The sequence below is a fragment of the Marivita sp. genome, assembly GCF_020055675.1.
In the GTDB taxonomy this organism is placed as follows: Bacteria; Pseudomonadota; Alphaproteobacteria; order Rhodobacterales; family Rhodobacteraceae; genus Marivita.
The window spans coordinates 114859-171494 of sequence record NZ_JAIPUS010000001.1 but is presented as its reverse complement, the minus strand read 5'-3'; the positions used below and the strand labels follow the sequence as shown (position 1 = coordinate 171494).

Here is a 56636-nt window from a genome sequence, read left to right as displayed (position 1 = left end):
GGGGCCGGCAGATCAATCGCGATGCCATGCGCGGCGAGCGCCTGTCGCACCACGTCTCGCTTCCAGTCGGACACGAACGCATCCGCCGCGTGCTGCAATTGGCACCCGCCACAGGATTTGGCATGTTGGCAGGGCGGTTTGACCCGGTGCCCGGACGGCGTATCGATCTTGGGGTCGCGCAGGTGATCGCCAACTAGGGTTCCGCTCACCACTTCACCGGGAAGCGCGGCAGGCACATAGACCGGGCCGTCGGCGATGCCGTCACCAAGATGGCCCAGGCGCTTGATCGTTACTGTTGTCATGATGCGGCTTGTGCCTCAGCGCGGGGCGGGGGTCGAGATCTATTCTGCCGCCTTCGCGCCGATGAAGCCACCCGATTGCCTGTCCCAATAGCGCGCATAAAGACCGTTCCTGGACAACAGGTCGTCATGTGTCCCCATCTCGGCGATATGGCCGTGATCCATGACAATGATCCGGTCCATGCTGGCGATGGTCGACAGGCGGTGCGCGATGGCAAGAACCGTCTTGCCCTGCATCACCCGCTCCAGTGCCGACTGGATCTGGGCTTCGACCTCGGAATCAAGCGCGCTTGTCGCTTCGTCCAGAACGAGGATCGGCGCATCCTTGAGAATGGCACGGGCGAGCGCGATGCGCTGCCGCTGACCGCCGGACAGCTTGACACCACGTTCACCCAGATGCGCCTCGTATCCCTTGCGCCCGCGATGGTCGGACAAGTCCTGGATGAACTCATGCGCCTCGGCTTTGCGGGCAGCGGCATAGACCTCTTCGGCAGAGGCGTCGGGCCGTCCATAACGGATATTGTCAAGAGCGGAGCGATTGAACATCGCGGTTTCCTGCGTGACCATGCCGATCTGGCGCCGCAGGCTTTCCTGTGTGACGTGCATCACGTTCCGCCCGTCGATGCTGATCGCGCCTTTTTCCGTATCATAGAGCCGCAACAGCAAAGACACGAGGGTCGATTTGCCGGCACCTGACGCGCCGACAATGGCGAGCTTTTCGCCTGGATGAATGTCGAGCGTGACATTCTCGATCCCGCCATCGCGCTGGCCATAGGCAAATGATACGGTTTCGAAACGGATTGCCCCATCGGTCACATCCAGATCGCGCGCCTCTGCCGCATCTTCGATCCGGTCGGGCGGGGCGAGGGTGTTCATGCCGTCCTCGACCTCTCCCAGATGGCTATAGATCACCATCATCGTATAGCTGATCCAGCCGGTCATCTGTGACAGGCGAATCCCCACCGCTCCGACAGCGGCCACGTCACCCGGTGTCACGCCGGTGCCACGCAGGGCGATGGCCATGGCCACCAAGACGACGGGCAGGATACCGGCGATGAACATCAGGCCAAGCCGGAACAGGGTCTGCGCTTCGCCAAAGCGCAGGGCAGTGTGGCGCAGATCTTCCATTGCGCCCAGCGCCTTGCTGTCTTCGTGACGGTCTCCGGCGAACAGCTTGACCGTCTTGATGTTGCTGATCGTGTCCACGACCTGCCCGGTGACCTGCGCCTTCGCCTCGGCCCGCGCGGCAGAACGCGTGCGGATGATCGGCAGCATGACGCGCAGGAACAGGACATAGACCGCGAACCAGAGCGCCAGGGCCAGCACCATCCACAGATTGACCGCCCCCACCAGGACCGCCGTGCCCAGAACCGTGGCCAGTCCAAAGGTCACGGCGTTCACCGTTTCGATCACGATTTCCGTCAGGGATGTCGAGGCCTGCATCTTCTTCTGCGCCAGGCGGCCGGCAAAGTCATTGTCGAAGAATGTCACCGACTGGCCCAGCGTCCAGCGGAACATGCGGGCCATCGTCTGCATGCCGATGTTCGGACCGATCATCACCGATTGCGTCAGCGCCAGACCGCCAAACAAAAGCGGGCGCGCCACCAGCAGAACAAGGACGCAGGCCAAGACCAGCCAGCCATGTTCACCGAGAAAATCGTTCGAAGGTGTGGCGGCAACGGCATCGACAACCGACCCCAGGAGCCGCATCGAGACGACTTCCGTGATGCCCGCCAGAACCGAGATCAGGACACCGAACCAGACGATACGCCACCCGCCGCGCAGGCACCAAGCCATGAACGCCCGAAGCTGGCGTGGCGGCACACCCAGCGCCGGTGATTTCGGATTGATCAGGTTGCCCGCTCGCAGGATCAGGCCATGGTAGAAATTTCGCATCATTCTGCCGCTTTCGTGTCCGGGTCGATGAATCCGCCCGATTGCCGCGCCCAGAACGCCGCATAGAGCCCGCCTTGCGCCAAGAGCGCGTCATGTGCACCTTCTTCGACGATCCGACCCTGGTCCATAACCAGGATACGGTCCATATGGGCAATGGTCGACAGGCGGTGCGCGATGGCGATCACCGTCTTGCCTTCCATCATGCCATAAAGCGTGTCCTGTATCGCCGCCTCGACCTCGGAATCGAGCGCGCTTGTCGCTTCGTCCAGAAGCAGGATCGGCGCATCCTTCAGGATCACGCGGGCAAGGCTCACGCGTTGGCGCTGTCCGCCGGACAGTTTCACACCGCGCTCGCCCACTTGGGCGTCCAATCCCGTGCGACCCCGAGGGTCCTGGAGCGTGTGAACGAATTCATCTGCCTGCGCTTGCCGGATGGCGGCGATCAGTTCGGCTTCGGTGGCATCGGGACGGCCGTACAGGATGTTGTCTCGCACGGAGCGGTGCAAGAGGGAGCTGTCCTGCTGTACCATGCCGATGGCCAGCCGCAGACTATCCTGGGTGACGGTGGTGATATCCTGACCGTCGATCAGGATGCGCCCGCCCTCGGGGTCGTAAAACCGCAGGAGGAGTTTGACCAAGGTGGATTTCCCGGCGCCGGACCGCCCGATCAGACCCACCTTTTCCCCCGGTTCGATAATCAGGCTGATATTATCCAGACCGCCGGTTTCACGCCCGTAATGGTGTGTCAGGGACTGGATTTCGATCCGCCCCCGATCAAGCGTGAGCGGTTGCGCATCCGCATCGTCGACCAGCGTGATCGGTTGCGCGATGGTCTGCATGCCTTCGCGAACGATGCCAAGCTGGCGAAAGAAGGATGTCAGCGCCCACATGATCCACCCGGTCATGGAGTTGAGCCGCAGCGTCAGCGTGGTGGCGGCCGCAACCACCCCGACGCTCGCCTGGCCCTGCATCCAGAGCCAGAACGCCCAGCCGACAACGGCCACGATCAAAAGACCATTCAGCGTGACAAGCACGATGTCCATGATTGTGAAAAGCCGCATTTCCGTCTGGAAGGTGCGGCGCGTGTTTTCGATCGCATCCTTGGCATAGGTCAATTCGCTGGCGCCATGGGCGAACATCTTGACCGAATGGATGTTGGTGTAGCTGTCCACCACGCGGCCCGTCACTTCGGACCGGGCGTCGGACGCGGCCTGGCTTGCCGGACCGATACGTTTGACGGTCCAGCGGACAAGCGCGCCGTAAAGCAGCAGCCAGCCGACCAGCGGGATGGCAAGCCGGGGATCGGCTTGCCCGAGCAGCACCAGCGCACCGACAACATAGGCCAGCGCGTATGTGATCGCATCGAAAACCTGGAACACCGCTTCGCCGGCGGCGGGGGGTGTTTGCATGATCCGGTTTGCAATGCGCCCGGCGAAATCGTTTTCGAACCAGCCAATGGATTGGCGCAACACGTGTTTATGCGCGCGCCACCGGATCAGGGTGCCGAAATTCGGCAGGATCGTATTGTTCAAAAGCAGCACGTCCAACGCCTGCAACAAAGGGCGGATCAACAGGATGAACACCGCCAGGGCGATCAAAGTGCCTCCATGCGCCTGCCATACCTCGGCAGGATCACCCGCGAGAATGTCGACGACCCAGCCCATTGCCCAGATCAGTCCGATCTCGATCGCGGCGATCACCACCGACATCATGGCGGTATAGGCAAAGATGCGACGGAACGGACGGGCATAATCCAGCATGAAGGGCAAAAGCCGCTGCGGCGGCGTGTCCTTTTCCTCGTAGGAAACGTAGGGGTCCACCAGATTTTCGAAGAAACGGAACACCCGACGGACTCCTGAAGCTTGGATTGAGGCCATTGCCGCCGCCATCCGCGGCCGCGCCGTGACAAGAGATAATGCAATCCCCGGTGTTGTCTCTATCGCGGCGAAAGTCTAGCGCGGGTTTTTTTCGCGATAGGATCCCGACTCAGTCGAGAAGCTCGTCCCGCGACAACGCGAAGCCTGACGCGATCCACCGGTCCTCGACCTCCTGCAGCTTTTGGCCAAGCGCCGCGCCCGAATAGGCGGGCATCAAGTCTCCGGGCTTCACGGGGAACCTCTGCGTCGCAGCCTTTTCAGCCGTGACCAGATCTGATGTGTCGAGGGATCTTTCAAGCATCGCCGCGCGAAGCAGAATGACATCCTGTGCGATGCGCCTGCCATGCCGATAGCCCAGTTCCGCCGGGGCCATGACCGTCGATATCAGGCTCTGATACTGCGCAAGTCGCTTTTGATCCTTCTTCGACAGGCGAAGGGCAGTGCCATCAAAAACGCCCAGCGCCGCAAGTCGCACCAACGGATCGGGCGCGCGGTCGACGCTCTGTTCCAGATGCACAAGCGGGCCAAGCGCGCGCGCTTGACTGCCGGGAAGCGTTGCGTGCAACACCCCGACCAGCGCCATTGATGCAATCGCCGGAGACGGGTCCGGGGCTGACAACAGCTTGATCATTTCGGCGCCGACGCGTTCGCGGGACAGGCCCGCCAAACCTTCACGTGTCTCGGCAATCGCGGCAAGAGCATCGGCATCGAACCCGTGATCCGCGTTGCCGTACCACGCGGAAAACCGGAAAAACCGCAGGATTCGCAAGTAATCTTCGGTGATCCGCGCATGCGCGTCCCCGATGAAACGCACGCGCCGCGCCTTGAGGTCAGCAAGCCCGGTCAGCGGGTCGATCACCGTGCCGTCCGCATGGGCATAAAGCGCGTTCATGGTGAAATCGCGCCGCTTTGCATCCTCTGTGATATCGGTTGAAAAGCGCACGATGGCGTGCCGTCCGTCGGTTTCGGTGTCCGCGCGAAACGTCGTGATCTCGTATCCGAGCTTGTCTGCCACGACGGTGATGGTGCCGTGGTCGATGCCGGTCGGGACGGATTTCAGGTTGGCGGCCCTGGCCAAATCCTGAACCTGTTCGGGCGTGGCATCGGTGGCAATATCCACATCGGTCACCGGCACCTGCATCAGCGCGTTGCGCACGCATCCCCCCACGGCCAGGGCGACATGCCCTTGAACCTGGAGTGCCGCGAACACCGCCTGCGTGCTGTCCCGCGTCAGCCAGTCGCCTGTAACCTTCATAGCCTCTCCATCCGCTCGGCCAGCCCGCGCAGGATACGCGCCGTGGCCCCCCAGATGTAATAGGGTCCGAAGGGAACTGTATAGTAATTGCGCAGGGTGCCACGCCAACGGCGGGACTGGACGGAATAGAGACGCGTTTCGGTCACATGGGCCAGCGGCACACGAAACACCTCGGCAACCTCTCCGATCTCGGACACGATGTCGAAGGGGCGGTCGATCCACCCCAAAACGGGTGTGACAAGGAAGCCCGTCACCGTTTCGTGGGTCGGCAGCGTGCCAAGGGGCGCGACGTGATCGCGCGGCAACCCGACCTCTTCTTCCGCCTCGCGCAAGGCCGCGTCGATCACACTCGAATCGCCCTCGTCCTGTTTGCCGCCGGGGAAAGCGATTTGGCCCGGATGATGCTTGAGCCGGGACGACCGCTTGGTCAGCAATACATCGGCACCTTTCGACGTGGGCAGGATCGGCACCAGAACGCCCGCGAGCCGCAGTTTGCGCCCCACCGGCAAGGCAATATCCGCGTTCAGATCGAAATCGGACGACGCGACCGTGTTCTGCTCCAACGCGGCCACAAGCCGGGCACGGTCATTCACCCGACGCATCGTCCGCCTCGAACCCGACTGTGGCCGGGTCCAGATCGTAATGCGCGCCGCAGAATTGACAGTCCGCCGTGACCCGGCCGTCGTCGGTTGTCATCTTCGCGATATCCTTGGCGGAATAGATCGACAGGCTTTGCCGCACGCGGTCTTCGGAACAGGTGCAGCCAAAGCGTACCGGCATGGCGTCGAAAACCCGCGGCTTTTCCTCGTGAAAGAGGCGGAAGAGCAGATCCGTCGCTGGCAGCGAGGGTCCGATCAACTCGATTTCCTCGACCGTGGCGAGAAGGCTGTTGACGCGGTTCCAGTTCTCGCCCTCCTCCGCGTCCAGAAGATCATCGGCCAAAAGCAACCCTTCCTCTCCGGATCCGCCCTCTTCGGAGGCGAAGGGCGACGCTTTGGGCATATGCTGGATCATGATACCGCCCGCACGCCAATGCTGCGCGACACCCGGCTCCAGTGATTGTCCAAAGCTGAGCGCGAACCTGGTCGGCAATTGTTCGGATTGCGCAAAATACGCCTCTGCGCAGCTGGCCAGCGAGTCGCCAGAGAGTGGCGTGATCCCCTGGTAAGGCTGCATCCCTTGACCCTGGTCCATCAGGATCGCGAAATAGCCGTCTCCGATCTGTTCCATCGCCGGGCCATCCGTGACCTTGGCAGGATCAAAGCTCGCATAGGCACGGATCAAGGCGGGATCGCCTTCGGACTCCGGGGCATAGAAATCGGTGGCGATCATGCGCACAGCGCCTTTGGACTGCACCTGGAGCGACAGCTTCCAGCGCAACTTGATCGTCTGGCCGATGAGCGCGGTCAGCAGCGCCATCTCGGCCACCAACGCTTCGACGGCCGGCGGATAATCGTGCTGCTTGAGAATGCCGCTCAGCACACCGTCCAGCCGCGCCACACGACCCCGCGTGTCCGAGTGGTCAAGTTGGAATGGCAGGACGGTATCGTCCCAGGCGAGTTTCGAACCAAGTGTCATGAAATTTCCTTGCTTGCCGTCTTCGGGCATGTTCGTGACTATATAAACGACACAGGCACAGGTCCAAGGGGGGCGAACGGGGTTTGGCATGATGCGCAGGTTTGGCGACCCGCCGGAAAACGGGCGATCCTATATTCAGCGCACGGGCGCATACGCGATTCTGCCCATGGGGGACGGGCTTCTGCTCACGCATCAGGACGCGCCAGAGCCGGAGGTTCAATTGCCCGGCGGAGGACTCGACCCCGGTGAATCACCCGTGCAGGCATTGATCCGGGAGGTGTACGAAGAAACCGGCTGGCGGATCGCACGAGCGCAGCGGCTGGGTGCGTATCGCCGGTTCACCTATATGCCGGAATACGATCTTTGGGCGGAAAAGATATGCCTGATCTACATGGCGTTGCCCGTGATGCAATACAGCGCTCCGTCAGAGCCGGGTCACACCGCGCTCTGGATGACCATTGACGATGCAATGCCAGAGCTTGCCAATTCCGGCGACCGCGCGTTCGTTGCGCGCTTTGCGTCACGCGCCGCTGTATTCCAGAAGCGCGGCTGAAATATCATCGGCAAAGTCATCGGTACCCTGCGCGGCCACCGAAAGCGCATCGTAGAGCGCATCGAGGAAATCCGGCCCGGTCTTGTCCGGCGGGAGCGATTGGACAAGCCGCAACAGGCCGTCTTCCTCGAGCATGGTCTGGTCCGGCATGCGCGCCTCGGTGAAGCCGTCGGAATAGAGCAGCAAACGATCCCCGGGCGCCAACTGGATCGCGTGGTCCTCGAATGTGGCGTCCTTGATGAGGCCGACCGGCAGACCGCCGGTGCCGATAAACGCCGCGTCGCCGTTCCGGCGCAGCAAGAGCGGCGGCGGATGCCCCGCCTGCACGAACCGCGCGATCCCGGTTGACGGGCAGACATGGACATAGGCCAGTGTCAGGTATTCAGTAACCCCTTGTTGGCCCGCCACCCGCGCGTTGAGCCGCGCCGCCACACGGTGCGGCGGCAAGAAAACAAGCTCCTCCCCCTGTCGTGTCAGCGCCAGGTTTTCGCCGGGATACTCCGCACTTAGATAGCCCGCGACATGTGCGGTCATCATGGCGGAGGTGATACCATGCCCGGACACATCAAGACTGAACAGGCCGAAATCGCCGGAGTCTGCGCCAAACATACCGGCAAGATCACCGCCGACATGACCGCAGGAGCGCAGCAGGACGCTCACCCGGTTTTGGCCGAAAGTGGCCTGACGCAGCGGCATGAGCGATTGCTGCAGCACGCGTGCCTGTTGCAGATCCTTGTCGATGGACGCGTGAATCGTCTGAAGCTGGGACAATGTGTCCGCGATCACGCGGTTCTTTGCCTTCAGTTCCCGCTCCATCGACAGGATGCGTGCCCCTGCATTGATACGGGCGCGCAGTTCGTCCCCGTTCACAGGCTTGGTCAGGAAATCATCCGCCCCCGATTCCAGGCCAGAGGCGACGGCGGCTTTGTCGGATTTCGAGGTCAGGAGGATGAAATAGCCATAGCTGTCACGCGGCGCGGCCCGGAAGGCGGTGCAGAAATCAAGCCCGCTCATTCCCGGCATCATCCAATCGGAAATGATGAAGTCCGGCTGAAAGCCATCACACAGGGCCAGACCGCGTTCGGCATCTTCAGCTGCGATCACATCAAACCCCCATCTTTCCAGCATGAGGGTGAGGATCCGACGCTGCACAAGGCTATCATCCACCACGAGAACGCGGCGAAATTCAGTGTCCTGAACATCAGGGAACGCATATTCTGCGTCCTGTACCATAACCAATTTACCAACCAATGCGTCGGCCCCCGCATCCGATCTAGGCCGCAGAAGTTAAGCACAGGTGAATGTTAAAATTCGCCTCATTCGAACTTTGCGTATCGAGGGATGGTCATGCTTTTCTGCTACGCATCCCTGAGGATGGAGGCGTCCATGATAGACTGGAGTCGCGTAGCACAATTGCGGGATGAAATCGGCGCAGAGGATTTTGCCGAGGTGGCGGAGCTGTTCCTGCTGGAGGTTGAGGACACGCTGTTCCGCCTTGATGGCGCGGCTGACAACCCCGAAGAGATGCGCGAATTGATGCATTTTCTGAAGGGATCGGCCCTGAATCTCGGCTTTTCCGACCTTTCCACAGTGTGCAGCCAGGGCGAAGCGAACAGCGCAGGGATTGATGTTGCAACGCTCAAGGATCTGTACGCCCGGTCGCGCCGTTTTTTCGAGGCGGGGTACGCCAAACGATTCGCGGCCTGACGAGTCTCAGATCACGAACTGCGACAGCAGATCGTCATGGGTGATATCCTGATAGGTGAACCCGGATTCTTCCAACTTCGAGAATAACAAACCGAAATTCGCTGCGTCACGCGTTTCGATTCCAATCAGGACGGATCCGTAATTGCGCGCGGATTTCTTCAGGTACTCGAACCGCGAGATATCATCATCCGGTCCAAGCAAGTTCAGGAAATCCTTGAGCGCCCCCGGTCGCTGCGGCAGGCGAAGGATAAAGTATTTCTTCAAACCAAGGTATTTCTGGGCGCGCTCCTTCACCTCGGGCAGGCGTTCGAAATCGAAATTTCCACCCGTGGTCACGCAGACAACGGTACGCCCGCGAATCGACTGGCCCAGATCCTGCAAGGCATCGACAGACAGCGCGCCGGCAGGCTCCAGGACGATCCCTTCCACATTCAGCATCTCCAGGATCGTCGTACACAGCCGATCCTCGCGAATTGTCAGGGTATTGGCCAATCCGACCCCCTTCAACCGCGCGAATGTACGTTGCCCGATCTGCCCGACCGCGGCACCATCGGCAAATGTATCCACATGCGGCAGGCGCACCGGCCGGCCGGCTTCGAGCGCCGCACGCAAACTGGCACCGCCCGCCGGTTCAACGAAGGTGTATTGGCACCCGGTGCCAAGATAGCTGAGCATTCCTGCCGACAAGCCACCGCCCCCCACGGGCAAGACGATATGATCGGGCATTCCGCCCAGTTGTGCGAGGATTTCGACACCCACGCTGCCCTGCCCTTCGATCACATCCTCGTCGTCGAAGGGTGACAGGAAGTGCCCACCCGCTTCGGCGCAAAACGCCTGTGCCGCCGCCAAAGTATCGTCGAAGTAATCCCCGGTCAGGCGGATCTCGATGCTGTCGCCGCCGAACATCGCTGTTTTCTGGATCTTCTGCTGCGGCGTTGTCACCGGCATGAAGATCACGCCGCTCTTGCCGAAATGTCGGCACATATACGCAACGCCCTGCGCATGGTTTCCGGCACTGGCACAAACAAAGAGATTGGCGTCGGGCCGTTTGCGCATGGCATTGAATGCACCGCGCAGTTTGTAGCTGCGCACCGGCGAGAGATCCTCGCGTTTGAGATAGATGTTGGCATCGTAAAGATCGGACAGATGCGCATTGCGCAAAAGAGGCGTCTGCGGAAACACGTCGCGCATCGCCTGGGTCGCATCACGCGCTGATTGAGCAAAGTCGGTCATTGATCCCCCTTCAGGGAAACAGAGGTCAGTTGATGGGCCGCTCTTCGACGTAATGCCCATAAAGCGTCGTCAGAACAGAAATCCCGATGATCGTGGCGAACCAGTTCACGACCAGAGTGTAAACAAGGGTGATGGTCGAATCGGGCGCATCGTTGAATTGCGAGGGAAGCTGGATCACGACACTGCCACCGACCACGATCAAGGCCAGTGTCAGGATCGTGTCGCTTTTTCCGCTGGTCGCATCCCATGCATCCGCCAATGTAAGGTGCTCACCCACCGCTGCGGCCGGCAACATGATCCCGAGCCGGAAAAAGAAATAGGCCCCTGCCCCGATCATGATCAATGTCATCAGCCCGGCCAACCCCGGTAGCCCGATCGCGATGATGCTGATCGGGATCGACAGGACAATGACGCCAAAAATCACCAAGGCTCCGATCAGGATCGACCGCCCCAGATACCCGAGGATCAATGATCCTCGAAACTCTGGAAGCCACCCGCGCGTCACCTCCCCGTTCAATGCGAACCGGTGCCATGCGACGGCGATCCAGACGCTTCCGACAATGGCGATAAAACCGAAGAAAACGGTTGGCAGCATGTCTTCGGGCGCTGTCACCATGACCTGCATGCCTTCCATTTCGGTTGTTTGCGGCGGGTTGAAAAAAACGTAAATCACGTATGAACTCTGAACCAGGTACAGCAATAATGACAGGCGGAACGCCTGTTCGAGATTTTCCATCAACAGGTTGAAGGAATGTCGGAAAATCAGCCAACCCTGCGCCATGCGTATCATCCTGCTCTTGTGAAGCCTGCCAAGCAGCCACTTCTTGCCCCTGTCCGGAAAAACAAGTAATCGCCCCGGCAAACCCGTTAAAGGAAAACCCATGTCTGCGCCCAAAAAAGTTGTGCTGGCCTATTCCGGTGGCCTCGATACCTCGATCATCCTCAAATGGTTGCAAACCGAGTATGGCTGCGACGTGGTCACCTTCACCGCCGATCTGGGCCAGGGAGAAGAGCTTGAACCGGCGCGCGAAAAGGCGGTCATGCTGGGGATCAAGCCCGAGAACATCTATATCGAGGATATCCGCGAAGAATTCGTGCGTGATTTTGTCTTTCCGATGTTCCGCGCGAATGCGCTTTATGAGGGGTTGTACCTGCTCGGCACCTCGATTGCCCGCCCGCTGATTTCCAAGCGCCTGGTCAAGATCGCGGCGGAGACCGGGGCCGACGCGGTCAGTCACGGGGCAACCGGCAAAGGCAACGACCAGGTTCGGTTCGAGCTGGCGGCCTATGCGCTCAACCCGGATATCAAGGTCATTGCGCCATGGCGGGAATGGGATCTTTCCTCGCGCACCAGGCTGCTGGATTTTGCCGAAAAGAACCAGATCCCGATTGCAAAGGACAAGCGCGGCGAAGCGCCGTTTTCGGTCGATGCGAACCTTCTGCACACCTCTTCCGAGGGCAAGGTGCTCGAAGACCCGGCGCAGGAAGCGCCCGATTACGTCTACCAGCGCACCGTGCATCCCGAAGACGCGCCCGACACACCCGAGATGGTCGAGATCACCTTCGAAAAGGGCGATGCCGTTGCGATCAATGGCGAAGCGATGAGCCCTGCCACGATCCTGACCAAGCTGAACGAGCTCGGCGGAAAGCATGGTATCGGGCGGCTCGACCTCGTTGAAAACCGCTTCGTCGGGATGAAGTCGCGTGGCATTTATGAGACACCGGGCGGCACGGTTCTGCTCGAGGCGCATCGCGGGATCGAACAGATCACGCTGGACAGCGGCGCGGGCCACCTGAAGGATTCGATCATGCCGCGCTATGCGGAATTGGTCTATAACGGCTTCTGGTATTCGCCGGAGCGCGAGATGATGCAGGCGCTGATAGACAAGAGCCAGGAGCAGGTTACCGGCACGGTCCGCGTGAAGCTCTACAAGGGATCAGTCAACACGGTCGCCCGCTGGTCCGACCACTCTCTCTACTCCGAGGCGCATGTCACCTTCGAGGAAGATGCCGGCGCCTACGATCAGAAAGACGCGCAGGGATTCATCCAGCTCAACGCGCTGCGCCTGAAACTTCTGGCGGCGCGGAACCGGCGCCTGGCAGACAAGTGAACATGGAACAGCCCGTCGACCTTCGACGGGCCCCATGGCCATGACAACGCCGGGCGCTGCGTTGATATCCCCTCCGGGGCGATATGTGGCCCGTGACCAGCGGCAAACACTCATGCCAACGTAGACGTATTACGCCGCGCTTGATTGCTTCGAGATTGCGATAGGCTCGGAATGTCCGGTCCACGAAATCCGCCAGGGCGCACTCAAACAGGCGATATCGCAAAGGCTGTGGTCAAAGGACCGGAGAAAGGCGCTGGGGGATGCCAACGTGCCATTCCTGGCAAGTTAACCGAAACGGGCGTCCTGCACATCTTTCAGGTCAGGGATCACATCGGCCGTGCCTTGCCGCGTGACCATGATCGCGGCGGCTTGTTGTCCCAGAGAAATCGCCTGCGCCATCGGCAATCCACGATCCAGACCGGCCACGAGGAAACCGGTAAAGGTGTCCCCCGCGCCGGTGGTATCGACCGGATCGACCGGAATGGCGGGAAAGCTCTGATCGGATCCGTCGTCCGTGTTCAACCATCGGCAGCCCTCAGCGCCCAATGTCACGATAATGTCACGCACCGGCAGGTCGGCTAGGTCGGCGCCCGTCGCATCCGACAATTGCTGCGCTTCGACCGCATTCATCACGAGGATATCAAGCAGGGGCATCACGGTTTTCACCGATTCGGCATCAAAGGGTGCGGCCGCGTAAATCACGCGCATGCCTCTGGCCGAGGCCTGCGTGGCGCCAATCACCTGGCACGAGGTTTCGTTCTGGAACAGGAAGAGGTCGGCCTCTGTCGCGTCGGTCAACGCCTGCTGTATATCAGTCTCTGACAAGGCGTGATTTGCTCCGGGATGGATCAGGATCGCGTTTTCGCCTTGGTCGTCGATCATGATGACGGCATGGCCCGTCGGCGCGGAGACCTCGATGATGGCGCGGGTATCGACGCCGTATTCCAGCATCCGTTCAACGGCCCAGCGCCCATCCGGCCCGACCGCGCCGACATGCTTCACCCGCGCTGCCGCCCGGGCGACGGCGACGGACATATTTGCCCCTTTGCCGCCCAGGCCCCGGCTGTGTTCTGTCGCGGCCAATGTTTCCCCCGGTGCAAGAAGATGCGGCACACGGTAGAACAGATCGGCGTTGATAGAGCCAAGGTTATAGACCGCCATGCTCAGCCTCCCTTGCAGGCTGCCAGAACCGCCATGTTCAAGATATCGCTCGCCGTGCTGGAGGTGGAGCAAATCTGGATGGACTTGTCCACACCGGCCAAAATCGGTCCGATGACCGTCGCGCCGGCCATTTCCTGCATCAGCTTGACCGATATTGACGCGGAATGGCGCGCGGGCACGACAAGGACATTCGCGGGACCGGTCAGCCTCTGGAAGGGATAAGACTTCTGCGAAGTGCGATTCAGCGCGACATCGACTGTCATCTCGCCCTCGTACTCGAAAGTCACGCCACGCTTGTCCAACACGCGAGGCGCGATATGCATCTTCTCTGCGCGTTCGGACACCGGGTATCCAAACGTCGAGAACGACACGAACGCCACGCGCGGCTCCAGGCCCAGAAGGCGGGCCACATCGGCGCCCTGTTCCGCAATATTGGCAAGCTCTTCCTCGTTCGGCCATTCGTGCACGAGTGTGTCCGCCATCAGGACGATGCGCCCCTTGACCAAAAGCGCGGTGACACCGGCCGCCCCATGCGACGCGTCGGCATCGAAAACATGGTTGATCAACTCCATCACATGCGCGGATTTCCGCGTGGCCCCGGTGACCAACGCATCGCCATGCCCTTGTTGCAGCATCAGCGCCGCAAACACGTGCCGATCCCGGGCAGCGAGCCGGTGGATATCCTGCCGGTCATGTCCCTTGCGCTGAAGCCGGCCGTAAAGAAACTGCTTGTAGCGCTCCAGATGCTGGGTTTTGGCGGCGTTCACGACGTCGATCTCGCGCACGGCATCGGCCAGACCCGCCTCTTCGAGCTTGGCCTGCACATCGGACTCTCGCCCGACAACCAGCGCCTTTCCAAAGCCATTGCGCTGATACATCACCGCGGCGCGCAACACGCGCGGATCATCGCCTTCGGCAAAGATCATGCGTGCCTGCGCCGACCGCGCCCGCGCGTTTATGCTGCGCAGGATGCTGGCGGTCGGATCCATCCGTGATTTCAGCGAATCTTCATAGGCATCCAGATCAATGATCGGTCGCCGCGCCGCTCCGGTGTCCATTCCCGCCTTGGCCACGGCAGGCGGAATCCTGTGGATCAGACGCGGATCAAAGGGCGTTGGGATGATGTAGTCGCGTCCGAAGCTCAGGCTCTTGCCATAGGCCAGCGCCACCTCGTCAGGCACGTCTTCGCGCGCAAGCTCTGCCAGCGCCTGCGCGCAGGCGATCTTCATCTCGTCGTTGATCGCCCGCGCATTGATGTCGAGCGCGCCACGGAACAGGTAGGGAAAGCCCAGAACGTTGTTCACCTGGTTCGGATAGTCGCTGCGCCCGGTGGCGACGATGGCATCGACCCGCACCTCGTGGGCCTCTTCCGGCGTGATCTCGGGATCGGGGTTCGCCATGGCAAAGATCACCGGGTTGTCGGCCATCGACCGCACCATGTCCTGCGTCACGGCCCCCTTGACGCTGACCCCGAGGAACACGTCGGCCCCGACCATCGCCTCTTGCAGCGTGCGCGAATCCGTCTTGACCGCATGGGCGGATTTCCACTGGTTCATGCCTTCCGTGCGGCCTTGGTAGATCACACCCTTGGTATCGGCCACGACGCAATTGTCGTGCCGTGCCCCCATGCGCTTGAGCAGTTCGATACAGGCAATGCCCGCCGCCCCGGCACCGTTCAGCACGATCTTCACATCCTCGATCTTCTTGCCGGAAAGGTGCAGCGCATTGATCAACCCTGCCGCACAGATCACCGCTGTTCCGTGCTGGTCGTCATGGAAAACGGGGATGTCCATTTCTTCCTTGAGCCGCTGCTCGATGATGAAGCACTCGGGCGCCTTGATGTCTTCCAGGTTGATGCCCCCGAAGGTCGGACCCATCAGGCGCACGGCTTGGCAAAAGGCGTCGGGGTCTTCGGTATCGAGTTCGATGTCGATGGAGTTCACATCCGCAAACCGCTTGAAGAGAACCGATTTGCCCTCCATCACCGGTTTGGACCCAAGCGCGCCAAGATTGCCCAGCCCCAGAACCGCCGTTCCATTCGAGATCACCGCAACAAGGTTGCCCTTGTTCGTATAATCATAGGCAAGCCCCGGGTCCTTTGCGATATCCTCGCACGGGACGGCGACACCGGGGGAATAGGCAAGAGACAGATCCCGTTGCGTTGTCATCGGAACGGTCGCCTGCACCTCCCACTTGCCGGGGGTCGGTTCAAGATGAAAGGCAAGAGCCTCCTCGCGGGTGAACTTTGGATTGGACATGCAGTCAGGGCCTCATTGATCAAATTCGGGTTTTCCGCCCGCCTCGCTCGTCTTAATGTCATGCCAAAGCACCAAGGGGAAGATTGTGAACGCGAATAAATCACCCGTCACACCCATGATGGCGCAATATCTGGAAATAAAATCCCAGTATTCAGACGCTTTATTGTTCTACCGCATGGGTGATTTTTATGAATTGTTCTTTGACGATGCGGTTGCCGCCGCAGAAGCGCTCGACATCGCGCTGACAAAGCGGGGCAAACATGATGGCGATGACATCCCGATGTGCGGCGTGCCGGTCCATAGTGCCGAAGGGTATTTGCTGACGCTGATCCGCAAGGGGTTTCGGGTGGCCGTCTGCGAACAGATGGAAAGTCCCACCGAGGCGAAAAAGCGCGGGCACAAATCCGTGGTCAAGCGTGACGTCGTGCGTCTCGTCACGCCCGGCACCCTGACAGAAGACACGCTTCTCGAAGCCCGGCGCCACAATTTCCTTGCCGCTTTGGCCTGCGTCAGAGACGAATGGGCGCTGGCCTGGACAGATATCTCGACCGGTGCGCTGCATGTCTTGCCCCTGCCCCTGGCCCGCGTCGGTCCGGAATTGGCGCAACTGTCCCCGGCCGAGGTCTTGATGGCCGACGAAATGGATACGGTTGTCTCCGAAGTGTTGAAAGATCTTGGAATCGAAGCGACGTCGCTGGGCAAATCCAGCTTCGATTCGACCAGTGCACAGACTCGGCTGGAACGACACTTCGCTGTCTCGTCGCTGGAAGCCTACGGGCGATTTTCACGGCCGGAATTGTCCGCGTTGGGTGCATTGCTCGATTATCTCGATCTGACGCAAAAGGGGCGCTTGCCGCTCTTGCGTCCGCCGCAGCAGGAAAAGCTGGGCCACGCGATGCTTATCGATGCGGCAACACGGCGAAACCTCGAACTGACACACAGCCTGAACGGAGGCCGGGCCGGATCCTTGTTATCGGTCATCGACCGCACCGCAACAGCCAGCGGTGCGCGGTTGTTGGAACGTCGACTGTCCACCCCTTCGTGTGATCTTGCCACGATCCGCGACCGGCAAGAAGCTATCGATTGGGCAATGTCAAACGTAGCCGCAGCCAAACACGTGCGGGATGCGTTGAAACGGGTCGCCGATCTTGACCGGGCGCTGTCACGGCTTGGGCTGGATCGCGGCGGCCCCAGAGACATGACGGCCATTCGCAATGCTCTGGAGCAGGCAAATGCAATTACGGTTGTGTTAGAGCCACATACACTGCCCCATCTGTTGCAAGCATCGGTTACCGCCTGCACCGGACATGACGCGCTTCTCGATCTTCTCGATGATGCGCTTGTGGCCGACCCCCCGCTTCTGGCGCGGGATGGGGGATTCATTGCGCCGGGCTACGCCGCCGAGCTGGATGAAGCCCGCACGCTGCGTGACGAAGGACGCGGTGTCATCGCAGGCCTTCAGGCCAAATATTCCGAGATGGCGGGGGTGTCGTCGCTTAAGATCAAGCACAACAACGTTTTGGGCTATTTCATTGAAACCACCGCCACCCATGCACAAACGATGATGGCGCCGCCGCTGAACGAAACCTTTATTCACCGGCAAACGACAGCCAACCAGATCCGGTTCACCACGGTCGAACTCTCCGAACTTGAACGGCGCATCATGAGTGCCGGAACCGAAGCGATCGAGATTGAAAAGCGGCTCTATGAGACATTGAAAGCCGCAATTCTGGACCAACAAGCGGCGCTCAATACGCTTGCGACCGGGCTTGCCGAGCTGGATCTTGCAACGGCTCTGGCCGATCTTGCAAGCGATCTGGACTGGTGCCGTCCCACGGTGGATAACAGCCGCGCCTTCGAGATCGCCGCGGGCCGCCACCCGGTCGTGGAACGCGCATTGAAAAGCGGCGATACAGGCTTCGTCGCCAATGATTGCCAATTGAACGCCGCAGGAGACGCTGCCGCGATAAAGCTGCTCACGGGTCCGAACATGGCCGGCAAGTCCACCTACCTGCGCCAGAACGCGCTGATTGCCCTATTGGCGCAGGTTGGATCCTACGTTCCGGCGCAATCGGCACATATCGGGCTGGTCAGCCAGGTTTTCAGCCGCGTTGGCGCGTCTGACGATCTTGCGCGCGGGCGATCGACGTTCATGGTGGAAATGGTCGAAACCGCCGCGATCCTGAACCAAGCGGATGATCGGTCTCTTGTTATTCTGGACGAGATTGGACGGGGCACGGCGACGTATGACGGGCTCTCGATCGCATGGGCAACCTTGGAACACCTGCAATCGCAGAACCGGGTGCGCGCGCTTTTTGCCACGCATTATCACGAGCTGACGGCGCTGGCCGCAACGCTCGACGGGGTCACGAACGCGACCGTCGCGGTGCGCGAATGGGACGGCGACGTGATCTTCCTGCACGAGGTGCGGGACGGGGCGGCGGATCGGTCTTATGGTGTGCAAGTTGCGCAATTGGCCGGGTTGCCACCCGCGGTAATCACCCGCGCCCGATCAGTTCTCGAGGCGCTGGAAAAAGGCGAGCGGGAAAACACTTCGCCCAAGGCGCTGATCGACGATCTTCCGTTGTTTTCCGCCGTCGCCAGCGCACCACAGCCGGCAACCTCAAAATCCGAAAACGAGATCGAGGCACAGATCAAGGATCTGCACCCCGACACGATGACACCCATGGAGGCGCTACAGGCTCTGTACCAGCTCAAAACCCTGGTACAGGAAGACGGCGATTAGGATTTCGGTGTTGAGCTGACGCCGACCTGCGCCGGGCGCAAAAGCCTGTCGTACAACATGAATCCTTCGGCAGAGACCTGAATGATGTCGCCTGCGGTTGTGCCGGGTACAGGTGCTTCGAACATCGCTTCGTGGTGCTGAGGATCAAACTTGTCGCCGACTTCCGGCTTTATCGGCTGAACACCATGTTTGCTGAAAACGCTCCGCAATTCCCGCAGCGTCAGTTCCAGACCTTCAATCAAGGCCTCGGACGATTCACGTTGTTCTTCCGATATCGATTCGAGGGCACGGCACAGGTTGTCATACACCGGCAGCAAATCCCGAGCGAGGCGAGAACCACCATATTGCTGCGCTTCGCGGCGATCCTTGTCGGACCGCTTGCGCGCGTTTTCTGCATCGGCCAGTGCGCGCATGAACTTGTCTTTCAGATCATCCCGTTCAGCACGCAAAGCATCCAGATCAGCGGCCTCTTCGCTGATCTCTTCTTCCAGTGCTTCGTTTTCCTCTGCCTCGGCATCTGCCAAGCTGTCGAGAAAATCCTTTGTGTGATCCGTATCCGCCATCTTGTTACCCTTGGTTGCGGTCGCCGAGCAATTTCCCGACGAGCTGCGCTGTGTAGTCTACGATCGGTACGATCCGCCCGTAATTCAGACGTGTCGGGCCAATGACCCCAACCGCACCGATTATCTTACGGTCAGCGTTCATATAAGGAGAGACAACCAAAGAGGAACCCGAAAGTGAGAAAAGTTTATTCTCAGAACCGATAAAAATGCGCACACCGTCGCCCTCTTCTGTCAATTCCAGAAATTCGGCAATGTCCCGCTTACGTTCAAGATCGTCGAACAGCTCGCGGATGCGCTCCAGTTCATCGGCGTGAGTTTCTTCGGCCAGCAGGTTCGACCGGCCGCGCACGATCAGGCGGCCTGACATATCGGCGGTCTCATCCCAAACGGCAAGCCCCTGCTCAACCAAAGTTGCCGCCAGCGCATCAAGTTCGCGCCGTTTGTCCGCCATGTCGTCCTTGATTGTCCGTTGCAATTCCGACAGCGTTTTACCTTCGACAAGCGCATTGAGGAAATTCGCGGCCTCGCGCATGGAACTTGGTGTCTGCCCCGGTGGTGGCGTGAAAAGGCGGTTCTCCACATGCCCGTCGGCAAACACCAGGACCACCAGGGCCTGATCGCCCCCCACTGGCACAAATTCGATATGCTTGATCGCCGCCTCGTGTTTTGGCGTCAAGACAAGCGATGCGCCATGGGTGACACCCGACAGGGCCGACCCGACCCGATCCAGGATGGAGCCTACGTCTTGACTGTTGCTTGTCACCGTTTCGTCGATCTTTTGCCGATCATCGAGATCGAGATCCCGCACTTCAAGAAGACCATCGACAAACATGCGCAGACCAAGCTGTGTCGGCACACGTCCCGCGCTGATATGCGGGCTGTCCAACAGGCCAAGAAACTCGAGGTCCTGCATCACATTGCGGATCGTCGCCGCCGACACCTTTTCATCCAGCGACCGTGTCAGCGTGCGTGATCCAACGGGTTCACCGCTGGACAGATAGCCTTCGACCACCTTGCGAAACACCTCGCGGGAGCGGTCATTCATTTCTTCCAGAACTTTTGATCCGTCGGTCAATCACTCACCTCATTGCGCTTTGGCCCACACCTGTTGCGTAGACTTATCGGCTTGCGGAACCTGAAAGCCTGCTTGTATCCGTACACAATAATCAAGAGGACATCCCATGCGACCATCAGGCCGAAAACTAAGCGAAATGCGCGCGGTTTCAATCGAAACCGGTATCAGCAAGCACGCAGAAGGATCCTGCATGATCCGCGTGGGCGACACCCATGTCCTGTGTACCGCCACGATAGAAGACCGGGTGCCGCCGTTCATCAAGGGTTCGGGTCTTGGCTGGGTCACTGCCGAATACGGGATGCTGCCCCGCTCCACCACGAGCCGGATGCGTCGGGAAAGCTCGGCCGGCAAACAACAGGGCCGCACGGTCGAGATCCAACGGTTGATCGGGCGCAGCTTGCGGGCCGGCGTGGACCGTGTCGCAATGGGAGAGCGGCAAATCACCGTCGACTGCGACGTGATCCAGGCCGATGGCGGAACCCGCTGCGCCTCCATCACTGGCGGTTGGGTCGCACTGCGTCTTGCGGTGAACAAGCTGATGAAAGCCGGTGACGTGATAAGCGATCCGCTTGTATCGCCCGTCGCCGCCGTCAGCTGTGGCATCTACGCGGGACAACCCGTGCTCGACCTCGATTACCCCGAAGATTCCGAAGCCGGTGTGGATGGCAATTTCATCCTGCGTGGCGATGGCCAATTGATCGAAGTGCAGATGTCCGCCGAGGGAGCAACCTTTTCGCGTGATCAAATGTCAGAACTGCTCGATCTCGCCGATGCCGGAGTTCAGGAACTGGTCAGGATGCAACTGAAGGCTGCGGAATGACACGCAAGTTCGACGGTAATCGGCTTCTTGTGGCAACCCACAACCAGGGCAAGCTGGAAGAGATTGCCGACCTGCTCAAGGATTTCAGCGTGACGGTTGTTGGCGCCGCTGACATGGATTTGGCCGAGCCGGTCGAAGACGGGACAAGTTTCGTCGAGAACGCCCGGATAAAGGCCCATGCGGCGGCCAAGGCAACCGGCCTGCCGGCCCTGTCCGACGACAGTGGACTCGAAATCGACGCATTGAATGGCGCACCGGGTGTCTATACCGCCGATTGGGCCGAAACAGAGACTGGTCGCGACTTTGTCATGGCCATGGAAAAGGCACATACCGCCATTCTTGGCACCGGGATCTCGCCACCATGGACGGGGCGGTTCTGCTGCACCCTCGTCCTTGCCTGGCCCAATGGCCATGACGAGGTATTTCCGGGCAAGATGGAAGGCCAGATCATCTGGCCGATGCGCGGCGATCAGGGACACGGATATGACCCCGTTTTCCAGCCGAAAGGGTATTCCCTGACCTTTGGCGAAATGGATCGGTGGGAAAAAAACAAGATCAGCCACCGCGCTGATGCCTTCCGCAAGTTCGTGGCCGGCTGCTTTGGCTGAGCTTTGGCAGGAACGCGGATTCGGTCTCTACGTCCACTGGCCGTTTTGCGCTGCCAAATGTCCCTATTGCGATTTCAACAGCCATGTTCGATCTGCCGTGGATCAGGCCCAATGGGCCGATGCCTTGGCTCTCGAAATCCGCAGGACCGGGGAACGGACAGGTCCACGGGTTTTATCCTCTGTCTTTTTTGGTGGTGGCACCCCGAGCCTTATGGAGCCGCAAACGGTGGCCACCGTTCTGGCTGCGGCGCGTGATGTCTGGAGTTTTGCCAACGATATCGAGATTACCCTAGAAGCCAATCCGACGTCGGTCGAGGCACACCGCTTCGAAGGCTACGCCAAGCACGGGGTCAATCGGGTATCGCTCGGCGTGCAAGCCTTGAACAATACGGATCTGCGCAAACTCGGTCGATTGCATTCCGTTGAAGAGGCGCAGGATGCCTTTGGAATTGCCCGCCAGAATTTTGAACGTGTGAGCTTCGATTTGATCTATGGGCGCCAGACCCAGAGCCTGTCTGACTGGCAGCAGGAGCTGGGTCAGGCTCTGGACATGGCGGTCGATCATCTGTCGCTTTATCAATTGACGATCGAGGAAGGGACCGCATTCTGGGATCGCGCGGAACGCGGAAACTTGCGCGGCTTGCCCACCGACGATCTAGGCGCGGATCTTTACCATTTGACCCAGACTATGTGCGAGGATGCGGGCTTCATCGCTTACGAAGTATCCAACCATGCGCGCGCCGGCGCAGAGTCGCTGCATAACCGTCTCTACTGGCGTGGCGGCGATTACGCCGGGATCGGGCCCGGTGCGCATGGAAGATTGACCATAGACGGCCAGCGCATAGCGACTGACTCCTGGAAACAACCAGAAGCATGGCTGCGCGCCGTGCAAGCGACAACCGGGGTCCGGTCAGAAACGCCCATGTCGCAACTAGATATTGCGGATGAACGCCTGATAATGGGGCTTCGGCTTCTTGAGGGTCTATATATCGATGATGTAACTCATCTGATTGACTGGTCGAAATTTCGAACCTTTGAATCAGACGGTCTGGTTTGGCAGTCAGAAAAGAAATTCGGGGCAACCAAGAAAGGCCGCCCCGTTCTGAATTATCTAATTTCTCAGCTTGCCAAAGCCTGATTATTTGGTCGCGCTAAGCACCATACACAATGCGTCCAGATCTTCGAGCGACTCGTACCCGATTGACACAGTGCCGGATTCTTTGCCCGCCTGATGCGTGATTGAGACCTTCATATCCAAGGCCGCTGACAGATCTGCTTCGAGCGCCTTGGTATCCGCATCCTTCGCCGTGGCGCTCGGTTTGGACGCCCCTTTGGGTTTTGATTCTGCCGTTGGGTTAAGCGCTTCTTTAACCAGCCGCTCCGTCTCGCGCACGGATAGCCCATTTCGCACGATCCGCCCTGCCAGATGAGTGGGATCAGGCGCCGTTACCAAGGCGCGCGCGTGTCCCGCAGACAGTTTTCCATCCGTCACAGCCGTCTTGACGACGTCCGGCAGATTGAGAAGCCGCAACAGATTTGCGATGTGGCTACGGCTCTTACCCAAAGCCTGGGCGAGCTTTTCCTGCGTGTGACCAAAGCGATTCATCAATTGCTCGTATCCAGCCGCCTCTTCGATCGGGTTCAAATCAGCGCGCTGGATATTCTCGATAATCGCGATTTCAAGGACATCCTCATCGGAAAAGTCGCGCAAAACCACTGGAACTTCATGCACGCCAGCCGCCTGAGCCGCCCGCCATCGACGTTCACCAGCGACGATCTCGAATTGCGATCCGGACTCTCCGCGTTGACGGACGATTAACGGCTGGATGACGCCTTTGCTCCGGATAGAATTTGTCAGCTCTTCCAATGCTTCGGTATCGAATGACCGGCGTGGCTGGTCCGGGTTGGGAAACAACTGGTCGACTGGCAAAACCTGCGTCGGGCGTTGGGCGGGTTCGGTTGCAGGCTCAGCCTCGGGCTCTATATCTGCCATCAATGCGGAAAGACCCCGCCCCAGCCCTCGTCGCTGCTCTTTTTTCTCTGACATGATCCGCCTCTACGCTGCTGTCATCGTTTCATTTTTGGTCAGAAACTCCCGTGCCAACGCGCGATACGCTGCGGCACCTTTAGAGTTTGTATCATATTCAAGAACCGGCATCGCATAGGACGGCGCTTCGCTCACCCTTACATTTCTTGGTATTACCGTCTCGAACACCAAATCCCCAAGATTATCCCGCGCATCGTTTTCAACTTGTTGAGATAGGTTATTTCGCGCGTCGTACATGGTAAGAACCACCCCTTCTATCCTGAGTTTCGGGTTGGCGGATTGGCGAACTTCCCGGATCGTTAACATCAATTGGCTCAATCCTTCCAAAGCAAAGAACTCGCTTTGCAAAGGTACGAGAACAGAATGCGCCGCCACCATGGCGTTTACCGTCAAAAGGTTAAGAGATGGTGGACAATCGATCAGGATAAAATCGAAGCCAAATCTATCCATTTCTGGCTGTCGCAAAGCGTCGTGCAAAAGGTAGCTGCGCTTTTCGTTGGCAATTAATTCAATGTCGGCAGAGCTAAGGTCGGTTGTGGACGGCACGATGCTCAACCCTTTTTGGGTTGTTTCGCAAATGATATCTCCCAGCGGAAAATCGTCCAGCAGCAGATCATACGTCGTTGCATTCCTGTTTTCAGGCATCAGGCCCAGACCAGTCGACGCGTTTCCCTGTGGATCAAGATCAACAACAAGAACACGTTGGCCGATCTCGGCCAAGGCGGATGCAAAATTTATCGCGGTTGTCGTCTTGCCCACCCCACCTTTCTGGTTCGCGATTGCTATTATCTTGGGTCCAGCGGGGCGTGTCGGATCATACACGAGATAGATCTCCGATCTGTAGGATTGCCGCGTTTGCGTTTGTCTTACTTTTATGGACTTCCAGGGAGAATCGCCACTGTTTTTCGGCGTGAGCCACTTCGTTTGCCCAGGTTTCTCCTTTCGGAAAAAAGGCGGTTCCGTTCTTTTTCATGTGACGGTTTGTGAATTCCAAAAGAACATCAACAGGGGCAAGCGCGCGTGCGCTGAGGACATCAGCTTCCAACGGATCCAAGCTCTCGATTCGGTTGGCAACAACATCAAATGGAACATTTGTTTCACGTGAAACAGTGCGCAAGAACGCCGCCTTGCGCTGATCACTCTCGACCAAGGTTACCCTGGTGTGGGTGCGCGCTAAGGCTATTGCAACCACGGCGCCGGGAAAGCCGGCACCAGACCCTAGGTCGACCCAATGCGCTGGTGGCACCGGACATAACTCAACCAACTGCAAGGAATCCGAGAAATGACGTTTCCCAGCATCTGCCAAAGAAGCTTTTGAAACCAAGTTGATCTTTGGCGACCACTTACGGAGCAAGTTCAAGTAGAGTTTAAACCGGTCTGTTGTTTCACGTGAAGCATTCATCCCACAGCCTGCTTTTTCGCGGACGCGGCACGTATTTTAGACAACAGCAAAAGAAGGCCAGAGGGTGTCATGCCATCAACCCGGGACGCCTGGGCAATGTTCGCGGGTTTTTGACTGTCCAGTTTTGACTTCAGCTCATTCGATAACCCTTCAATCTGCGTAAAATCGAAGTCCACAGGTATCACCTGAGCTTCGTCCCGACGTAGAGATTCGATATCCCTTTGCTGACGCGCAATATAATTGGCATAAAGCGCATCCTTCGAAAGCTGTGCCCGTGTCCCATTGTCAATGTTCGCCAGGTCGGGCGAAATTAACACGAGGGCGTCCCACGAGACGGCTTCAATCGCAAGGCACTCAAACCCTGTTCTTTTTGTCCCATCCTGAGAGATCAATACGCCTGCCTCGACAAGTTGCTTCGAAGAAACCATCAGATTGTCAAGATCCCGCCTCCCCGCCTCGATCAACTCCATTTTCGCCATGAATGCAGTTTTGCGCTCTTCAGACACACAGCCCAAGTCAAGCGCTTTTGGAGTCAGCCTTTGGTCAGCGTTATCTGCCCGCAGGGACAAGCGATACTCGGCACGCGATGTGAACATCCGGTAAGGCTCAGATACGCCCCGTGTTGTCAGATCATCGATCATGACACCAATATAACTGTCGGCTCGACTGAAGGTTACCCCCCCCTTATCCATCGATCGACTGGCTGCGTTAAGGCCAGCCACAAGACCCTGCGCAGCTGCTTCTTCATAGCCTGTGGTTCCGTTGATCTGGCCAGCCAGGTACAACCCAGCAGCCGACTTCACAGCCAAATCAAGGTTCAAGGCACGCGGATCAACATAATCATACTCAATCGCGTATCCCGGTTGCAAAATCTCTGCTCGTTCAAGGCCTTTGATCGACCGGACATATTCGAGCTGAACCTCTTCAGGCAGTGACGTCGAAATCCCGTTCGGATAAACCGTATCGTCGTTTATGCCTTCCGGTTCGAGAAAAATCTGGTGGGATGTCTTGTCTGCAAAACGCACAACCTTGTCCTCGATCGATGGACAATATCGCGGGCCCACACCATCAATGTTGCCGCCATACATCGCGGATCTGTCCAGGTTTGTGCGGATGATGTCGTGCGTCCGTTCATTCGTATGCGTAATAGCGCAGGCAACTTGTGGTGCAGTTGGCGCTTTCGACATGAAAGAGAACATCACCGGGCTGTCGTCGCCAGGCTGGTCTTCAAGGTCATCCCAATTGATTGTCCGGCCATCAAGCCGAGGTGGTGTTCCCGTTTTTAGACGGCCCAAAGGCAGATCGAAGGACTCCAGTGTTTTGGCCAGATCATTTGACGGTCGTTCCCCCATACGGCCACCAGAAATCTGTTGGTCTCCGATGTGGATTACACCACGCAGGAACGTTCCCGTTGTCAGAACAACGGATGGCGCTGTGATCTCTTGATCGCCATTGATCACTACCCCATCTATCGTTGAACCAGTTTTACAAAGGTCCGTCACCTCTCCGAGAACAATCTCCAGATTGCCTTGGGCTTTCGTCGCCGCCAGCATTTCTGTTTGATAGATTTTGCGATCTGCCTGTGCGCGTGGTCCTTGGACCGCGGGTCCCTTGCGGCGATTCAGCAATCGAAATTGTATCCCAGCCTTGTCAGCGACGCGTCCCATAATCCCGTCAAACGCGTCAATCTCCCGGACAAGATGGCCCTTGCCAAGGCCACCAATCGCCGGATTACACGACAAGACACCAATGTCCTCTTCCGTCAGCGTGACAAGCGCAGTCCGAGCGCCCATCCGTGCGGCCGCATGTGCAGCCTCGCAACCAGCGTGACCGCCTCCAACAACGATGACATCGAAATCAAATTGTTTCACGTGAAACACTCCCTACTTTCCGATGCAAAAACTGGAGAAAATCTTATCAAGAACATCCTCTACATCAACCCGCCCGACGAGTCGCTCTAGCGTTATTATTGCAGTGCGAATCTCTTCGGACGCCAAATCATACCGTCCTGGGCCAGCGGCAACAAACCCTTGCGCCCTCAACAGAGCGCTCAACCCCTGTTTTAACACGTCGCGCTGACGTTGGTGCGAAACAAGTCCGGCGGAGGACGATTTATCAACCAGGAAAAGTTTCACCTGGTCGATTAGATCCTTGATCCCTTGCCCGGTGACCCCGGACACACCCGTCCCGTCTGCAAAGAGGTCCGATTTCCCTTGAACGACGATATCACCCGCCAAAGGATTCAGATCGCCAAAGTCGCCCTCTCCCTTGAGAAAAACGCGAAGGTCCGCAGCTTTGGCCCGACCAAGTGACCGATGAATCCCGATTGACTCGACAGTATCATCAGTGTCCCGAAGACCCGCAGTATCGAGGAACGTAACAGGGAGACTGTCCAAATCCATGCGGACTTCGATCACGTCACGCGTTGTTCCTGCAATCTCGGACGTGATCGCCGCGTCGCGTCCAGCGAGCGCGTTGAGCAATGTCGATTTCCCCGCATTCGGAGGACCGATGATTGCAACCTCGAATCCAGTTCGGACCCGCTCCGCTATACCGAACCCGTTGACCTCGTTTTCAATGGTGGAAGTGACACCGGATAGAAAACGATTGACGTCTGACGATACGTCGACTGGGACTTCCTCATCCGCGAAATCTATCGTCGCTTCAAGCAGCGACACCGCATGGACCAGGTCCATTCGCCAGGTTTCCGCCTGATCGCGCAGCCGTCCAGTAAATCCCTTCAACGCCTGCTTTCTTTGCATTTCGGTCTCGGCGTCGATCAAATCCGATAACGCTTCGACCTGCGTCAAATCAAGCCGACCGTTGGCCATTGCGCGGCGCGTAAACTCTCCCGCCAGCGCCGACCGGTAATTCGGCAACTTGCCCAAACATTCCAGCACGGAATTGATGATCGCCAAGCTGCCATGCAGATGGAACTCGACCACGTTTTCACCAGTGAAACTTGCGCCTTCTTCGAAGGTCAGGACCAAGGCTTCATCAAGAAAGCCCTTTTCCCCATGGGATAACTGGCGCAACGCGGATTTTCGCGGCAGAGGCGGCTCGAAACCGAAGGTGCGACAGCAGTCAAATGCATCCGGACCAGAGACACGGACAACAGCAACGCCTGATTTTCCCGGCACTGTGGCCAAGGCAAAGATAGTGTCCATGATGTCTCACGTGGCTTGGTCTACGAATTCATGGAGTCGAAGAATTCCGAATTTGTTTTCGTTTGCTTGAGCTTGGAGAGCAGGAATTCGATCGCGTCGGTTGTGCCCATCGGATTCAGGATGCGGCGCAGGACAAAGGTTTTCTGGAGATCGCCCTTGTCGACCAGCAGTTCTTCCTTGCGCGTGCCGGATTTCAGGATGTCCATCGATGGGAACACGCGCTTGTCTGCAACCTTGCGATCCAGAACAATTTCCGAGTTGCCCGTACCCTTGAATTCCTCAAAGATCACTTCATCCATCCGGCTGCCAGTATCGATCAGGGCCGTCGCGATGATCGTGAGCGATCCTCCTTCTTCGATATTCCGGGCTGCGCCAAAGAACCTCTTGGGCCGTTGCAACGCATTCGCGTCTACACCCCCGGTCAGAACCTTCCCCGACGAGGGCACCACCGTGTTGAACGCTCTACCAAGTCTAGTTATCGAGTCCAACAGTATCACTACATCTCGTTTATGCTCCACGAGGCGTTTGGCTTTCTCGATCACCATTTCAGACACTGCGACGTGGCGCGTCGCCGGTTCATCAAAGGTGGAGGAAACGACCTCGCCCCTGACCGAGCGCTGCATGTCGGTGACCTCTTCGGGCCGCTCGTCGATCAGGAGAACGATCAGGTAGCATTCCGGATGGTTGCGTTCGATGGAGTTCGCAATGTTCTGCAACAAAACAGTTTTGCCCGTCCGGGGTGGTGCGACGATGAGTGATCTTTGGCCTTTACCGATCGGTGCAACCAGGTCGATAATCCGGGCGGACCGATCCTTGATCGTTGGATCCTCGATTTCCATGTTCAACCGCTCGTCCGGATAGAGCGGTGTCAGGTTGTCGAAGGCAATCTTGTGCCGGGCGCGTTCTGGTTCCTGGAAGTTGATCTGCGTGCAATTCAGCAGAGCGAAATATCGCTCGTTGTCCTCGGGCGCCTTCATCTCACCGTCGATGGTATCGCCGGTGCGGAGTGAAAACTTGCGGATCATTTCCGGGGAAACATAGATATCGTCAGGACCGGGAAGATAGTTTGCCTCAGGCGAGCGAAGGAAACCGAAGCCGTCCTGGAGCACTTCAAGCACACCATCCCCGAAGATCGTCCACCCTTCATCCGCGCGTTCGCGCAGAATCTGGAACATGATCTCGCCTTTACGCATCGTTGATGCGTTTTCGATTTCCAACTCCTCGGCCATCGAAAGAAGGTCTTTGGGGCTTTTTGCCTTGAGGTCGGCAAGGTTCAATTTTTCGGTCATGAAATATCCCGGACTGCGCAGGTTGGCAGTCGTATCTTCGTTGTCTCAGGAAAGTAAGGTCCAGAACAGGACTGTGTTGCTCTTAGTCGAGGCTTGGCATGCTGTCAAACGTCCGGGTCACGTTAAAATAATAAAGAAAAAAGTAAAGTTTTTGTGGTTAGTAGTGCCGTCCCCTGCCTGTGGATTAACAATCTGTTCAAGACTTATCCCAAGGCCAGACTGAACTTGCGCTTTTGTGGGCAAAACCGGGACTGTATGGATTTAACGCGCGTAAGTACCTGAAATTATGTCTATATATAGATATATCTCTTGTGGATAAAACCGGGATAAACTCGCATTTCCGATACTTGACGAGACAAGCGTGGGCAACTGACTTATCCTTTCCACATGGGGCAGAACCCGGATTGGACGACAGGGCAACTTGCCGAGTTCTCTTCTTCCTTGCCGTTTGGACCGGTTTTCACCAAAACACTCCGGTAAACAAACCCAGGTTGTCCGAAGAGTTGTCCCCATGAATCTTGATCTGATCCTCGCATCCGGCTCCCAGATCCGAGCAGACCTCCTACGAAATGCGGGACTCAGGATAGATGTCCGACCCGCACGAATCGATGAGGAGTCGATCCGGCAGGCGCTTGAGGCCGAAGAGGCCGCGTCCCGAGATATCGCGGATACCCTGGCCGAGATGAAGGCGCGCAAGGTGTCGGAAAAATCGCCCGGAACTCTGGTTCTGGGCTGCGACCAGGTCCTGTCGGTGAACAAGGCAGTGCTGTCGAAACCCAAAAGCCCGGACGAGGCGCGGGATCAATTACGTCTTTTGCGGAATACGTCCCACACGCTGCTATCGGCTGCGGTATTGTACGAGGATGCTAAGCCGACATGGCGCCACGTCGGTGTGGTCCGGCTCCGGATGCGCGATTTTTCCGATGCTTTTCTCGATAGTTACATAGAGCGGAACTGGGACAGCGTGCGCCATTCGGTGGGGGCCTACAAGTTGGAAGAAGAAGGCGCGCGGCTCTTTACACAGGTGCAGGGGGACTATTTCACTGTGCTTGGACTTCCGCTGCTGGAGCTTTTGAACCACCTTGTATTGACGGGACGGATCGACGGATGAGTAACGCAAAAATCCCCTTGGCCGCTGTGATCGGCCACCCGATTGCCCACTCCAAGAGCCCGGATGTGCATGGCTACTGGCTTCGCAAATATGGGATACCGGGGCATTATATCCCGCTGGATATCGCACCGGATGACCTGACGGACCTGTTGCCGCGTTTGCCGGACCTTGGTTTTGTCGGGGCCAATGTCACGATTCCGCACAAGGAAACCGTGATGAATATCGCTGACGAGATCACTGACCGTGCCACAGTGATCGGTGCGGCGAATACGCTGACTTTTCAAAAGGATGGGCGGATTCTCGCGGATAACACCGATGGATATGGGTTCATCGAGAATATTCGCCAGACTGTTCCGAACTGGAACCCGAAATCCGGGACGGCGGTGGTGTTTGGTGCCGGAGGCGCGGCGCGCGCGGTACTGTTCTCTTTGCTGGATGTTGGCGTGCCGCGGATCATCCTGACCAACCGGACCCGAGAGCGTGCCGAAAAATTACGGGACGATTTTGGCAATCGGATCGAGGTTGCGGATTGGGCGGACGCCGGGAATAGTCTTGCCGATTCGGATCTGGTCGTGAACACGACCTCGCTTGGCATGACCGGACATAGGGAAATGGGCGTCCCGCTGGATGGATTGAAACTAGGCGTGATCGTGGCCGACCTTGTTTATAGCCCCCTGCGGACAGGTTTGCTTGCCACCGCCGAGGAAAAGGGATGCCGCGTGGTGGACGGTTTGGGCATGTTGCTGCATCAGGCCGTGCCGGGGTTCGAACACTGGTTTGGAAAACGGCCCGACGTCGATGAAAACATCCGCAAAGCGGTCTTGCAGTGACCTTCAGGTTGGGGCTCACCGGATCTATCGGTATGGGCAAGTCGACCACTGCCCGGATGTTTTCCGATGCGGGATGCGCAGTCTGGGATGCAGATGCGGCGGTGCACCGTCTTTACGCCAAAGGCGGTTCTGCGGTGGCGGCTATCGGTGATTTGTTCCCGGATGCGGTCGTAGCGGATGTGGTGGATCGCACGGCGTTGCGGCAGGTCATTGATGCGGACCCGGACGCGCTCCGTCAGATCGAAAATATCGTGCATCCCTTGGTACGCGCGGATCGAGCGCGCTTTGCCGATGAGGCAGAGGCAGATATCATCGTGTTCGACATTCCCCTGCTTTTCGAAACCGGGTCCGAAACAGAGATGGACGCGGTGACATGTGTCACTGTTTCGGCGGACATACAGGAAAACCGGGTTATGGCGCGTCAGACGATGACCCGCGATCAATTTTCGTCGATCCGTGACAAACAGATGTCAAATGCAGAGAAATGCCACCGGTCGGATTACGTGATCGAGACCGATACGCTTGAACACGCACGCCAGCAGGTTCACGATGTGGTGTCAGACATCAGGAGATACATGACCGATGCGTGAGATTGTTCTTGATACGGAAACAACCGGGTTCGAGCCGGATCAAGGGGACAGGATCGTCGAGATCGGCGCCGTCGAGCTTTTCAATCATGTGCCAACGGGAAACACGTATCACCAATATATCAACCCCGAACGCGGCATGCCGCAGGAGGCGTTCGAGGTGCATGGGCTGGGTGATGATTTCCTGCGGGACAAGCCGGTGTTTTCCAGCATCGCGCAGGCCTTTGTTGAATTTATCGGAGATGCGAAGCTGGTGATCCATAACGCAGCCTTCGACATGAAATTCCTCAATGCGGAGTTGTCCTGGGTCAGGCGGGCCGTGATCCCAATGGATCAGGCGATTGATACGCTGGCAATCGCCCGGCGCCGATTTCCCGGATCGCCAGCATCGCTTGATGCGCTGTGTCGCCGGTTCGGGATCGACAACTCGTCGCGGACACTGCACGGCGCGCTTCTCGATTCCGAAATCTTGGCTGAAGTCTATCTTGAACTGATCGGCGGCAAACAGCCGGATTTTGCGCTCAACGTGTCGCAAGGCGGGATGACCGAAGGCAGTGACATCGGCGATTGGCGTCCGAGACCGCGCCCGGACCCCTTGCCATCCCGACTGTCGGATAGTGAAAAGGCGGCACATGCCGCCTTTGTCGAAACGCTTGGGGATGCCGCTTTGTGGAAGCGGCTCTGACCGCTTACGCGTCGGCTTTTTCTGATTGCTGCTCGCTGTTGCGGCGGGCCAGTTCGCTGCGATAAAGCTGAAGGAAATCAATCGTTTCAAGGTTAAGCGGCGGGAAGCCACCATCGCGGGTCACGTCGCTGACGATGCGGCGCACGAAGGGGAAGATCATCCGCGGGCATTCGATCAGAAGGAATGGGTGCAGTTGTTCGTCAGGTACGTTTTCGACGTGGAAAACACCGGCATATTCCAACTCGAGCACGAACAGGGTGTCGCCGCTTTCCTTTGCCTTTGATGTGACCTGTAGCTTCATGATCACCTCGTATTGATGATCGGCGGTCCGCTTCTTGGCGTCCAGGTTCACCTGAACTTGCACATCGGGCTGCACGTCTCCCTGCACGCCTTTTTGTGCGAGAATGTTTTCAAACGACAAATCCCGCACGAATTGTGCCATGACGTTCATTTTGACAGGAGCGGCCTGCTGTTCAGCGGCGCCGTTTCCAGTGGTTTCAGGCGTATCAGCCATGTGTATCTCCCTCGGGTCACGCAGTTGTGAAAGCTGATTGGTGCTTACCAGCGGTTTTTGCAAGCCTCAATGCTTCGTCCAGCCGGAACCATCATGGTTGGGCTTTTTGGACTCCGTCACATCATGAAAATCGCCGTCGATGACCGCGTCACGCGGCGGTGTGCGGGGGTCCGGGCCATATGGGGGATGATCGGGTCCCATATCAAACCGCTTCACCTTGATGTGCTTGCGCGCGTGGCGGATCAGCGCCGCCCGGATCGGCGGCGCAAGGAGGGAAAAACCGACCCCGTCGGTAAAAAAACCCGGAGTGAGCAGTAATGCGCCTGCAATCAGGATCATCGCACCGTGGGCCAAGGGTTCTGACGGGTCTTCCAGCCGAGAGAACGACCCCCGCAGGTTATTCATCGCCATGATCCCCTGCGACCGCACCAGATACGTGCCAAGCACAGCTGTGAGAACGACAATCAGCAGAGTGGGCCAGAGCCCGATCCACCCGCCGACCTGGATGAAAAGACCGATCTCGACCAGCGGAACTGCTACAAAAGGCACAAATAGCCACATGGCAAGGCACTCCTTTCACCGGGCGCGCGGTGGACTAAGTCGCGCCCAACACCTACATAGGGATCGAAGAACGATGTTTCCACTTTGGTCTGGGCGAGGTCCTGATGAATTCTCCGCTGCTACAGCTTTTGGTGCTTGCCGGCATCGCCGTATTTTTGATCCTTCGTTTGAAGAGTGTGCTTGGCACCCGAGAAGGATTTGAAAAGCCATCCGCCCCCCGGGAGGACACTGGCCCATCGGCCAGACGCGACTTCGAAGTGATCGAAGGCGGGCCGGACCACGACATCGTCGACCATGTCGATGCGAACAGCGATGCCGCTGACGCTCTGGCCCGGATGAAACGTGTCGAGCCGTCCTTCGGCGTAGGCGATTTCCTCGGTGGCGCGCGCGGCGCTTACGAGATGATCCTGATGGGGTTCGAACGCGGCGAAATGGACGAGATCCGACCACTTCTGGCACCCGATGTCGCGGACACCTTTGCCGAGGTTCTTGAGACGCGGGAAGAACAGGGCCTGACTGTCGAAGCAGAGTTCATCGGTGTGCGGGAATTGTCGCTTTTCGATGCGAGCTTCGACGAGACCTCGCAAACGGCGGAAATCACGGTGAAGTACATCGGCGAGTTGACATATGTCGTTCGCGACAGCTCGGGTGAGGTGATCGAGGGATCGCCGACACAGGTGAAGCGGCAAAAAGATGTCTGGACCTTCGCCCGCCGCATGGGCGCAGATGATCCGAACTGGCAGCTTGTCGCCACCGGCGAATGATTCGGCGGCTCGGCGCAGCGCTAAGCGTGAGCGTTCTGATGACAGGACCTGCTGTGCCGAATGAGCCGGAAACCCGATATGCGATCCTTGGCTTCGAGGATCTGAACGGATGGGCCGCAGACGACCACGATGCGGCCCTGACGGTGTTCAAGAACACGTGCATCGACCTTGATGAACCCGATTGGGCCGCGCTGTGTGCGCTTGCCTTCGATGCGACCGACGCCCGGCAATTTTTCGAACTGTTCTTTCGGCCCATGCTGATTACAGATGGCCAAGAGCCCTTGTTCACCGGCTATTTCGAGCCGGAATTGTCAGGCTCCCCGGTGCGCACGCCAACCTACCGCTATCCCGTCTACAAGATGCCGCCGGAAGCGAATGACCGGCGCCCATGGCTGACCCGCCGGGACATCCTGACCAGCGGTGTGATGGACAACCGGGGGCTGGAAATTGCCTGGGTCGATGACCCCGTGGAGCTTTTCTTCCTGCAAGTGCAAGGGTCGGGCCGTATCCGCTATCGCGACGGGCGCATGATCCGCGTCGGGTATGGCGGCGCGAACGGACACGCATATCGATCGATCGGACAAGAACTGGTCCGGCGCGGCATGTATGACGCGCATCAGGTCTCGGCAGAGGTGATCAAGAACTGGGTGCGACGCAACCCGATGGATGGCGAGGCTCTGTTGTTTCACAATGAGTCCTACGTCTTTTTCCGCGAGGTGAGCCAGGTGCCTGCCGACCTGGGGCCACTTGGTGCGATGAACCGGTCGATAACGCCGATGCGTTCGATCGCTGTCGATCCTGCCACCACGCCTTTGGGGGCACCTGTCTGGATCGAAAAAGACGGGAATGATCCGTTGCGGCGGCTCATGGTGGCGCAGGACACCGGTTCCGCGATCAAGGGTGCGCAGCGCGCGGATGTGTTTTTCGGCACCGGAGATGAAGCCGGGCAAATGGCTGGGCGGATCAAGGATCCCGGCCGCATGGTTGTCCTGATGCCGATCCAGCGCGCCTACGCGTTCCTGCCGGAGACTTTGCAATGACCCGCCGCAAGCTCCATCCGGAAGAACGGGAGCTTTGGCAAAAAGTTGCCCATTCGACGACGCCGCTGCCCGAAGCGTTGCGCCGCGAAAGGGCCGCGCCGACGCCAAGCCCCGAGAAGTCACGCGATCCCGCGCCGATGGACGACCTGTACAAGGCGTTCGATGTTGGTACCAAGGCGCCGCGGCCACAAAGCCAAATCAGCACGCCGCAGCCATCGACGCGGTCCAAACCGGCGATGGACAACAAGACCTTTGGCAAGATGCGGCGTGGCAAACTCGCACCCGAGGCCCGGATCGACCTGCATGGCATGACGCTGGATCAGGCGCATCCGGCATTGTCCCGCTTTATCCTGACTTCCTATTCACGCGGGTTGCGCCTTGTTCTTGTCATCACGGGCAAGGGCCAGCAGGAGGATCCGCACGACCCGATGCCACGCCAGCGCGGCGTGTTGAAAAGGCAGGTGCCGATCTGGCTCAGGATGGCACCGTTGCAGACGGCGGTTCTGGATGTGTCAGAGGCGCATATCCGCCACGGCGGCGGCGGGGCGTTCTATGTCTACTTGCGCAGATCCGCGCGCAGGTGATCAGCAACCAGGCTGGGTGCTTCCTCGTGCAGAAGATGCCCGTATCCGTCATACGCGATAACCTCCGCATTCGGCATTTTGCGTGCACTGTCAAAGACAGACGAAGGCGGCACCGCCTTGTCGTTCGTGCCGACGATAAACGTGCAGGGCGCGGTGATCTTGGGCAGATCCGCAACAAGCCCGTCCAGTTTCCACTGCGCCATCATCAGCAACGCGCCATCCAGGTGCGACTCGCTGCGAAAAAGCTTGGCATACAGGTTCAGACCTTCGGGCGAGATCTTGGAGCCGGTGGTTTCCATCAGGGACACCACCTGCCCTGGACCTGCCATGCGCCGCTTGATCAGCTTGGCCATCGCCGGACTGAGCGCGACCAGACGCGCCGCGATGGGAAAGAGCACACCCGCCAACCCCTTGAAGGGCGTCAGGGCCGGATTGACCGCGACAAGCTGAATGTCTTTATTCGCGACTTGCAAAAGACGTAGCCCGAGGGCCGCGCCTGCGGAATGCGCAAGGATCGCCTTTGGAACCCAACCTTCGTGGTCGATCAGGCTTTGCAGATCCTGCGCCATCAGAGACAAGGACGACCGGTGGCGCGAGCCCAGCTTTGTCTGACCATGGCCCGGAAGATCAACCGCCACGACATGATGATCCCGGGCCAGATCGGTCATCACGTCACGCCACGAATGGGTAGAGCCGCTGGCGCCGTGCAGCAGCAGGACGGTTTCGCCCTGCCCCATTTCCTGAACATGCCAGCGATGGGGGCGTACCTGCACGATGCGCGAGTGTTCTGCGTGTGGCCACTCCATCGAGAGGTCAACCACCCCCATGTCAGCTCTCACCCAAAGCGGTGTCGATGGCTCGGCTCAGACCTTTGGCATCAGCACGGGGAAGTGGGATGTACTGCGCGCCCATCACGTCGCAAAGCGTACGAAGATCGCGGTGCGGCCGTACGGATGTGTCGATCATAGCGCTCGGGATCCTGAGCGCCCGGATATGCCGCGCCATCGCCTGGGCATCACCCTGCGCAGCGGCGCGTCCCGATTTTCCCGGCAGCGGGACATTGGCACGCCCATCCGTCAGCACCGCGACCGACGGCGACATCCCTTGCGCGCGCGCGCGTTGCGCCAGCTCTGCCGCAGCCTTGAGACCGGCGGCCAGCGGTGTACCGCCGCCGCCGGGCAGACCGGCAAGTCGGCGCTTGGTTTGCACCAGAGACCGCGTTGGCGGCAGGATCAGATCGGCGCTTTCACCGCGAAAGGCAACAAGTGACACATGATCGCGGCGGGCATAGGCGTCAGCCAGCATCAGCTCGACCGCGCCTTTCGCCTCGGCCAGGCGGGCCACGGCGGACGAGCCCGAGGCATCCACGGCAAAGATCAGAAGACGGTCGGACACTTCCTGGTAGACTTTCACATGGATGTCCGATGGCTGAATCAACACGCCGGAGCGTTCGGGATTTTGCTTGCGGCGGATCGTTTGCCACGGAACCGCGGCACGCAGGGTGGCGACAAGATCAATCCGGTTGCCCCCATCCAGCCGTCCCCGCCGCGAGGGCAAAGGCCGTCCGCGCCGATTACCCCGTTTCTTCTGCCCTGCACCGCCGCTTCCGCCGCCGGTTTTGGTGCGGCCCGATCCTTCGAGCATGGACAGCACATCATAGGGCAACATCGCCTTCACCGCCTCGATCAAGAGCTCGTCGGGTAGAGCCAGATCAGTGTCGTCCTGATCATCAGGTGCTTGATCGTCCGGCGTGTCGTCCGGTTGACTGTCATCCTGTGGGTCGTCTTCCTCCTCCTCGGCTGGCAGTTGCGTGGCGCGATGGGCGAAAACCAGTTGAACCGCGATCTGAAGATCGTCCTGATTGACCGCGTCCCGGTTGTTCAAGGCGGCATTCGCCCGCGCGGCCGCAAGCGCCAGAAGGGGCGCGCGCAGGGACCCGATGCCGAAGCGGATTGCCGTCACGGCAAGCGCCGTTGGCACATCCTGGGGGATATTCACATCGGTCAGAGCCTCGCGGGCCCGGTCCACATCGGCATCGGGGATCACGAGGCTGGGCAGGTCTGCATGCCGCAAACCATCAAGATCGACGCGAAAGGCCAGCCGCTCGGTTAGCGTGGTTGGGGCGATTTCATCATCCTCCGCCCCTTCGTCCAGCAGGATCAGCGCATGACCGACGCCGGAATCGAGCCCCTGCGCCAGCCGCGCTGCAAGCCCGGGTTCGCAGCGTTCCGCCATCGTGAAGACGAGCGGTGTCGGCGCGTCGAGCAGACCCTTGGCATGCACCAGCCTACCCCGCGTCAGGGTTTCGCCGATATCGACACCGCCAAAGAGCTGAAGATCGGAGATCGACGGTGAGATACGGCGCGAACTGGGAAAAAATATCTTGATCGGAGCACAAAACCGGTCCCGGACCGGCCCTGCCCTCGCGCGCAGGTGAAGTCCGCCCAACCCGGCCGGATCAACCGCCAAGAGTGTCAGCGCCAACTGGCCCTGCACCTGGATGGCAGCCGGGTCTTGCTTCATGCAAAGACTTCCTCGACCGTGCGGTCGACGCGGGTGGATGAGCCGGCATCGTCGAGCGGATCGCGCCGCAAGCGGTGGCTGAGGGCCATGGAGGCGACTGCGCGAAGATGATCTCGCGTGACCTTGTCGCTTCCTTGATACGCGGCCAGCGCACGGGCGGCGCGCAGCAGCGTGAGCTCGCCGCGCAAGCCGTCGGAACCGATGGCAACACACAGGCCGGCGCAATCGCGCAACGTGGCGTCCGGCGCGTCGGTTGAAGCCAACACGGCGCGGGCGGCCAGGATCGCATCGCGGATCCTGGTATCTTCGACGGACCATTTTTCGACAAAGGCATCCGGGTTGGTGTCGAACGCGGCACGGCGGCGGATCACTTCGACCCGTTCATCAATGTCGTCAGGCGACCGCACCTCGACCGAAAGGCCAAACCGGTCCAAGAGTTGCGGACGCAATTCGCCCTCTTCAGGGTTGCCAGAGCCCACCAGCACGAAGCGCGCGTCGTGGCGCACGGACAGACCTTCGCGTTCGATCACGTTCTCGCCCGATTGTGCGACGTCCAGCAGCAAATCGACGAGGTGATCCTCCAGGAGGTTCACCTCGTCGATATAAAGATAGCCACGATTGGCCTTGGCCAGCAGACCGGGTTCAAACGCCTTTTCCCCCCGGCTGAGCGCGCGTTCGATATCCAGCGCGCCGACAAGGCGATCCTCGGTTGTGCCCAGGGGCAGGTCGACCACCGGCGTCGGTGCGCTGATCGAGGCGCCGGAAACAGGCTCTGCCCAGGCGGGCATGTCGTCCTGCGTTTCGGCATTGGTGACGCTGCCTTCCAGCTTGGTGATCGGCGGAAGCAGCGCCGCGAGCCCGCGCACCGCGGTGGATTTGCCGGTGCCCCGGTCGCCAAATACCAGAACACCGCCGATGCCGGGGTCGATGGCGGTGAGGATCATGGCCAGCTTCATCTGGTCCTGTCCAACGATGGCCGAGAAGGGGAAGGAATGTCTCATGCAGCGATGTCCTTGAGAATGCGGGGAGATTGGCCGTCCCAGCTGCCAAGCTCATCGGTGACTCGGAAGCGGGCATAAAGCTCTTCGCGGAACCATTTGCCATCTCGCACGGCGCGAATGGCGTTGGCATGGGGGCCGTTGTCGCGGGCGAATTGCGCCATGGAGCGGGAATCCGGCCAGATGGAAAAGGTGATCTGTTGCAGAAGTGGTATCTCGCCGATGCCGATCTTGAACAGGACGTTGGGATCCGATCCGATCACGCCGCTGATATCCGGCACGCGCTTCCAGAACTGCGCGGCAACGCCGGGACGCACGGTTGCACGGGTCAACGCAGCGATGGGGCCGGTTGGCGCGGGTGATTCCTCGATAAACGGGGTTTGTCCGGACCACGCACCGCGGGCCGAATAGGGTGTGAGAAACACGGTCCAATGCTCATCGGCCCTTGCGCGGTAGCGGGTGAACAGGGGTTCGTTGACGATCGCGTCGCGCGCGCGGGCAAGATCGGGCCACACCGTGAGGATCGCGTAAACGGCGGTATTGGGAATGGGTGTGAACCCTTCTCCGGTGCCGGACCCGCACAACTTCCAGAATTGGAGTCCGTCGATTCGCGGCAAGGACAGACGGGCTGCGCCCATCATACCGAGCGCCCACATCCGCGATAACGGTGCGGCAAAGCGGTAAAAGCTCAGGCTTACGGTCTGCATTTCGGTTCCCATAGTGTAAACTTAATCTGACACATTTCACAGAATGAGGGAAGATCATAATTTTTTGATACATTTTGCTGGCTATTATTGTAAAGTAAAGTTGACAGTATATCATGGACCTATGATGACAAAACTCGATACCGCCCTCGCGGCTCATTCTGACAAGCTGACATCGGCCCATGCCATCGTGATTGGCGCCGGTTTGGGGGGCCTTGCCTCGGCCATGCGATTGGGCGCGCTTGGTTACCGCGTGACAGTGATTGACAAACTGGACGTGCCGGGGGGCCGCGGATCGTGCATCTGGAAGGATGGCCATCGCTTTGATCTGGGGCCGACGATCGTCACCGTTCCGCAGATTTTCAAGGAGTTATGGGCCGCTTGTGGGCGTGATTTCCACAAGGAAGTGGACCTCCGCCCGTTGGACCCCTTCTATGAAATCCGGTGGCCGGATGGATCGAAATTCACCGCGCGACAGAACACCGCTGCAATGCGCGAAGAGGTGCGGCGCTTGTCCCCTGACGATGTCGATGGGTATGACCGGTTCTTGCGCGACAGCGAGGAACGCTATTGGTTCGGGTTCGAAGATCTGGGCCGGCGCTCGATGCACAAGCTGATCGATCTGATTCGTGTCTTGCCGCGTTTTGCGATGCTGCGCGCGGATCGGTCGGTCTATGCCCATGCCGCAAAACGCGTAAAGGATGAGCGGCTGCGGATGGCGCTGTCGTTCCATCCGCTGTTCATCGGCGGCGATCCGTTCAACGTGACCTCGATGTATATTCTTGTTTCGCATCTCGAAAAGGAATTCGGGGTCCATTACGCGATGGGCGGTGTTGCTGCGATTGCCGAAAACATGGCCGAGATCATCACCGACCAGGGCGGCAGCCTGCGGATGGAGACCGAGGTCGACGAGATCCTTGTCAAGAACCGGCGGGCACGGGGTGTCAAACTGGCGTCGGGGGAGGTCCTGACCGCCGATATCGTTGTCTCGAACGCAGATGCCGGGTTTACTTATGACCACCTGCTGCGCAACCAAAAACGCAAACGCTGGACCCCGAAGAAGCTCAAGTCGCGGCGCTGGTCGATGGGGCTTTATGTCTGGTATTTCGGCACCAAGGGCACCCGCGACATGTGGAAGGATGTGGGCCACCACACAATCCTGAACGGGCCACGCTATCGCGGTCTTGTCCAAGACATATTCAAGAAGGGCGCTGTGCCCGAGGATTATTCCCTTTATGTTCACCGTCCCACGGTGACCGACCCCAGCGCGGCGCCAGAGGGGGACGACACGTTCTATATCCTCAGCCCGGTTCCGCATCTGGGTCACGAGGACGCCGCCAATTGGGAGGAGCTGGAGCGCGAATATCGTGTTCGCCTGACCAAGACATTGGAGGATCAATTGCTTCCCGGCTTCGCAAGCCGTGTCACCGCAAGCGAGGTGTTCACCCCGGAGACCTTCAAGGACAGGTACATGTCGCCGCATGGCACGGGCTTTTCCATCGAACCCCGTATTCTGCAAAGCGCGTGGTTCCGGCCGCACAATGTGAGCGAGGAACTGGACGGGTTGTTCCTGACCGGGGCAGGCACCCATCCGGGTGCAGGGCTGCCAGGTGTGATTTCCTCGGCCGAGGTTCTGGCGCAATTGGTTCCCGATCCCGCCCTGGTGCGGGGATGAGCTCTGCGCAGAGCGATATCGACGCCTGCCGCGAGGCGATCCGCCATGGATCGCTGTCCTTTCACATGGCCTCGCGCCTGTTGCCGGATAATGTACGCGATCCATCCCTTGCGCTTTATGCCTTCTGCAGATTGGCGGATGACGCGGTTGATCTGCAACAACATAAGGCCGCGGCGGTTCTGCGACTTCAGGACCGTCTGGAACGGATTTATAACGGCTGCCCTGACAACGCCGCGCCAGACCGGGCTTTTGCGCGCGTGGTCGAAGACTTCGAGATGCCGCGCGCCTTGCCGGATGCGCTTCTCGAGGGATTGGCGTGGGACGCGATGGGCCGGCGTTACGACACACTGTCCGACCTTTTCGATTATTCGGCGCGTGTGGCATCTGCCGTCGGTGTGATGATGTGCGTTCTGATGCGCGTCCGCGATCCGAACGCCCTGGCCCGCGCCGCCGATCTGGGTGTGGCGATGCAGCTGACCAATATAGCGCGCGACATCGGCGAAGACGCCCTCGAGGGGCGGATTTACCTGCCGTTGGAGTGGCTTGGCGAAGCGGGAATTGATGTGGATGCGTTTCTTGCCGACCCGAAACCGACAAAGGCGATCCGCCAGATGACACGACGGCTCGTGATGCAGGCGAACCGTCTTTACATGCGCTCCGAGGCCGGGGTCGCGGCGCTCCCGCTGTCCTCGCGCACCGGCATCTACGCGGCGCGATTTATCTATGCCGGTATTGGCGGGCAGGTGCAGCGCGGCGGGTACGATTCGATCTCGGCACGCGCACACACGTCGAAAGCGCAGAAGCTCGGTTGGGTTGCGGCCTCCGCCGCGAAGGCGGCGACAACCATGGTGATGCCGCGATCCGCCGTTCTTTATGCCCGTAGCTTGCCCGAGACCGAGTTTCTCGTGCATGCAGCAGGGCAGGGCACCGAGCGTCGATCAAGGTCCGACGCGGTTTTCGAGGCGCTGTCCCAAGTGGCCCAGCGGGAAAGAGATCAGCGCGATGCCTTGCAAGGTGCCGAGGGTCGGTTTACGTAAACCGAATGTTCTGGGTCCTGTTCCTCATTTTTCTTGTTGCCTGCCTTGCTGCGGGGTCCACCGGGGCCCTGTTTTCGCCCGGATCTTGGTACCGCAACCTGAACAAACCCTCATGGACACCACCCGACTGGGCCTTTCCCGTGACGTGGACGACGCTTTACCTGTGCATGGCAGTGGCGGGTGCGCGGGTCGCACTTTTGCCGGACAATGGCCTGGCGATGGCGTTCTGGGCGTTACAGATTGCGCTTAACGGCCTTTGGACACCGGTTTTTTTCGGATTGAAGTGGATCAAACTGGGAATGATCGTCCTGTCCGCGCTGTGGCTGTCGGTGGCGGCGACCATCTGGGCGCTGTTCCAGGTCGATCTGATCGCGGGATTTTTGTTCATCCCGTATTTGGTCTGGGTCACGATTGCCGGGGCATTGAATGCCAGCGTCTGGCGACTCAACCCCGACGAGGCCAAAGAAGGTGGAACGGCTGCGTCTTAGGGTGTGAGGCCAAAACCTGTCGCGGTAACGTGTGTTCACGCAACGCGCTAATCGAAACTCCAGTTTCGGCGGCGCGGGACGCGCATCGCGAGCATAGGTTTCAGCAACGGAGAGCGGAACCGTTTCAGGTCCAGCGCTTCATGTACCCCGACTGTTGCTTCACCATCCAGTCTGGTTTCTACCATCGACCGGGAATAGAACGGCGCGTCGAGCATGTTCATCACCTGTCGTGGCTGATACCCCGGATCGCTGCGCGTTTCCCGTTTCACCGCCCAAAGTGATCGTTTGAACTTTGTCTTCGGTGGCAAATCGGGTTCAGAGGCGGCGCCGTCGCTGTCAAAGTGAAAGCCGGCGCCAAGCGTCGATCCATCCAACCGTGTCGCGTCGTAGAAACAGGTGCTTCCGCGCTGTGCCGGGTAACGGCCCCAGGTCCAATAGGTGAAATCCTCCTCGAGCGCGCGTGTGCCGAAATTCGCGTCGAAATATCCGTGCCCTTCCCATGTCCATCCCGGGGCCTCCAGACCAACCGAAATCCCCGAGACTGGACCGAATGGCCGCCAGATATGCGCGCCGTCGTCGGTCAGGGCAAGCTCGACATCGGTGATAGCGCTTGGCGTGACGGTGATTGTGCCGCGCACGCGGCTGATGATCGGCGGACCAGACACCTCGTCCACGTCGATCACCAGTTTGTCGTTTTCCCACGTCATCGAAGAGGGTCCGACGGTCAGCGTGGTTTCAGATTGCTGCAGGGCAGGGGTCCCGCGATCCGTCATCGTAAAGCGTCCACCGGGTCCATAGGTCGCGACATTGATGCAGACGTGGTCCTCGGGGTTCTTGCGGCCAGACCATCTGTACCACGGTGAAAAGACCGACCCTATGAACCCGATGACCGAGACAGCCCGCGTGCCGTCGTTGCTGATCCCGTCGACATACCACCATGCGTATCCGTTTTTCGGGACCGCGAGGTTGAAGTTCGGTCCGCAACGATCGCCGCGGCCGCGTGCCTGCCGGAGAGCGCTGCCATTGGAACGCCTGCCCCCGGATGTGTCCCTCCCCCCGCGAGGTATAGACCCGTGATCCGCGTCCGCGCCGTCGGCCGTTCCAGCGCTGCGGTCATTCCATGTGGGGTCTGCCCGTAGAGGGAGCCGCTGCTGCCGGGAAACAGCGTGTCGAACCGCCTGGCCGTGGTCAGCGCCTCTGGCCCCGGCTCCGGTGAGAAGCTCAGCCCGAAGTTGCGCAGACGTGGGAAGGTCCGACTGTGACATATCTCGTAATCCTCGGGTGTTGCCGCGCGCTGGGTAAGCGGCGGGGTGTTCATGATGATCTCGAACCGTTCGATATCGGGCAGTGCTGTGTTCTGGCCGCGATCCTCGGCGCAAATGTAGAGGCTGGGATCGGACGGGATTTGCCCCTTTTCGATCTTCGCGAACTCGGTCCTGGACGGGTCACAGAAGACCACGTTGTGATGGGAAAGATCGATGTCGGACGGGGCCGCATGAAAGCTCCAGACATTTGCGGAAAGGCTGCGCGCGCGTTTGGTGGTGATCTGGGCTGTATGACGCGTGTCGGTGCCCAGAAGCCCTGTCGCAAGCGCGCGCGGATCTCCATTGAAGACGACATGATCGGCAGAAAGCGTTTCGCCCGATGCCAGCGTGACGCCGGACACAGCACCGGACGCGGCGTCGATCCTTTGAACTTTTACATTCGTTCGCAGGGTACCGCCCCGCGCCGTGATCAAATCGGACATGGCGCGGGCAAGCGCGCTCATCCCGCCTTTGACGCACCAGACGCCGCGGGCTTCGGCGTCCCAGATCAGTGAAAGCAGCGCTGGCGACCGATCCGGCGACCCACCGACATAGGTGGCGTAACGTCCGAAGAGCTGCCGCAAGCGCGGATCGGTAAAGCTGTTTTTCAGGAGATGTCCGAGCGTTTGCCCCACTCCCATATCCTGGATCAGCCTCGGATTCCGCAAGACATGCAGGGTCAAGGCGCTCAGCCTGGGTTCCGGGCGCAGCATCATGGGGTCGCGGAACCCATCGAACAACCGCGCGGCGCGTTGCGCGAAGTTTGTAAACTCCGTGCGTGCCGTTGGCCCCGCAAACGCCTCGATCGCATCGGCGCTTTGGGTCTGGTTCGGGAAGAGGTCCAGCGGGCCGCTGTCGGGCCACCAATGGCGGGCGAGGATCGGCTGCGGGATCAGGCTCACATGGTCTTGGAGCGCCTCGCCAACTTCGTCGAACACTGCTTCGAAAACATCAAGCATGGTCAGGACGGTTGGCCCGGCATCCACGCCGTTCACCTGTCGCATCTTGCCGCCCGGCGCGCCGTGCTGTTCCAGCAGCGTTACATCGAACCCGCGATGAACAAGCGGCAGGGCCGCCGCCAATCCACCGATCCCAGCGCCAATGACAATAACGCGGTCAGAGCTGTGATCTGGCTTTTTCATCATCGAATTGTTGACTCGCTTTGGTCAGGTGTCCAGTATGGTTTACACTAATGTGTAAGTTTAAGATGACAATACACTGTTTTTGGGAGTGTTCGATGAACCTACAGACCCGCATCAATGCCGCAGTCGAAGCGGCTATTCGCATCGGACAGGATGGAACACCTCCCGAACAACTGTCGGACGCGTTATATTATGCCTGCACACCCGGCGGCGCGCGGATCCGCCCAACGATCCTGATGTCGGTTGCAATGGCTTGTGGGGATGACAATCCCAAAGTGACGGATGCGGCTGCTGCCGCGCTCGAATTGATCCATTGCGCAAGCCTTGTGCATGATGATCTTCCCTGTTTCGACGATGCGGAAATCCGTCGGGGCAAACCGTCCGTACATCGGGCCTATTCCGAGCCTCTTGCGGTCCTGGCGGGCGATTCACTCATCATCCTGGCGTTCGAGGTCCTGGCCATGGCGGCCGGGGATGCGCCGGACCGGGCCGTGCGTTTGATCCGCACGCTGACTCGTCAGTCCGGAATGCCGCATGGCATTTGCGCCGGCCAGGGGTGGGAAAGCGAAAGCAAGATCGACCTGTCGGCCTATCACCGATCCAAAACCGGCGCGCTGTTCATCGCAGCGACGCAGATGGGGGCGATTGCGGCTGGCCAGGACGAGGAACCCTGGTTCGAACTGGGCGCTCGCATTGGCGAGGCTTTCCAGGTCGCTGATGATTTGCGGGATGCTCTTTATGACAGCGCTGCGCTGGGCAAGCCCGTTGGACAGGATGACCTGCATGGCAGACCCAATGCGGTTGCGGTTCTTGGCGTTGACGGGGCGCAATCGCGCCTGCGGGATGTTCTGTCAGGGGCGATTTCATCCATTCCATCCTGCCCCGGCGAAGCGCAACTGGCCGAAATGGTGCGGCTCCAGGCTGAACGCCTGACACCGGTTCCGGCCCACAGCGCAGCCCAAGCAGGGTAAAATGGCCCTGGCCTCGGATACGCCGGTTCGGCCCCGTCCGTCTTTCAATCTACGCACGCGTTTCATGCGCCTGATCGCCCGACCCGGATTTCAGCGTTGGGCCTCCGCATTTGCGCTGACCCGTAGAATGGCAGCCAAAGACGGGGCCGAACTTTTCGATATCGTTCAGGGCTTTGTCAAATCACAGGTTCTTTTTGCGTTGGTCGAGCTGCGGGTTCTGCACCGGCTGATGGAGGGACCGCAAACCGTGGAGACCCTCGCGGTTGTGTCCGATGTGTCCGTTGACCGAATGGACCGATTGCTGAGGGCGGCAACCGCGATGAAGCTGACAAGGCTGGACCGCAAGGGACGCTACAGCCTGGCCCGCAAGGGCGCTGCATTGATTGGAGTACCGGGGCTGGAGGACATGATTCGCCACCACGCCGCGTTTTACCGTGACCTGTCGGATCCGGTCGCTCTTTTGCGGGACGAGGTCGATACCGAGCTGGCGGCGTTCTGGCCCTACGTGTTTGGTGCGGATCAGGCCGAGGATGTGGAAACATCAAACCGGTATTCCGACCTGATGGCGCGGTCGCAAGAAATGGTTGCCGCGGATACGCTCTCGGCGGTGAACTTGCGCGATACGACGCATCTTCTGGATGTCGGAGGGGGCTATGGCGTCTTTGCCGAAGCGGCGGCGCTGAAACACCCCGACTTGCACGCCACGGTGTTCGATCTTCCAGCAGTTCAAGCACAGGCGCGAGAGAGAATGGGCGTCTCCAAGGCCAGTGACCGTCTGGACTTTGTGCCAGGGTCGTTTCGGGATGATCCCCTGCCCGATGGCGCGGACATGATTTCCCTGATCCGCGTTCTCTATGATCACGAGGACAACACCGTCACTGACCTTTTGCGGCAGGTGTTTGACGTTTTGCCCGAGGGAGGACGGCTGGTTATCTCGGAGCCGATGTCAGGTGGAAACCGGCCTGAAATCGCCGGCGATGTCTATTTCAGTTTCTACTGTCTCGCGATGAAAACCGGCACGGTACGCGGCCCTGCGCGCATCAAGGACCTGTGCCAGGCGGCCGGATTCGTCAAGATTGCCGATTTTCCATCGCGGCGCCCCTTTGTCACGACCGCTCTGACAGCGGTTAAACCAAAAAAGTGACGTGACTTTGCAAGTTTACACGTCAATGTGTCCATTTTAGTTGACAGATATATGTGTAAGAATAAACTGACACTGAGATTAGCCAAAGCGTGACACATGGGATTCGATTCCCGGGGGCGATGTCACCAAGCCATGGGAGGTCAGGATGCAAACGAACGCCGTCGTGCTGAACGCGCCGAAGACCCTTGGCCTGGAGACCGTGCAGCTTTCCGATCCCGGTGCGGACGATTTGGTTGTCGACATCACCCATTCGGGAATTTCGACCGGAACCGAAAAGCTGTTCTGGACCGGCGACATGCCGCCGTTTCCCGGCATGGGCTATCCGCTGATACCGGGCTACGAGGCGTCCGGAGAGGTGGTCGAGGCCGGCTCAAACACGAGCTACAAGCCCGGGGATCACGTGTTCGTTCCCGGTGCCAATTGTTATGATGGTGTATTTGGCCTGTTCGGGGGGGCGACCCACCGGTTGGTAACTGCGCAGGATCGCGTGACCCGGATCGACCGGATGCTCGGCGCGCAAGGCGCATTGCTCGCCTTGGCGGCAACGGCCCGGCACGCGATGGCCGGCCTGGACAAGACCGTTCCCGATCTGATCGTGGGGCATGGCGTTCTGGGCCGCCTTTTGGCGCGCCTGACAATCGCCGCCGGAGCACCGGCGCCAACGGTTTGGGAAATCAACCCGGACCGGACATCGGGCGCAGACGGGTACGAGGTGGTGCATCCCGACAGCGATGATCGTCGTGATTATCAGTCGATCTATGACGCCAGCGGCAACGGTGACCTTCTGAACGATCTTGTGGGGCGTATCGCGAGGGGTGGCGAGATCGTCTTGGCGGGGTTTTACACCCAGCCGCTGCAATTCGCCTTCCCGCCTGCATTCATGAAAGAGGCGCGGTTCCGCGTCGCCGCCGAATGGGCGCGCGACGACCTGGCAGCCACGCGGACCCTCGTCGAGAACGGCGCGCTGAGCCTTGATGGGCTCATCACGCATAAAGCGCCAGCTACGGACGCACCGAATGCCTATCGCAGGGCGTTCGAAGATTCGAGCTGCCTGAAAATGATCCTCAACTGGGAGACTGCTTCGTGAAAGACGACGTTCCAAATTTGAAAGACTTCGACAAGCGTTTGCGGGACGAGGCCAATGAGGATTTGGCCGATGTCATCCCGGATGAGGCGACCAAGAAAACCCAGATCATCGCCATTTATGGCAAAGGCGGGATCGGCAAATCCTTTACGCTGGCCAACCTGAGCCACATGATGGCCGAGCAGGGCAAACGGGTTTTGTTGATCGGGTGTGACCCGAAATCCGACACGACCAGCCTGCTGTTCGGAGGCAAGGCTTGCCCGACGATCATCGAAACCTCGACGAAGAAGAAACTGGCCGGCGAAGAAGTCAAGATCGGCGACGTCTGCTTCAAGCGGGGCGGCGTGTTTGCCATGGAACTGGGCGGCCCTGAAGTGGGCCGCGGCTGTGGCGGTCGGGGTATCATCCACGGCTTCGAGCTGCTTGAAAAGCTGGGCTTCCATGATTGGGATTTCGATTACGTTCTACTCGATTTCCTGGGCGACGTGGTCTGTGGCGGCTTCGGTCTGCCGATCGCACGCGACATGGCGCAGAAGGTGATCCTTGTAGCCTCCAACGATCTTCAAAGCCTTTATGTCGCCAACAATGTCTGTTCAGCGGTCGAATACTTCCGCAGGCTCGGCGGAAATGTCGGTGTTGCCGGCCTTGTGGTGAACAAGGACGACCAGTCCGGTGAGGCTCAGGCCTTTGCCAAGGCGGTCGATATCCCGATCCTCGCGTCTATCCCGCAGGATGACGACCTGCGCAAGAAATCGGCGAATTACCAGATCGTCGGCACCGATGCCTCTCAGTGGGGGTCGCTCTTTGCAGAGCTGGGCATGAATGTCGCCGTCGCGCCCCCGGTGCGACCGACACCCCTGACCCAGGATGGATTGCTTGACTTGTTCGATGGATCGGAAACCGGCGCCGACGTGGTGCTGGAGCCCGCGACAGACATCGACATGCGCGGCAAGAACGCGGCGCCGCTAGAGTCTCTCGAAGTGGTTTACGACGAAGTATGACCAAGGAAACCACATATGATGACACAGCCGAGGTCGAGGTCGTTCGGGGTGAACCCAACGACACGGCCGCGCCTGTGATTGCCGATGGGCTGGGGTGCCATTCGGGGTCCGAAATGGAAAAGGCCGCACGCATGGCGGGCAATTCCGAAATGCTGGACCAGTTCGCAAAGGATTATCCCACGGGCCCACATGACCAACCACAAAGCATGTGTCCCGCATTCGGGTCACTTCGCGTCGGGTTGCGGATGAAGCGCACGGCGACGATCCTCTCTGGTTCTGCGTGCTGCGTTTACGGGCTTACATTCGTGTCGCATTTTTACGGTGCGCGGCGGTCTGTCGGCTATGTGCCGTTCAATTCCGAATCGCTGGTGACGGGCAAGCTCTATGAAGACATCCGTGACAGCGTGCACGAGATGGCCGATCCGGATCGGTTCGATGCGATCGTCGTGACCAATCTGTGTGTGCCGACCGCCTCCGGCGTGCCGTTGCGGCTCTTGCCAAAGGAAATCAATGGCGTGCGGATCGTCGGTATCGACGTGCCGGGTTTCGGGATTCCGACCCATGCCGAGGCCAAGGATGTTCTGGCTGGCGCGATGCTGAATTATGCCCGCGAAGAGGTCAAGGCCGGTCCGGTGCAAGCGCCTGAAAACGGCAAGGCGGATCGTCCGTCTGTCGCCCTTCTGGGTGAGATGTTCCCCGCCGATCCAATGACGATCGGCGCCATGCTGGCCCCGATGGGGCTGGCTGCCGGACCCGTGGTGCCCTGCCGTGAATGGCGCGAGCTTTATGCCGCGCTCGATTGCGGCGTGGTCGCGGCCATCCATCCCTTCTATACGGCGGCAATCCGTGAATTCGAAGCGGCGGGACGTCCAATTGTTGGCTCTGCCCCCGTTGGCCATGATGGCACCGCCGCGTGGCTTGCCAATATTGGCGAGGCTTTTGATATCCCGAAAGATCAGATTGCTGCGGCGCAAAACGCGTTCCTGCCCTCCATCAAGGAGGCTTTGGCCGCCGCGCCGATCAATGGAACGATCACGCTTTCGGGCTATGAAGGCTCCGAGCTTCTGGTCGCGCGTCTGCTGGTCGAAAGCGGTGCGGATCTGCGCTATGTCGGAACGGCGTGCCCGCAAACTGCGTGGTCCGATCCGGATCGCGAGTGGCTCGAATCCAAGGGAATCAAGGTCACCTATCGTGCTTCGCTTGAAGACGATTGCGCGGCGATGGCGGCGATCAATCCTGACCTGGCCATTGGCACGACACCTGTTGTGCAAAAGGCCAAGGAAATGGGGATTCCGGGACTGTATTACACCAACCTGATTTCCGCGCGACCCTTGATGGGTCCAGCCGGGGCCGGGTCCCTTGCCGAAGTTGTCAATGCCGCCATCGCCGGCAAGTCGCGCATGGACGACATGAAAGCCTTCTTCGAGGGTGTCGGGCAGGGGGATACTGCGGGTGTTTGGGAAGGGTCACCAAACCTGCGTCCGGATTTCCGCGCGCAACATCAGAAAAAGCTCGACAAGCAGGCGCGCGCCGCCAAAGCGCAGGAGATGATCTGATGCTGATCCAGGATCATGATCGCGCAGGCGGGTATTGGGGCGCCGTGTATGCCTTTACCGCCGTGAAAGGCTTGCAAGTTGTTATCGATGGGCCTGTCGGCTGCGAAAACCTGCCGGTCACGTCGGTTCTGCACTACACCGATGCGCTGCCGCCGCATGAACTCCCTATCGTGGTAACGGGCCTCGGTGAGGACGAGATGGGCAAGGGCACCGAAGAGGCGATGGAACGGGCGTGGAAAGTGCTCGATCCCGCGCTGCCAGCGGTTGTCGTGACAGGGTCGATCGCCGAGATGATCGGTGGCGGTGTCACGCCACAGGGCACCAACATCCAGCGTTTCCTGCCGCGCACCATCGATGAAGATCAGTGGGAAAGCGCGGATCGCGCGATGACGTGGATCTTCACCGAGTTCGGCATGACCAAGGGTCGTATGCCACCCGAGAAGAAGCGCGAGGAGGATTCCAAACCGCGCGTGAACATCCTCGGGCCAATGTATGGCACCTTCAACATGCCGTCCGACCTGGCCGAGATCCGACGCCTGGTCGAAGGCATGGGGGCCGAGGTCAACATGGTCATGCCCCTCGGTGCGCATCTTGCCGAGATGCGGAACCTCGTGAATGCGGATGTGAACATCTGCATGTATCGCGAGTTTGGCCGCGGATTGTGCGAAGTGCTGGGCAAACCATACCTCCAAGCGCCGATCGGAATGGAATCGACGACCAAGTTCCTGCGCAAACTGGGCGAACTTTTGGGCCTGGACCCGGAACCGTTCATCGAACAGGAAAAGCATTCGACGTTGAAGCCTGTCTGGGATTTGTGGCGCTCCGTGACGCAGGATTTCTTTGCAACAGCGTCTTTCGGGATCGTCGCCAACGAAACCTATGCACGTGGCATCCGCAACTATCTCGAAGGTGATTTGGGCTTGCCATGCGCCTTTGCCGTGGCGCGCGTTGCCGGGTCGAAGACCAACAACGAAGAAGTCCGCTCCTTCGTGCACAACAAGCGACCGCTTGTCCTGATGGGATCGATCAACGAAAAGATGTACCTGGCCGAGATGAAGGCCGGGCATGGCCCGCAGCCGACATTCATACCCGCTTCGTTCCCCGGTGCTGCGATCCGGCGCCATACCGGGACCCCCATGATGGGATACGCCGGGGCAACATATCTGTTGCAGGAGGTGTGCAACGGTCTGTTCGATGCGCTGTTCCACATCCTGCCGCTGGGCACCGAAATGGACGAAGCGGATGCCACGTTGACTCCGCTGCGCCGCGACTTCCCTTGGGATGCCGATGCGCAGGCCGAGCTGGACCGGATCGTCGCCCAGCATCCCGTACTTACCCGAATTTCTGCCGCCAAGAACCTGCGCGATGCCGCAGAGGCGGCAGCATTGAAACAAGGCGCTGAACGTGTGGTCAAAGAAACCGTTCAGGCTCTGGTCAAAACCCAAGGAGGACCGAACACATGACGGATTTCACCTCTTCTGACACGCGCACATCGAGGCACGGTCACACGAAACGGGGAACCGAGTTTCTGGTGTATTTCAGCATAATCTTCATCGTGGCGATCCCGTTCGCGCTCGTGATCTGGATGCTGGAAATTTTCCAGAAGCAAACGCTCAACATGCCCGGCCCATTGGCCCGCGCGTGGTGCGAGGCAGATCGGATCACACCCCTGATATTCTCGGCCTGAAAGGGCACGGAGAGCGAGACTGTCTGCCCGGCGGGGCGGACAGGACCTGAGGGGCACAAGCCCCGATGGACCCGGCCGCAGGGAATGCGGCGTCAGCATAACATTCCGGAGGAAAGTTCATGGCTGATAATACCGACCTGTCATTCACAGGTCTTACTGACGAGCAGGCCCAGGAGCTGCATTCCGTCTACATGAGCGGCCTTTGGCTGTTCTCGGCGGTTGCAGTGGTTGCACACCTGGCAACCTTCATCTGGCGCCCCTGGTTCTAAGGAAGGATCAATATCATGGCAAAGTTCTACAAGATCTGGCTCATCTTTGATCCCCGTCGCGTGTTTGTCGCGCAGGGCGTCTTCCTTTTCCTGCTGGCTGCAATGATTCACCTGGTGGTGCTGTCCAACGGCATCAACTGGTTCGAAACCGCAGCCGCAGCCGGCGGTGGCGGTTAACCGCCGCCCGGCTCGGATGAGCATATGACATCGCTGCGGGCGGCGCGGGTCTTCGTGTCCCGCCCGCGGCAAAACCAAACGAAACATGACGGCGTCGCCCTTTATGGGACATGCCGACAAACGCGGAGATCAAGAAGATGGCGCTGCTCAGCTTCGAAAAAAAGTATCGCGTCCGCGGAGGGACGCTGATCGGCGGCGATCTGTTCGACTTCTGGGTTGGGCCTTTTTACGTAGGCTTCTTCGGGGTCACGACCGCCTTTTTCGCTCTGCTCGGCACGATCCTCATTCTATGGGGAGCGGCCGACCAAGGCACATTCAATCCATGGCTCATAAACATCGCGCCGCCCGACCTGAGTTACGGTCTGGGCATGGCACCGCTGATGGAAGGGGGTTTGTGGCAGATCATCACGATCTGTGCCACGGGCGCATTCCTCAGCTGGGCGCTGCGCGAAGTGGAAATCTGCCGCAAGCTGGGCATCGGGTATCATGTCCCGTTCGCCTTCGGTGTCGCGATTTTCGCCTATGTGACGCTGGTCATATTCCGCCCGCTCCTGATGGGTGCGTGGGGACATGGCTTTCCATACGGAATCTTCAGTCACCTCGACTGGGTGTCGAACACGGGCTATGCCTATCTGCACTTCCATTATAACCCGGCGCATATGCTGGCTGTGACGTTCTTCTTTACCACCACGCTGGCCCTGGCGTTGCATGGCGGTCTGATCCTGTCGGCAGCCAACCCTGAAAAGGGAGAGGAAATGAAGACGCCGGATCACGAAGACACGTTCTTTCGGGATTTCATCGGTTACTCGGTTGGCACGCTCGGCATTCACCGCGTGGGTCTGCTGCTGGCGCTGAATGCCGGTTTCTGGTCTGCGATCTGTATCATCATCTCCGGCCCGGTCTGGACCAAGGGCTGGCCTGAATGGTGGAACTGGTGGCTCGAACTGCCCATCTGGGGCGCCAATGTGGGGATGTAACAATGGCTGAGTATCAAAACATTTTCACACAGGTCCAGGTGCAGGGCACCCCGGAATGGGGTCTTGAAACCGAGAACTCTGGCCGCGAACGGATCGGCAAGCCGGGTTTTTCAACCCTGATCGGTTGGATGGGCAACGCGCAGCTTGGCCCGGTTTGGCTGGGCTGGACCGGGATGGTGTCGCTTGCGACGGGTATTCTGGCGCTCAACATCATCGGGTTCAACATGCTGGCGCAGGTCGGCTGGTCGATCCCGGAGTTCATCCGGCAGCTGTTTTGGCTCGCGCTTGAGCCGCCAAGCCCGGAATATGGTCTCTCCATCCCGCCGCTGCAGGATGGCGGCTGGTATATCATCGCCAGCTTTTTCCTTCTTGTGTCGGTGATGAGCTGGTGGGCGCGGACATATATCCTCGCCATGGAACACAAGATGGGCAAACACGTCTTCTGGGCGTTTGGATCTGCCATCTGGTTGTTCCTCGTGCTGGGTTTGTTCCGTCCGATCCTCATGGGGTCCTGGTCGGAAGCGGTGCCTTACGGGATCTTCCCGCATCTTGACTGGACCACCGCGTTCTCGATCCGCTATGGCAATCTCTACTACAATCCGTTCCACGCGCTTTCGATCGTGTTTCTTTATGGCTCGGTCCTGCTTTTTGCGATGCACGGCGCGACCATTCTTGCCGTCACCCGCTACGGCGGCGACCGCGAACTGGAACAGATTGTCGACCGTGGCACGGCAACCGAGCGGGCCGCTCTCTTCTGGCGCTGGACCATGGGCTTCAACGCCACGATGGAAGGCATTCACCGCTGGGCATGGTGGTTTGCGGTTCTGACCCCGATAACAGGTGGCATCGGCATTCTTCTGACAGGCACTGTCGTGGACAACTGGTTCATCTGGGCACAGGAGCATCACTTCGCTCCGATGTATGACGGCTCTTATGGGTACGAGGCCTACGGCACGACCTATCAAGAGTTCATTGGACAGGAGTCGAACTGATGCTTCCCAAGTGGTTCAATACATGGAACAGGGATAACCCGACCAACATCTACGGTCCGGCTATCCTCGTCGGGGCCGCAGGTCTGGCCGTCACAGTAGCCGCCTTCGTGGTGGTGGTCGGTCAGCCCTACGCGACCGACAGCCTTCAGACAGGTCCACGCGGAACGGGCATGTCGGTGCCGGAGTTCGAAAGCGACCTGAGCGAGGCGGACCCGACCATTGCCGGCTACCTGACCCGCGCCCAGATCTCGGATGACGCGATTGCATCCATCAGCGATGAAGCTCTGCAAAACGTGCCGCCTGGGCTCGGCGATATCTCTGACGAGCAATATGCCGAGCTGGTCGTTGCGATGCGTGCCTGGACGGGAATCCCGGATCTCATGGAAGACCCGGACAACTACCAGACACAGATCGCCTACACGATGGTCGGCATGACCCAGAGCGTGAACGAAAACTGGATCGGACATGTGCAGTCCAACGCCGAAGTGGGGGTGACCTGTTACACCTGTCACCGGGGCCAGCCTGTGCCAAGCGAAATCTGGTTCCGGCTTGGCCCGGTCAACGAAGCGGCCGAAGGTTGGGCAGC

The 56636-nt window shown here is 59.3% G+C and carries 56 protein-coding genes (2 of these 56 only partly in view); 29 read left to right on the top strand and 27 right to left on the bottom strand.

Features of this window, described 5'->3' with window-relative positions; all coding sequences use genetic code 11:
• The 6 genes from LCF59_RS00795 to LCF59_RS00770 form a co-directional block, all read right to left on the bottom strand.
• On the bottom strand, positions 1–302 hold the beginning of the coding sequence (locus tag LCF59_RS00795) for a class I SAM-dependent RNA methyltransferase (protein ID WP_292284659.1). Its footprint begins 919 nt before the window's first position; only the first 302 of its 1221 coding nucleotides appear in the window; it begins with the start codon at positions 300–302; its stop codon lies off the left edge, out of view.
• A 39-nt stretch (positions 303–341) separates the two neighbouring features.
• Positions 342–2195, bottom strand: coding sequence for an ABC transporter ATP-binding protein (locus tag LCF59_RS00790; protein ID WP_292285008.1), 1854 nt, complete (start codon positions 2193–2195; stop codon positions 342–344).
• Positions 2195–4039 (bottom strand): ABC transporter ATP-binding protein, encoded by a 1845-nt coding sequence (locus LCF59_RS00785; protein WP_292284658.1) that lies wholly within the window; start codon positions 4037–4039, stop codon positions 2195–2197. Before LCF59_RS00785 ends, LCF59_RS00790 begins: the two co-directional genes overlap by 1 nt.
• Positions 4040–4181: 142 nt before the next feature.
• Positions 4182–5327: a CCA tRNA nucleotidyltransferase gene (locus tag LCF59_RS00780; protein WP_292284656.1), complete on the bottom strand. Its 1146-nt coding sequence runs from the start codon at positions 5325–5327 to the stop codon at positions 4182–4184.
• On the bottom strand, positions 5324–5929 hold the full coding sequence (locus LCF59_RS00775) for a CoA pyrophosphatase (RefSeq protein WP_292284654.1): 606 nt from the start codon (positions 5927–5929) through the stop codon (positions 5324–5326). Before LCF59_RS00775 ends, LCF59_RS00780 begins: the two co-directional genes overlap by 4 nt.
• Positions 5913–6905: an Hsp33 family molecular chaperone HslO gene (locus LCF59_RS00770; protein ID WP_292284652.1), complete on the bottom strand. Its 993-nt coding sequence runs from the start codon at positions 6903–6905 to the stop codon at positions 5913–5915. The genes LCF59_RS00775 and LCF59_RS00770 overlap by 17 nt, the downstream gene beginning before the upstream one ends.
• 88 nt (positions 6906–6993) lie before the next feature.
• On the opposite strand from LCF59_RS00770, the gene LCF59_RS00765 reads away from it, so the two are divergent.
• On the top strand, positions 6994–7458 hold the full coding sequence (locus LCF59_RS00765; RefSeq protein WP_292284650.1) for an NUDIX hydrolase: 465 nt from the start codon (positions 6994–6996) through the stop codon (positions 7456–7458).
• Here the strand turns inward: LCF59_RS00765 and LCF59_RS00760 are convergent.
• A complete protein-coding gene (locus tag LCF59_RS00760) occupies positions 7426–8691 on the bottom strand; it encodes a SpoIIE family protein phosphatase (protein WP_292284648.1) in 1266 nt (421 codons plus the stop codon). The genes LCF59_RS00765 and LCF59_RS00760 overlap by 33 nt on opposite strands.
• Before the next feature lie 153 nt (positions 8692–8844).
• On the opposite strand from LCF59_RS00760, the gene LCF59_RS00755 reads away from it, so the two are divergent.
• Complete coding sequence (locus LCF59_RS00755) at positions 8845–9165, top strand: Hpt domain-containing protein (RefSeq protein WP_292284646.1); 321 nt, start codon at positions 8845–8847, stop codon at positions 9163–9165.
• 6 nt (positions 9166–9171) lie between these two features.
• Here LCF59_RS00755 and ilvA read toward each other — a convergent pair whose 3' ends face one another.
• Both ilvA and LCF59_RS00745 read right to left on the bottom strand, forming a co-directional pair.
• On the bottom strand, positions 9172–10398 hold the full coding sequence (gene ilvA / locus LCF59_RS00750; protein WP_292284644.1) for a threonine ammonia-lyase IlvA: 1227 nt from the start codon (positions 10396–10398) through the stop codon (positions 9172–9174).
• Between the two features lie 25 nt (positions 10399–10423).
• On the bottom strand, positions 10424–11179 hold the full coding sequence (locus LCF59_RS00745) for a hypothetical protein (protein WP_292284642.1): 756 nt from the start codon (positions 11177–11179) through the stop codon (positions 10424–10426).
• A 100-nt stretch (positions 11180–11279) separates the two neighbouring features.
• Here LCF59_RS00745 and LCF59_RS00740 point away from each other — a divergent pair, with 100 nt between their 5' ends.
• Positions 11280–12509 (top strand): argininosuccinate synthase, encoded by a 1230-nt coding sequence (locus LCF59_RS00740; protein ID WP_292284640.1) that lies wholly within the window; start codon positions 11280–11282, stop codon positions 12507–12509.
• Positions 12510–12794: 285 nt separating this feature from the next.
• Here LCF59_RS00740 and LCF59_RS00735 read toward each other — a convergent pair whose 3' ends face one another.
• Together LCF59_RS00735 and LCF59_RS00730 are read right to left on the bottom strand one after the other, a co-directional pair.
• Entirely contained in the window at positions 12795–13670 is an 876-nt protein-coding gene (locus LCF59_RS00735) for a ribokinase (protein WP_292284638.1), read from the bottom strand.
• Between the two features lie 2 nt (positions 13671–13672).
• Positions 13673–15928 (bottom strand): NADP-dependent malic enzyme, encoded by a 2256-nt coding sequence (locus tag LCF59_RS00730; protein WP_292284636.1) that lies wholly within the window; start codon positions 15926–15928, stop codon positions 13673–13675.
• A 115-nt stretch (positions 15929–16043) separates the two neighbouring features.
• Between LCF59_RS00730 and mutS the strand changes: the two genes are divergently transcribed.
• Positions 16044–18674 (top strand): DNA mismatch repair protein MutS, encoded by a 2631-nt coding sequence (gene mutS, locus LCF59_RS00725; protein ID WP_292285006.1) that lies wholly within the window; start codon positions 16044–16046, stop codon positions 18672–18674.
• On the opposite strand, the gene LCF59_RS00720 is transcribed toward mutS, so the two are convergent.
• Together LCF59_RS00720 and hrcA are read right to left on the bottom strand one after the other, a co-directional pair.
• Entirely contained in the window at positions 18671–19237 is a 567-nt protein-coding gene (locus LCF59_RS00720) for a nucleotide exchange factor GrpE (protein ID WP_292284635.1), read from the bottom strand. The genes mutS and LCF59_RS00720 overlap by 4 nt on opposite strands.
• A 4-nt stretch (positions 19238–19241) precedes the next feature.
• On the bottom strand, positions 19242–20312 hold the full coding sequence (hrcA, locus tag LCF59_RS00715; RefSeq protein WP_292284633.1) for a heat-inducible transcriptional repressor HrcA: 1071 nt from the start codon (positions 20310–20312) through the stop codon (positions 19242–19244).
• A gap of 106 nt (positions 20313–20418) precedes the next feature.
• Between hrcA and rph the strand changes: the two genes are divergently transcribed.
• Genes rph through hemW form a run of 3 tightly spaced genes read left to right on the top strand, consistent with a single transcriptional unit; the run spans position 20419 to position 22878 of the window.
• On the top strand, positions 20419–21132 hold the full coding sequence (gene rph / locus LCF59_RS00710) for a ribonuclease PH (protein WP_292284631.1): 714 nt from the start codon (positions 20419–20421) through the stop codon (positions 21130–21132).
• Entirely contained in the window at positions 21129–21740 is a 612-nt protein-coding gene (gene rdgB / locus LCF59_RS00705; protein WP_292284629.1) for an RdgB/HAM1 family non-canonical purine NTP pyrophosphatase, read from the top strand. The genes rph and rdgB overlap by 4 nt, the downstream gene beginning before the upstream one ends.
• A complete protein-coding gene (gene hemW, locus LCF59_RS00700; RefSeq protein ID WP_292284627.1) occupies positions 21703–22878 on the top strand; it encodes a radical SAM family heme chaperone HemW in 1176 nt (391 codons plus the stop codon). The genes rdgB and hemW overlap by 38 nt, the downstream gene beginning before the upstream one ends.
• Here hemW and LCF59_RS00695 read toward each other — a convergent pair whose 3' ends face one another.
• From LCF59_RS00695 to rho, 6 genes are read right to left on the bottom strand one after another with little or no spacing between them, the layout of a single operon-like run.
• Complete coding sequence (locus LCF59_RS00695) at positions 22879–23787, bottom strand: ParB/RepB/Spo0J family partition protein (RefSeq protein WP_292284625.1); 909 nt, start codon at positions 23785–23787, stop codon at positions 22879–22881.
• A 9-nt stretch (positions 23788–23796) separates the two neighbouring features.
• On the bottom strand, positions 23797–24609 hold the full coding sequence (locus tag LCF59_RS00690; RefSeq protein WP_292284623.1) for a ParA family protein: 813 nt from the start codon (positions 24607–24609) through the stop codon (positions 23797–23799).
• On the bottom strand, positions 24602–25189 hold the full coding sequence (gene rsmG, locus LCF59_RS00685) for a 16S rRNA (guanine(527)-N(7))-methyltransferase RsmG (protein ID WP_292284621.1): 588 nt from the start codon (positions 25187–25189) through the stop codon (positions 24602–24604). The genes LCF59_RS00690 and rsmG overlap by 8 nt, the downstream gene beginning before the upstream one ends.
• Entirely contained in the window at positions 25186–27060 is a 1875-nt protein-coding gene (mnmG, locus tag LCF59_RS00680) for a tRNA uridine-5-carboxymethylaminomethyl(34) synthesis enzyme MnmG (RefSeq protein ID WP_292284619.1), read from the bottom strand. Before mnmG ends, rsmG begins: the two co-directional genes overlap by 4 nt.
• 12 nt (positions 27061–27072) lie before the next feature.
• Positions 27073–28356, bottom strand: a complete 1284-nt coding sequence (gene mnmE / locus LCF59_RS00675; RefSeq protein WP_292284617.1) for a tRNA uridine-5-carboxymethylaminomethyl(34) synthesis GTPase MnmE — start codon at positions 28354–28356, stop codon at positions 27073–27075.
• A gap of 20 nt (positions 28357–28376) precedes the next feature.
• Positions 28377–29645 (bottom strand): transcription termination factor Rho, encoded by a 1269-nt coding sequence (gene rho, locus LCF59_RS00670; RefSeq protein ID WP_292284615.1) that lies wholly within the window; start codon positions 29643–29645, stop codon positions 28377–28379.
• 511 nt (positions 29646–30156) lie between these two features.
• On the opposite strand from rho, the gene LCF59_RS00665 reads away from it, so the two are divergent.
• The 4 genes from LCF59_RS00665 to dnaQ are packed head-to-tail and all read left to right on the top strand — an operon-like array spanning position 30157 to position 32858.
• Positions 30157–30756: a Maf family protein gene (locus LCF59_RS00665; RefSeq protein ID WP_292284613.1), complete on the top strand. Its 600-nt coding sequence runs from the start codon at positions 30157–30159 to the stop codon at positions 30754–30756.
• A complete protein-coding gene (locus LCF59_RS00660; RefSeq protein ID WP_292284611.1) occupies positions 30753–31586 on the top strand; it encodes a shikimate dehydrogenase in 834 nt (277 codons plus the stop codon). The genes LCF59_RS00665 and LCF59_RS00660 overlap by 4 nt, the downstream gene beginning before the upstream one ends.
• Positions 31583–32176, top strand: a complete 594-nt coding sequence (coaE, locus tag LCF59_RS00655) for a dephospho-CoA kinase (RefSeq protein ID WP_292284610.1) — start codon at positions 31583–31585, stop codon at positions 32174–32176. The genes LCF59_RS00660 and coaE overlap by 4 nt, the downstream gene beginning before the upstream one ends.
• Entirely contained in the window at positions 32169–32858 is a 690-nt protein-coding gene (dnaQ, locus tag LCF59_RS00650) for a DNA polymerase III subunit epsilon (protein WP_292284608.1), read from the top strand. The genes coaE and dnaQ overlap by 8 nt, the downstream gene beginning before the upstream one ends.
• A 4-nt stretch (positions 32859–32862) precedes the next feature.
• Here the strand turns inward: dnaQ and secB are convergent, their stop codons facing one another.
• Together secB and LCF59_RS00640 are read right to left on the bottom strand one after the other, a co-directional pair.
• The gene (gene secB / locus LCF59_RS00645) at positions 32863–33372 is read right to left on the bottom strand and encodes a protein-export chaperone SecB (RefSeq protein WP_292285005.1); all 510 of its coding nucleotides are present in this window, start codon (positions 33370–33372) and stop codon (positions 32863–32865) included.
• Positions 33373–33438: 66 nt separating this feature from the next.
• Positions 33439–33933, bottom strand: coding sequence for an FxsA family protein (locus LCF59_RS00640; protein WP_292284606.1), 495 nt, complete (start codon positions 33931–33933; stop codon positions 33439–33441).
• 104 nt (positions 33934–34037) lie between these two features.
• Between LCF59_RS00640 and LCF59_RS00635 the strand changes: the two genes are divergently transcribed.
• Genes LCF59_RS00635 through LCF59_RS00625 form a run of 3 tightly spaced genes read left to right on the top strand, consistent with a single transcriptional unit; the run spans position 34038 to position 36321 of the window.
• The gene (locus tag LCF59_RS00635) at positions 34038–34697 is read left to right on the top strand and encodes a Tim44/TimA family putative adaptor protein (RefSeq protein WP_292284604.1); all 660 of its coding nucleotides are present in this window, start codon (positions 34038–34040) and stop codon (positions 34695–34697) included.
• Positions 34698–34735: 38 nt separating this feature from the next.
• Complete coding sequence (locus LCF59_RS00630) at positions 34736–35737, top strand: MltA domain-containing protein (protein WP_292284603.1); 1002 nt, start codon at positions 34736–34738, stop codon at positions 35735–35737.
• Entirely contained in the window at positions 35734–36321 is a 588-nt protein-coding gene (locus LCF59_RS00625) for a Smr/MutS family protein (protein WP_292284600.1), read from the top strand. The genes LCF59_RS00630 and LCF59_RS00625 overlap by 4 nt, the downstream gene beginning before the upstream one ends.
• On the opposite strand, the gene bchO is transcribed toward LCF59_RS00625, so the two are convergent.
• The 4 genes from bchO to crtA are packed head-to-tail and all read right to left on the bottom strand — an operon-like array spanning position 36294 to position 40549.
• Positions 36294–37148 carry an alpha/beta fold hydrolase BchO gene (bchO, locus tag LCF59_RS00620; RefSeq protein WP_292284598.1) on the bottom strand — a complete coding sequence of 285 codons (855 nt, stop codon included), beginning with the start codon at positions 37146–37148 and terminating at the stop codon, positions 36294–36296. The two genes, LCF59_RS00625 and bchO, sit on opposite strands and share 28 nt — an antisense overlap.
• 1 nt (position 37149) lies before the next feature.
• A complete protein-coding gene (locus LCF59_RS00615) occupies positions 37150–38844 on the bottom strand; it encodes a magnesium chelatase subunit D (protein ID WP_292284596.1) in 1695 nt (564 codons plus the stop codon).
• Positions 38841–39845, bottom strand: a complete 1005-nt coding sequence (bchI, locus tag LCF59_RS00610) for a magnesium chelatase ATPase subunit I (RefSeq protein WP_292284594.1) — start codon at positions 39843–39845, stop codon at positions 38841–38843. Before bchI ends, LCF59_RS00615 begins: the two co-directional genes overlap by 4 nt.
• Positions 39842–40549 (bottom strand): spheroidene monooxygenase, encoded by a 708-nt coding sequence (gene crtA, locus LCF59_RS00605; RefSeq protein WP_292284593.1) that lies wholly within the window; start codon positions 40547–40549, stop codon positions 39842–39844. Before crtA ends, bchI begins: the two co-directional genes overlap by 4 nt.
• 121 nt (positions 40550–40670) lie before the next feature.
• On the opposite strand from crtA, the gene LCF59_RS00600 reads away from it, so the two are divergent.
• The 3 genes from LCF59_RS00600 to LCF59_RS00590 are packed head-to-tail and all read left to right on the top strand — an operon-like array spanning position 40671 to position 43746.
• On the top strand, positions 40671–42221 hold the full coding sequence (locus tag LCF59_RS00600; protein ID WP_292284592.1) for a phytoene desaturase: 1551 nt from the start codon (positions 40671–40673) through the stop codon (positions 42219–42221).
• Entirely contained in the window at positions 42218–43258 is a 1041-nt protein-coding gene (gene crtB, locus LCF59_RS00595) for a 15-cis-phytoene synthase (RefSeq protein WP_292284590.1), read from the top strand. The genes LCF59_RS00600 and crtB overlap by 4 nt, the downstream gene beginning before the upstream one ends.
• A 5-nt stretch (positions 43259–43263) precedes the next feature.
• Entirely contained in the window at positions 43264–43746 is a 483-nt protein-coding gene (locus tag LCF59_RS00590) for a TspO/MBR family protein (RefSeq protein WP_292284588.1), read from the top strand.
• A gap of 47 nt (positions 43747–43793) precedes the next feature.
• Here LCF59_RS00590 and crtC read toward each other — a convergent pair whose 3' ends face one another.
• Complete coding sequence (gene crtC / locus LCF59_RS00585) at positions 43794–44666, bottom strand: carotenoid 1,2-hydratase (protein ID WP_292285003.1); 873 nt, start codon at positions 44664–44666, stop codon at positions 43794–43796.
• Entirely contained in the window at positions 44621–46192 is a 1572-nt protein-coding gene (gene crtD / locus LCF59_RS00580; protein ID WP_292284586.1) for a 1-hydroxycarotenoid 3,4-desaturase CrtD, read from the bottom strand. The genes crtC and crtD overlap by 46 nt, the downstream gene beginning before the upstream one ends.
• A gap of 95 nt (positions 46193–46287) precedes the next feature.
• Here crtD and LCF59_RS00575 point away from each other — a divergent pair, with 95 nt between their 5' ends.
• From LCF59_RS00575 to pufC, 12 genes are all read left to right on the top strand, one after another.
• Complete coding sequence (locus LCF59_RS00575; RefSeq protein WP_292284584.1) at positions 46288–47163, top strand: polyprenyl synthetase family protein; 876 nt, start codon at positions 46288–46290, stop codon at positions 47161–47163.
• A 127-nt stretch (positions 47164–47290) separates the two neighbouring features.
• Positions 47291–48307 (top strand): methyltransferase, encoded by a 1017-nt coding sequence (locus tag LCF59_RS00570; RefSeq protein WP_292284582.1) that lies wholly within the window; start codon positions 47291–47293, stop codon positions 48305–48307.
• A 145-nt stretch (positions 48308–48452) separates the two neighbouring features.
• Positions 48453–49394, top strand: coding sequence for a chlorophyll synthesis pathway protein BchC (bchC, locus tag LCF59_RS00565; RefSeq protein WP_292284580.1), 942 nt, complete (start codon positions 48453–48455; stop codon positions 49392–49394).
• Entirely contained in the window at positions 49391–50392 is a 1002-nt protein-coding gene (locus LCF59_RS00560; RefSeq protein WP_292284578.1) for a chlorophyllide a reductase iron protein subunit X, read from the top strand. Before bchC ends, LCF59_RS00560 begins: the two co-directional genes overlap by 4 nt.
• A complete protein-coding gene (gene bchY / locus LCF59_RS00555; protein WP_292284576.1) occupies positions 50389–51948 on the top strand; it encodes a chlorophyllide a reductase subunit Y in 1560 nt (519 codons plus the stop codon). The genes LCF59_RS00560 and bchY overlap by 4 nt, the downstream gene beginning before the upstream one ends.
• A complete protein-coding gene (bchZ, locus tag LCF59_RS00550) occupies positions 51948–53411 on the top strand; it encodes a chlorophyllide a reductase subunit Z (RefSeq protein ID WP_292284574.1) in 1464 nt (487 codons plus the stop codon). The genes bchY and bchZ overlap by 1 nt, the downstream gene beginning before the upstream one ends.
• A complete protein-coding gene (pufQ, locus tag LCF59_RS00545) occupies positions 53408–53635 on the top strand; it encodes a cytochrome PufQ (protein WP_292284572.1) in 228 nt (75 codons plus the stop codon). Before bchZ ends, pufQ begins: the two co-directional genes overlap by 4 nt.
• Before the next feature lie 119 nt (positions 53636–53754).
• The gene (pufB, locus tag LCF59_RS00540) at positions 53755–53904 is read left to right on the top strand and encodes a light-harvesting antenna LH1, beta subunit (RefSeq protein WP_072778079.1); all 150 of its coding nucleotides are present in this window, start codon (positions 53755–53757) and stop codon (positions 53902–53904) included.
• A 15-nt stretch (positions 53905–53919) separates the two neighbouring features.
• Complete coding sequence (pufA, locus tag LCF59_RS00535) at positions 53920–54081, top strand: light-harvesting antenna LH1, alpha subunit (protein ID WP_292284570.1); 162 nt, start codon at positions 53920–53922, stop codon at positions 54079–54081.
• A gap of 137 nt (positions 54082–54218) precedes the next feature.
• The gene (gene pufL / locus LCF59_RS00530; protein ID WP_188480543.1) at positions 54219–55058 is read left to right on the top strand and encodes a photosynthetic reaction center subunit L; all 840 of its coding nucleotides are present in this window, start codon (positions 54219–54221) and stop codon (positions 55056–55058) included.
• A 2-nt stretch (positions 55059–55060) separates the two neighbouring features.
• Positions 55061–56050 carry a photosynthetic reaction center subunit M gene (gene pufM / locus LCF59_RS00525; protein WP_292284566.1) on the top strand — a complete coding sequence of 330 codons (990 nt, stop codon included), beginning with the start codon at positions 55061–55063 and terminating at the stop codon, positions 56048–56050.
• Positions 56050–56636, top strand: partial view of a photosynthetic reaction center cytochrome PufC gene (gene pufC, locus LCF59_RS00520; protein WP_292284565.1) — the 5' portion only. It continues 484 nt past the right edge of the window; only the first 587 of its 1071 coding nucleotides appear in the window; it begins with the start codon at positions 56050–56052; its stop codon lies off the right edge, out of view. Before pufM ends, pufC begins: the two co-directional genes overlap by 1 nt.

What these genes read in the sequence shown, in the direction of transcription:
- LCF59_RS00790 (WP_292285008.1), bottom strand. Translation starts at nt 2,195, where the DNA reads ATGCGAAATTTCTACCATGGCCTGATCCTGCGAGCGGGCAACCTGATC.
- LCF59_RS00780 (WP_292284656.1), bottom strand. Translation starts at nt 5,327, where the DNA reads ATGAAGGTTACAGGCGACTGGCTGACGCGGGACAGCACGCAGGCGGTG.
- LCF59_RS00775 (WP_292284654.1), bottom strand. Translation starts at nt 5,929, where the DNA reads ATGCGTCGGGTGAATGACCGTGCCCGGCTTGTGGCCGCGTTGGAGCAG.
- LCF59_RS00770 (WP_292284652.1), bottom strand. Translation starts at nt 6,905, where the DNA reads ATGACACTTGGTTCGAAACTCGCCTGGGACGATACCGTCCTGCCATTC.
- LCF59_RS00765 (WP_292284650.1), top strand. Translation starts at nt 6,994, where the DNA reads ATGATGCGCAGGTTTGGCGACCCGCCGGAAAACGGGCGATCCTATATT.
- LCF59_RS00760 (WP_292284648.1), bottom strand. Translation starts at nt 8,691, where the DNA reads ATGGTACAGGACGCAGAATATGCGTTCCCTGATGTTCAGGACACTGAA.
- LCF59_RS00755 (WP_292284646.1), top strand. Translation starts at nt 8,845, where the DNA reads ATGATAGACTGGAGTCGCGTAGCACAATTGCGGGATGAAATCGGCGCA.
- ilvA (WP_292284644.1), bottom strand. Translation starts at nt 10,398, where the DNA reads ATGACCGACTTTGCTCAATCAGCGCGTGATGCGACCCAGGCGATGCGC.
- LCF59_RS00745 (WP_292284642.1), bottom strand. Translation starts at nt 11,179, where the DNA reads ATGGCGCAGGGTTGGCTGATTTTCCGACATTCCTTCAACCTGTTGATG.
- LCF59_RS00740 (WP_292284640.1), top strand. Translation starts at nt 11,280, where the DNA reads ATGTCTGCGCCCAAAAAAGTTGTGCTGGCCTATTCCGGTGGCCTCGAT.
- LCF59_RS00735 (WP_292284638.1), bottom strand. Translation starts at nt 13,670, where the DNA reads ATGGCGGTCTATAACCTTGGCTCTATCAACGCCGATCTGTTCTACCGT.
- LCF59_RS00730 (WP_292284636.1), bottom strand. Translation starts at nt 15,928, where the DNA reads ATGTCCAATCCAAAGTTCACCCGCGAGGAGGCTCTTGCCTTTCATCTT.
- mutS (WP_292285006.1), top strand. Translation starts at nt 16,044, where the DNA reads ATGATGGCGCAATATCTGGAAATAAAATCCCAGTATTCAGACGCTTTA.
- LCF59_RS00720 (WP_292284635.1), bottom strand. Translation starts at nt 19,237, where the DNA reads ATGGCGGATACGGATCACACAAAGGATTTTCTCGACAGCTTGGCAGAT.
- rph (WP_292284631.1), top strand. Translation starts at nt 20,419, where the DNA reads ATGCGACCATCAGGCCGAAAACTAAGCGAAATGCGCGCGGTTTCAATC.
- rdgB (WP_292284629.1), top strand. Translation starts at nt 21,129, where the DNA reads ATGACACGCAAGTTCGACGGTAATCGGCTTCTTGTGGCAACCCACAAC.
- hemW (WP_292284627.1), top strand. Translation starts at nt 21,703, where the DNA reads ATGCCTTCCGCAAGTTCGTGGCCGGCTGCTTTGGCTGAGCTTTGGCAG.
- LCF59_RS00695 (WP_292284625.1), bottom strand. Translation starts at nt 23,787, where the DNA reads ATGTCAGAGAAAAAAGAGCAGCGACGAGGGCTGGGGCGGGGTCTTTCC.
- rsmG (WP_292284621.1), bottom strand. Translation starts at nt 25,189, where the DNA reads ATGAATGCTTCACGTGAAACAACAGACCGGTTTAAACTCTACTTGAAC.
- mnmE (WP_292284617.1), bottom strand. Translation starts at nt 28,356, where the DNA reads ATGGACACTATCTTTGCCTTGGCCACAGTGCCGGGAAAATCAGGCGTT.
- rho (WP_292284615.1), bottom strand. Translation starts at nt 29,645, where the DNA reads ATGACCGAAAAATTGAACCTTGCCGACCTCAAGGCAAAAAGCCCCAAA.
- LCF59_RS00665 (WP_292284613.1), top strand. Translation starts at nt 30,157, where the DNA reads ATGAATCTTGATCTGATCCTCGCATCCGGCTCCCAGATCCGAGCAGAC.
- LCF59_RS00660 (WP_292284611.1), top strand. Translation starts at nt 30,753, where the DNA reads ATGAGTAACGCAAAAATCCCCTTGGCCGCTGTGATCGGCCACCCGATT.
- dnaQ (WP_292284608.1), top strand. Translation starts at nt 32,169, where the DNA reads ATGCGTGAGATTGTTCTTGATACGGAAACAACCGGGTTCGAGCCGGAT.
- secB (WP_292285005.1), bottom strand. Translation starts at nt 33,372, where the DNA reads ATGGCTGATACGCCTGAAACCACTGGAAACGGCGCCGCTGAACAGCAG.
- LCF59_RS00640 (WP_292284606.1), bottom strand. Translation starts at nt 33,933, where the DNA reads ATGTGGCTATTTGTGCCTTTTGTAGCAGTTCCGCTGGTCGAGATCGGT.
- LCF59_RS00635 (WP_292284604.1), top strand. Translation starts at nt 34,038, where the DNA reads ATGAATTCTCCGCTGCTACAGCTTTTGGTGCTTGCCGGCATCGCCGTA.
- LCF59_RS00630 (WP_292284603.1), top strand. Translation starts at nt 34,736, where the DNA reads ATGACAGGACCTGCTGTGCCGAATGAGCCGGAAACCCGATATGCGATC.
- LCF59_RS00625 (WP_292284600.1), top strand. Translation starts at nt 35,734, where the DNA reads ATGACCCGCCGCAAGCTCCATCCGGAAGAACGGGAGCTTTGGCAAAAA.
- bchO (WP_292284598.1), bottom strand. Translation starts at nt 37,148, where the DNA reads ATGGGGGTGGTTGACCTCTCGATGGAGTGGCCACACGCAGAACACTCG.
- LCF59_RS00615 (WP_292284596.1), bottom strand. Translation starts at nt 38,844, where the DNA reads ATGAAGCAAGACCCGGCTGCCATCCAGGTGCAGGGCCAGTTGGCGCTG.
- bchI (WP_292284594.1), bottom strand. Translation starts at nt 39,845, where the DNA reads ATGAGACATTCCTTCCCCTTCTCGGCCATCGTTGGACAGGACCAGATG.
- crtA (WP_292284593.1), bottom strand. Translation starts at nt 40,549, where the DNA reads ATGCAGACCGTAAGCCTGAGCTTTTACCGCTTTGCCGCACCGTTATCG.
- LCF59_RS00600 (WP_292284592.1), top strand. Translation starts at nt 40,671, where the DNA reads ATGATGACAAAACTCGATACCGCCCTCGCGGCTCATTCTGACAAGCTG.
- crtB (WP_292284590.1), top strand. Translation starts at nt 42,218, where the DNA reads ATGAGCTCTGCGCAGAGCGATATCGACGCCTGCCGCGAGGCGATCCGC.
- LCF59_RS00590 (WP_292284588.1), top strand. Translation starts at nt 43,264, where the DNA reads ATGTTCTGGGTCCTGTTCCTCATTTTTCTTGTTGCCTGCCTTGCTGCG.
- crtD (WP_292284586.1), bottom strand. Translation starts at nt 46,192, where the DNA reads ATGAAAAAGCCAGATCACAGCTCTGACCGCGTTATTGTCATTGGCGCT.
- LCF59_RS00575 (WP_292284584.1), top strand. Translation starts at nt 46,288, where the DNA reads ATGAACCTACAGACCCGCATCAATGCCGCAGTCGAAGCGGCTATTCGC.
- LCF59_RS00570 (WP_292284582.1), top strand. Translation starts at nt 47,291, where the DNA reads ATGGCAGCCAAAGACGGGGCCGAACTTTTCGATATCGTTCAGGGCTTT.
- bchC (WP_292284580.1), top strand. Translation starts at nt 48,453, where the DNA reads ATGCAAACGAACGCCGTCGTGCTGAACGCGCCGAAGACCCTTGGCCTG.
- bchY (WP_292284576.1), top strand. Translation starts at nt 50,389, where the DNA reads ATGACCAAGGAAACCACATATGATGACACAGCCGAGGTCGAGGTCGTT.
- bchZ (WP_292284574.1), top strand. Translation starts at nt 51,948, where the DNA reads ATGCTGATCCAGGATCATGATCGCGCAGGCGGGTATTGGGGCGCCGTG.
- pufQ (WP_292284572.1), top strand. Translation starts at nt 53,408, where the DNA reads ATGACGGATTTCACCTCTTCTGACACGCGCACATCGAGGCACGGTCAC.
- pufB (WP_072778079.1), top strand. Translation starts at nt 53,755, where the DNA reads ATGGCTGATAATACCGACCTGTCATTCACAGGTCTTACTGACGAGCAG.
- pufA (WP_292284570.1), top strand. Translation starts at nt 53,920, where the DNA reads ATGGCAAAGTTCTACAAGATCTGGCTCATCTTTGATCCCCGTCGCGTG.
- pufL (WP_188480543.1), top strand. Translation starts at nt 54,219, where the DNA reads ATGGCGCTGCTCAGCTTCGAAAAAAAGTATCGCGTCCGCGGAGGGACG.
- pufM (WP_292284566.1), top strand. Translation starts at nt 55,061, where the DNA reads ATGGCTGAGTATCAAAACATTTTCACACAGGTCCAGGTGCAGGGCACC.